General features: G+C 66.8%; 35 protein-coding genes. 11 read left to right on the top strand and 24 right to left on the bottom strand.

Annotated features, from left to right (window positions below):
- The 3 genes from HG262_RS25055 to HG262_RS25045 all read right to left on the bottom strand — a co-directional run.
- The coding region (locus tag HG262_RS25055; RefSeq protein WP_169273584.1) for a CoA transferase at positions 1-912 on the bottom strand (912 nt) is incomplete at its 3' end.
- A 12-nt stretch (positions 913-924) separates the two neighbouring features.
- Complete coding sequence (locus HG262_RS25050) at positions 925-1905, bottom strand: tripartite tricarboxylate transporter substrate binding protein (protein ID WP_169273583.1); 981 nt, start codon at positions 1903-1905, stop codon at positions 925-927.
- Between the two features lie 46 nt (positions 1906-1951).
- The gene (locus HG262_RS25045) at positions 1952-3655 is read right to left on the bottom strand and encodes an acyl-CoA dehydrogenase family protein (RefSeq protein WP_169273582.1); all 1704 of its coding nucleotides are present in this window, start codon (positions 3653-3655) and stop codon (positions 1952-1954) included.
- Positions 3656-3771: 116 nt separating this feature from the next.
- On the opposite strand from HG262_RS25045, the gene HG262_RS25040 reads away from it, so the two are divergent.
- The gene (locus HG262_RS25040; RefSeq protein ID WP_169273581.1) at positions 3772-4671 is read left to right on the top strand and encodes a LysR family transcriptional regulator; all 900 of its coding nucleotides are present in this window, start codon (positions 3772-3774) and stop codon (positions 4669-4671) included.
- A gap of 3 nt (positions 4672-4674) precedes the next feature.
- Here the strand turns inward: HG262_RS25040 and purU are convergent, their stop codons facing one another.
- From purU to HG262_RS25010, 6 genes are all read right to left on the bottom strand, one after another.
- On the bottom strand, positions 4675-5529 hold the full coding sequence (gene purU / locus HG262_RS25035) for a formyltetrahydrofolate deformylase (RefSeq protein WP_169273580.1): 855 nt from the start codon (positions 5527-5529) through the stop codon (positions 4675-4677).
- 40 nt (positions 5530-5569) lie between these two features.
- Complete coding sequence (locus HG262_RS25030) at positions 5570-6679, bottom strand: NAD(P)/FAD-dependent oxidoreductase (RefSeq protein WP_169273579.1); 1110 nt, start codon at positions 6677-6679, stop codon at positions 5570-5572.
- Positions 6676-7200, bottom strand: a complete 525-nt coding sequence (locus tag HG262_RS25025) for a flavin reductase family protein (protein WP_169273578.1) — start codon at positions 7198-7200, stop codon at positions 6676-6678. The genes HG262_RS25030 and HG262_RS25025 overlap by 4 nt, the downstream gene beginning before the upstream one ends.
- A gap of 39 nt (positions 7201-7239) precedes the next feature.
- Positions 7240-7869 carry a pyridoxamine 5'-phosphate oxidase gene (gene pdxH, locus HG262_RS25020; protein ID WP_169273577.1) on the bottom strand — a complete coding sequence of 210 codons (630 nt, stop codon included), beginning with the start codon at positions 7867-7869 and terminating at the stop codon, positions 7240-7242.
- 115 nt (positions 7870-7984) lie between these two features.
- Positions 7985-8647 (bottom strand): gamma-glutamylcyclotransferase, encoded by a 663-nt coding sequence (locus HG262_RS25015; RefSeq protein WP_169273576.1) that lies wholly within the window; start codon positions 8645-8647, stop codon positions 7985-7987.
- 2 nt (positions 8648-8649) lie between these two features.
- Positions 8650-9858, bottom strand: a complete 1209-nt coding sequence (locus tag HG262_RS25010) for an MFS transporter (RefSeq protein ID WP_348984423.1) — start codon at positions 9856-9858, stop codon at positions 8650-8652.
- Between the two features lie 377 nt (positions 9859-10235).
- On the opposite strand from HG262_RS25010, the gene HG262_RS25005 reads away from it, so the two are divergent.
- The 4 genes from HG262_RS25005 (at position 10236) to HG262_RS24990 (ending at position 15703) form a co-directional block, all read left to right on the top strand.
- Positions 10236-11423 carry an efflux RND transporter periplasmic adaptor subunit gene (locus tag HG262_RS25005; protein WP_169273575.1) on the top strand — a complete coding sequence of 396 codons (1188 nt, stop codon included), beginning with the start codon at positions 10236-10238 and terminating at the stop codon, positions 11421-11423.
- 1 nt (position 11424) lies between these two features.
- Positions 11425-13383, top strand: coding sequence for a MacB family efflux pump subunit (locus tag HG262_RS25000; RefSeq protein WP_169273574.1), 1959 nt, complete (start codon positions 11425-11427; stop codon positions 13381-13383).
- Between the two features lie 5 nt (positions 13384-13388).
- The gene (locus HG262_RS24995) at positions 13389-14786 is read left to right on the top strand and encodes an efflux transporter outer membrane subunit (RefSeq protein ID WP_211187765.1); all 1398 of its coding nucleotides are present in this window, start codon (positions 13389-13391) and stop codon (positions 14784-14786) included.
- A 77-nt stretch (positions 14787-14863) separates the two neighbouring features.
- Positions 14864-15703 carry a tRNA threonylcarbamoyladenosine dehydratase gene (locus HG262_RS24990; protein ID WP_169273573.1) on the top strand — a complete coding sequence of 280 codons (840 nt, stop codon included), beginning with the start codon at positions 14864-14866 and terminating at the stop codon, positions 15701-15703.
- A 60-nt stretch (positions 15704-15763) separates the two neighbouring features.
- Here the strand turns inward: HG262_RS24990 and HG262_RS24985 are convergent, their stop codons facing one another.
- Genes HG262_RS24985 through HG262_RS24975 form a run of 3 tightly spaced genes read right to left on the bottom strand, consistent with a single transcriptional unit; the run spans position 15764 to position 17825 of the window.
- Positions 15764-16075 carry a non-heme iron oxygenase ferredoxin subunit gene (locus HG262_RS24985; protein WP_169273572.1) on the bottom strand — a complete coding sequence of 104 codons (312 nt, stop codon included), beginning with the start codon at positions 16073-16075 and terminating at the stop codon, positions 15764-15766.
- A gap of 14 nt (positions 16076-16089) precedes the next feature.
- Entirely contained in the window at positions 16090-16563 is a 474-nt protein-coding gene (locus HG262_RS24980; protein WP_169273586.1) for an aromatic-ring-hydroxylating dioxygenase subunit beta, read from the bottom strand.
- Positions 16564-16565: 2 nt separating this feature from the next.
- The gene (locus HG262_RS24975; RefSeq protein ID WP_169273571.1) at positions 16566-17825 is read right to left on the bottom strand and encodes an aromatic ring-hydroxylating dioxygenase subunit alpha; all 1260 of its coding nucleotides are present in this window, start codon (positions 17823-17825) and stop codon (positions 16566-16568) included.
- Between the two features lie 211 nt (positions 17826-18036).
- Between HG262_RS24975 and HG262_RS24970 the strand changes: the two genes are divergently transcribed.
- A complete protein-coding gene (locus HG262_RS24970; protein ID WP_169273570.1) occupies positions 18037-18939 on the top strand; it encodes a LysR family transcriptional regulator in 903 nt (300 codons plus the stop codon).
- A 72-nt stretch (positions 18940-19011) separates the two neighbouring features.
- Here HG262_RS24970 and HG262_RS24965 read toward each other — a convergent pair whose 3' ends face one another.
- The 3 genes from HG262_RS24965 to uvrA form a co-directional block, all read right to left on the bottom strand.
- Complete coding sequence (locus HG262_RS24965) at positions 19012-19644, bottom strand: aminotransferase class IV family protein (RefSeq protein WP_169273569.1); 633 nt, start codon at positions 19642-19644, stop codon at positions 19012-19014.
- 100 nt (positions 19645-19744) lie between these two features.
- Positions 19745-20881: an aminodeoxychorismate synthase component I gene (locus HG262_RS24960; RefSeq protein WP_169273568.1), complete on the bottom strand. Its 1137-nt coding sequence runs from the start codon at positions 20879-20881 to the stop codon at positions 19745-19747.
- Between the two features lie 5 nt (positions 20882-20886).
- A complete protein-coding gene (gene uvrA / locus HG262_RS24955; RefSeq protein WP_169273567.1) occupies positions 20887-26682 on the bottom strand; it encodes an excinuclease ABC subunit UvrA in 5796 nt (1931 codons plus the stop codon).
- Between the two features lie 240 nt (positions 26683-26922).
- Between uvrA and HG262_RS24950 the strand changes: the two genes are divergently transcribed.
- From HG262_RS24950 to HG262_RS31145, 4 genes are all read left to right on the top strand, one after another.
- Positions 26923-27708: an IclR family transcriptional regulator gene (locus tag HG262_RS24950; RefSeq protein ID WP_169273566.1), complete on the top strand. Its 786-nt coding sequence runs from the start codon at positions 26923-26925 to the stop codon at positions 27706-27708.
- Positions 27709-27730: 22 nt separating this feature from the next.
- Entirely contained in the window at positions 27731-28378 is a 648-nt protein-coding gene (locus HG262_RS24945) for a bifunctional 4-hydroxy-2-oxoglutarate aldolase/2-dehydro-3-deoxy-phosphogluconate aldolase (RefSeq protein ID WP_169273565.1), read from the top strand.
- Entirely contained in the window at positions 28371-29303 is a 933-nt protein-coding gene (locus HG262_RS24940) for a sugar kinase (RefSeq protein WP_169273564.1), read from the top strand. The genes HG262_RS24945 and HG262_RS24940 overlap by 8 nt, the downstream gene beginning before the upstream one ends.
- A 182-nt stretch (positions 29304-29485) precedes the next feature.
- Complete coding sequence (locus HG262_RS31145) at positions 29486-29614, top strand: hypothetical protein (RefSeq protein ID WP_006226408.1); 129 nt, start codon at positions 29486-29488, stop codon at positions 29612-29614.
- 87 nt (positions 29615-29701) lie between these two features.
- On the opposite strand, the gene HG262_RS24935 is transcribed toward HG262_RS31145, so the two are convergent.
- Complete coding sequence (locus tag HG262_RS24935; protein WP_169273563.1) at positions 29702-30673, bottom strand: LysR family transcriptional regulator; 972 nt, start codon at positions 30671-30673, stop codon at positions 29702-29704.
- 223 nt (positions 30674-30896) lie between these two features.
- Here HG262_RS24935 and HG262_RS24930 point away from each other — a divergent pair, with 223 nt between their 5' ends.
- Complete coding sequence (locus tag HG262_RS24930) at positions 30897-31832, top strand: glycosyltransferase family A protein (protein ID WP_169273562.1); 936 nt, start codon at positions 30897-30899, stop codon at positions 31830-31832.
- On the opposite strand, the gene HG262_RS24925 is transcribed toward HG262_RS24930, so the two are convergent.
- From HG262_RS24925 to HG262_RS24890, 8 genes are all read right to left on the bottom strand, one after another.
- Positions 31829-32584 carry an ABC transporter ATP-binding protein gene (locus HG262_RS24925; protein WP_169273585.1) on the bottom strand — a complete coding sequence of 252 codons (756 nt, stop codon included), beginning with the start codon at positions 32582-32584 and terminating at the stop codon, positions 31829-31831. The two genes, HG262_RS24930 and HG262_RS24925, sit on opposite strands and share 4 nt — an antisense overlap.
- Positions 32584-34377 (bottom strand): branched-chain amino acid ABC transporter ATP-binding protein/permease, encoded by a 1794-nt coding sequence (locus HG262_RS24920; RefSeq protein ID WP_169273561.1) that lies wholly within the window; start codon positions 34375-34377, stop codon positions 32584-32586. Before HG262_RS24920 ends, HG262_RS24925 begins: the two co-directional genes overlap by 1 nt.
- Complete coding sequence (locus HG262_RS24915) at positions 34374-35414, bottom strand: branched-chain amino acid ABC transporter permease (RefSeq protein WP_169273560.1); 1041 nt, start codon at positions 35412-35414, stop codon at positions 34374-34376. Before HG262_RS24915 ends, HG262_RS24920 begins: the two co-directional genes overlap by 4 nt.
- Positions 35415-35429: 15 nt before the next feature.
- A complete protein-coding gene (locus HG262_RS24910; protein WP_169273559.1) occupies positions 35430-36581 on the bottom strand; it encodes an ABC transporter substrate-binding protein in 1152 nt (383 codons plus the stop codon).
- 176 nt (positions 36582-36757) lie between these two features.
- Positions 36758-37486 carry an SDR family oxidoreductase gene (locus tag HG262_RS24905; protein ID WP_169273558.1) on the bottom strand — a complete coding sequence of 243 codons (729 nt, stop codon included), beginning with the start codon at positions 37484-37486 and terminating at the stop codon, positions 36758-36760.
- Positions 37487-37518: 32 nt separating this feature from the next.
- Positions 37519-38304, bottom strand: a complete 786-nt coding sequence (locus HG262_RS24900) for a cyclase family protein (RefSeq protein WP_169273557.1) — start codon at positions 38302-38304, stop codon at positions 37519-37521.
- Between the two features lie 42 nt (positions 38305-38346).
- Positions 38347-39588, bottom strand: a complete 1242-nt coding sequence (locus tag HG262_RS24895) for an SDR family NAD(P)-dependent oxidoreductase (RefSeq protein ID WP_169273556.1) — start codon at positions 39586-39588, stop codon at positions 38347-38349.
- On the bottom strand, positions 39585-40487 hold a 903-nt coding region (locus HG262_RS24890), incomplete at its 5' end, for a thiolase family protein (protein ID WP_169273555.1). The genes HG262_RS24895 and HG262_RS24890, both read right to left, overlap by 4 nt.

Raw genomic sequence — 40487 nt, 5'->3', positions numbered from 1 at the left:
CGCGTCCTGCCCCGCCAGCAAGGCGGAGAGCTCGTCGCGCAGCGCCTGGCGATGCTGCAGGCGGTCGGCGTTGGTGGCATAGCGCGGGTCTGTCGCCAGGCCAGGGGCCTCCAGCTCCTGGGCCAGCAATGCGAACTGCCGGTTGTTGCCGACTGCCAGGAAGATCGGGCCGCTGGCGGTGGGCAGTGTTTCGTAGGGCGCGATGTTCGGATGCGCGTTGCCACTACGCTTGGGCACCTTGCCGCTGTAGAAGTAGTTGGCCGCATGCGGATGCAGCAGCGACAGCGCGCAGTCGTACAACGTGATGTCCAGGAACTGGCCCAGGCCGCTGCGGCCCCGTTCATTCAGGGCCAGCAAGATGGCCACCGCCGCGTTCAGGCCAGTCACCATGTCCACCACCGGCAGGCCGACGCGGGTGGCGTCGCCGTCGGCTTCGCCGTTGACGCTCATCAGGCCGCACATGGCTTGCGCGCAGGCGTCGTAGCCGGGCAAGCCGCCCAGCGGGCCGTCCGATCCGAAGCCGCTGACGCGGCAATGGATCAGCTTGGGGAAGGCCTGGCTCAGGGACTCGAAGCCCAGGCCCCACTTCTCCAGCGTGCCGGGCTTGAAGTTCTCGACCAGCACGTCGGCGTCGGCCAGCAAGTGGCGCAGCAGCTCCTGGCCGGCCGGCTGCGACAGGTCCAGCGTCATGCCTTCCTTGTTGCGGTTCACGCCGATGAAGTACGACGCCGTGTCGCCCAGGAAGGGTGGGCCCCATCCCCGCGTCTCATCGCCGCCGGGCGGTTCGATCTTCAGCACGTCGGCGCCGTGGTCGGCCAGGATCTGCGTGCAATACGGACCGCCCAGCACGCGGGACAGGTCGATCACCTTGCATCCGGCAAGCGCGCCGGCATTCGGTAGGGTGGGGGCCATGGAGAGTCAGCTTCAGTCGATGGAAACGTTGGCGCTGGTGATGAGCTCGCGCCACTTGGGGACTTCGGTGGTGATGAAGGCGGCCAGGCCTTGCGGCGTCTGGTCCTGCGCTTCGACAATGCCCTGCGAGTGCAGGGTCTGCTTGATGGCGGGATCGGACAGCGCGGTCTTGAACGCCTGGTTCAGCGTGTTCACCACATCGTCGGGCGTGCCCTTGGGGGCGACGATGCCGAAGAAGACGCTGACGTCATATCCCTTGAGGCCCTGTTCGGACAGGGTGGGCAGGTCCGGCAGGGCTTCCGAGCGCTGGGCGCTGGCCAGGCCGATGGCGCGCAGCTTGCCGGCCTTGATGTAGGGCAGCGCGGTCAGGATGTCGGTGAACGACATCGATACCTGCCCGCCCAGCAGGTCGTTCAGCGCCGGCCCGGTGCCTTTGTAGGGGATGTGCATGATCTGCGTGCCGGCCATCTTGTTGAACAGGATGCCGGCCAGGTGCGACGACGCGCCGTTGCCCGACGAGGCGTAGCTGAGCTTGTCCGGATTCTTCTTGGCGTAGGCGATGAGCTCTTGGGCGTTGTTGGCCGGCACCGACGGGTTCACGACCAGGATGTTGGGCAGGTGGCCCAGGCGGATGATGGGCGCGAAGCTGGTTTCGGGGTTGTAGCCTTGTTTCTTGTACAGGCTGACGTTGATGGCCAGCGGGCCGGACGTGCCGAACAGGAGCGTGTAGCCGTCTGGCTTGGCCGAGGCCACGTACTCGGATCCGATGTTGCCGCCCGCGCCGCTGCGGTTTTCGACGATCACGTTCTGCTTCAGGGGCTCGCGCAGCTTCTCGGCCAAGCGACGCGCCATGGCGTCGGTCGGGCCGCCGGGCGGGAAGGGCACGATCAGCGTGATGGGGCGGGCCGTGGGGAAGGCGTCCGCGGCCAAGGCGGGCGTGGACGGGGCCACGGCGGCGGCCGCCAGCATCAGGGGGGCAAGAAGGCGTTTCATGGGGGTGTCTCCTGGGGGACGCGCCGGCTGTGCCGCCGGCGTCGGTTTACAGCGCGTATTGCAGGATGGCCTGGCAGGCCGCGCTTTCGTTGGGGGGAATGGCATAGGGGTCTTGCGGTGCCAGGCGGTGCAGCAGCACCTGGTCGGCCAAGTGCGCACGGCTTTCCAGGCCGGCGCCCGTGGCTTCCCAGCGCAGCGCGGCCATCGATACCGCGTGGTACAGCAGCGATGCGGCCTGGCGGGCCAGTTCGGCATGGTCGCCTTGCGCGGCGTGTTCGGCCAGCGCGAAGGTCTTGTCCAGCGCCTGGGCCTGCCGGTCGGCCAGCGCAGGCGGGCAGGGCGCGCCGTCGGCCAGCAGACGGTCGATATGGGCGCGCAGCGCGGGCAGGGAGTTTTCTTTCTTGATGGCGCGCAGCACGTCCAGCGCGACGATGTTGCTGGTGCCTTCCCAGATGGAACCCAGATGGGCGTCGCGCACCAGGCGCGGCTCGGTCCATTCTTCGATATAGCCGCAACCGCCGCGCACTTCCATCGCGTCGCCCGTCACTTTGCGGGCGTCTCGACAGGCACGGAATTTGATCAGCGGCGTCAGGATGCGGGCCAGCGCGGGATCCGCCGCGCCGTGGTCCGCGTCGGCCAGCGCCCGCGCCGTCTGGAACATGACGCTACGGGCTTGTTCAGCCCACACCGTCATCTTGACCAGCTGGCGCTGCATCAGCGGCATGTCGATCAGGCGCTTGCCGAAGGCGCGGCGATGCTGTGACACGTAGATGGCTTCGGTGACCGCGCGGCGCATCAGGCCGGCCGCGCGCATGCCGTTGGACAGGCGCGAGTTGTTGATCATGTCGGCCATGTGCTTGAAGCCGCGGCCGCGGTCGCCCACCAGCCAGGCGACGGCCCCCTCCAGTCGGATTTCACCGCTGGCCATGGACCGCGTACCCAGTTTGTCCTTCAGGCGCAGGATGCGGTAGTGATTGTGGCTGCCGTCGGCCAAGTCGCGCGGCAACAGGAAGAGCGACACGCCCTTCAAACCGGGCTGCGGCTCGCTGCGCGCCAGCACCATCGCAAAGCCGGCGTCGGGGTTCGAGCAGAACCATTTGTCGCCGTGAATGCGCCAGGTGCCGTCGTCCTGGGCCTCGGCCGTGACTTCGGTGGCGCTGACGTCCGAGCCCGCCCCCTGTTCGGTCATGAACATGGCGCCTTGGCGCAGCGTGTCGAAATCCTGCGAGGTGACTTGTGGCAGCACACGCTCGACCAGCGCCGGATCGCCGAACTTGCGTAGCGTGCGCGCCAGCGAGTCGGTCATGCTGACCGGGCAGCACAGGCCGAATTCCGCTTGTACGAACAGGTGGCTAAGCGCGTACTTGGCGGCGGCCGGCATGGGTTCCGGCCAGCCCAGTACCCCGCCGCGGTGCGAGAGCGCCGCCAGGCCGAATTCGCTGTAGGCCAGGCGCTCGAGTTCGACATAGGCCGGGTGCTTGTCGACACGGGATTCGTCGGTGCCGGCGCGGCTGCGCACGGACAGGGTGGGCGGATGCTTGTCGGCCGTGGATGCCAGCTCATCCATGACGCCGCCGGCCAGCCCGCCCAATCGTTGCAGGTGGGGCAGCAGGTGCGCGTGCAGCGCGGACGGCAGGTAGCGCTGGCTGAGGGCGGCCGCATAGGGGTCGGCGTTGAAGAGGTTCAGGCCGCGGGAGTCCGGAACGGGTGTGACGGCGGCGGCGGTCGGGGCGGTCTTTGGGGTATCCATGGCGGCATCCTGCGGAAAACGGGAGAAGATGGCCGATGTTGCGCGGGTGAATTAATCTACGCAAATACCGTTTTTGTGTAGAACAATCCATAAAAAATATAGATTGGAAGGCACCCATGGATCTGGACCCGCGCCTGTTGCGCTATTTCATCGCGGTCGCCGAAGAGCGCCATTTCAGCCGCGCCGCCGCGCGCCTGCACATTTCGCAGCCGCCGCTCAGTTATGCCATCCGCCAGCTTGAAGACAACGTGGGCGCGCGCCTGCTGGCCCGCACCAGCCGCCACGTGGCGCTGACCGACGCCGGGCAGGTGCTGTACCGCGAAGCCCTGACGCTGCTGCGGCAGGCGGAGGAGGTGCGCACGCTGGTGCAGCGGGTGGACGCGGGCTTGCGGGGCCGGCTGCGCATCGGCTTCGTGGGGTCGATGCTGTATCGCGGCCTGCCCGCGCTGCTGAATGCGATGCGGGCCGAGCTGCCCGATGTGGAGCACGTGCTGACCGAACTGAACTCTTACGAGCAGATCGAAGCCGTCCGGCGCGGCGAGCAGGACCTGGGCTTCATCCACGCCAATCCGGTGCCCGACGAGGTCCACGCGCGCGATCTGATGGCCGAGCCGTTTGTCGTGTGCCTGCCGGATTCGCACCCGCTGGCGCAGCGCGAGTCGCTGCGATTGGCGGACCTGGCGGGCGACGATTTCGTGTTCTTCGCCCGCGCGGCATCGCCCAGCTATTACGAAACGGTACTGTCGATGTGCGTGGCGGCGGGATTCATGCCGGGGATCCGGCATGAGGTGCGCCACTGGCTGAGCGTGGCGTCGCTGGTGTCGCAGGGGCTGGGGGTGTCGATCGTGCCGGCTTGCCTGTCGCGCAGCGGCCTGGCGGGCACGCGCTTCATCGCCTTCGCGCACGAGGCCCGTTCCGTCAGTCAGGTGATCTGGCCGGCCGGGGCGCGTTCGCCGCTGCAGCAGAAGGCGATGGCGCTGGTGGCGCGCCAATATCCGCCCGCTGCAACGGGCTGAGGATCAGCGGAACACGACGGTCTTGTTGCGGTTCAGCAGGATGCGGTGTTCGACGTGGCTGCGCACGGCGCGTGACAGCACCAGGGATTCGATGTCGCTGCCGACCTGGGTCAGGTCCTGGGCGGTCATCGTGTGGTCCACGCGTTCGATGTCCTGATCGATGATCGGGCCTTCGTCCAGGTCGGAGGTCACGTAGTGGGCGGTGGCGCCGATGATCTTCACGCCGCGCGCATGCGCCTGGTGATAGGGGCGGGCGCCCTTGAAGCTGGGCAAAAAGCTGTGGTGGATGTTGATGGCGCGGCCGTTCAGGGCGCGGCACATGTCCGCCGACAGGATCTGCATGTAGCGGGCCAGCACCACCAGGTCGGTGTTTGACCGTTCCACGATTTCCAGCACCTGCTTTTCCTGTTCGGCCTTGGTGTCGGCCGTGACGGGCAGGTAGTGGAACGGGATGCCGTAGGACGCCGCCAGGCTCGCGTAGTCGTTGTGGTTCGACACGATCGCGGCGACTTCTGCGTGCAAATGCCCGCTATGCACGCGGAACAGCAGGTCGTTCAGGCAATGGCCCTGCTTGCTGACCATGATCAGCAGGCGCTCTTTGCGCCGCGCATCGTGCAGCTTCAGGTCCATGCCGTAGTCGCCGGACAGGGTGGCCAGGCGGGCGCGCAGGTCGTCGGCAGCCACGGCGGCGGGCAGGTCGAAGTGCACGCGCAGGAAGAACTGGCCCGTTTCTTCGTCGCCGAACTGCTGCGAATCCAGGATGTTGCAACCCAATTCGAACAACAGGCCGCTGACGCGGTAGACGATGCCGGTGCGGTCGGGGCAGGACAGGGTCAGGATGTAGTCGTTGTGCTGCATGGTGCGGAAATAGGCCGTGGTAAGAAGGGGGGGGGCGGAATCAGGCGGTCAGGCGCGCCAGCGTTTCTTCCGCCAGGGCCAGGCTGGAGGTCAGCCCGGGGGATTCGATGCCGAACAGATTCACCAAGCCGGGTACGCCATGCACGGCGGGTCCGGCGATGACGAAGTCGGCGGCGGGCTCTTGCGGCCCGGAGATCTTGGGCCGGATGCCGGTGTAGCCGGGGGCCAGCGCGTTGTCGGGCAGGGCGGGCCAGTAGCTGCGCACCGCCTCGTAGAACACGTCGGCGCGGGCCGGGTCCAACGTGTAGTCTTCGGTGCCGACCCATTCGGTGTCGGGGCCGAACTTGGCTTGGCCGCCCATGTCCAGCGTCAGGTGTACGCCCAGGCCGGCGTGTTGCGGCACGGGGTAGATCAAGCGCGAGAACGGGGCGCGGCCGGACAGGGTGAAGTAGCTGCCCTTGCACAGGTAATCGGTGGGGATGCTGGCGGGCGGCACGCCATCGATGCGGCGGGCCAGCGCCGGCGCCTGCAAGCCGGCCGAATTGATCAGCACGTTGCAGGTCAGGGTCATGGCTTCATCGCCGCCGAATTGCAGGGCGAAGCCGCCTTCGGGGCGGACGCGGCCGGATACCAGCGGCGTATGGAACACGCATTGGGCGCCGGCGTTCTCGGCGTCGCCCTGGAACGACAGCATGAGCGCGTGGCTGTCCACGATGCCGGTCGACGGCGACACCAGCGCGGCCGTGCATTGCAGCGCGGGCTCCAGGCGCATGGCGTCTTCGCCGGAAATGTATTGCAGGTCGTCCACGCCGTTGGCGCGGGCGCGCTGCGCGATGCCTTCCAGCTGCGCGGCCTGTTCGCGGTCAGTGGCCACGATGAGCTTGCCCAGCCGCTTGTGCGGGATGGCGCGTTCGGCGCAGTAGGCGTACAGCAGGTGCTTGCCACGCACGCAAAGGCGCGCCTTCAGGCTGCCTGCGGGGTAATAGATGCCGGCATGGATGACCTCGGAATTGCGCGAGCTGGTGCCGGTGCCGATGGCTTCCGTGGCTTCCGCCACCAGCACTTCACGGCCGGACTGGGCCAGCGCGCGGGCGATCGCCAGGCCCACGACGCCCGCGCCAATGACGACGCAATCGACATCCACGCTCATGGCGCTTTCCTTTCAGACCGCGATCCGGCCGGGGTCAGGTCGAAACCGCCCGCATGGAACACCAGCGGCGGTTCGCTGCTGTGCCCGCAGCGCTCGACCTCGCCCACCATGATGATGTGGTCGCCTTCTTCGTAGCGGCTGCGATTGCGGCATTCGAACCAGGCGGCGCAGTGGCCGTCCAGCATCGGCGTGCCGCCCGGCGCGTGGTGCACGGTCAGGCCGGCGTAGCGGTCGGGCGTCTTGCCCGTGGCGAAGCGCCGCGCCAGCGCGATCTGCTCGGCGCTGAGCACGTTGACCACATAGCGTTCGCATTGCTCGAACGCCGCCAGCGAAGACGATCCGCGCGACAGGCTCCAGAGGATCAGGGGCGGGTTCAGCGACACCGAATTGAAGGAGCTGACCGTCAGCCCGATGGGCGCGCCGTCGAGGCCGGCGGCGGTGACCACCGTTACGCCCGTGGCATAGCGGCCCAGCGCGGTACGGAAGAATGAGGCGTCAAAATCAGGGGAGGAGGCGGGCATGCAATCGTTAAGTCGGGCGGGCGCGCGGGGCGCCCGGCATCAAGGCGACAGGCGTTCGATATTCCAGGCCGTGCCGTCGGCGACATAGCGCAGGCGGTCGTGCAGGCGCGATGGCCTGCCCTGCCAGAACTCGAAAGCGGTGGGCTTCAGGCGGTAACCGCCCCAGTGCGGCGGGCGTGGCGGCTGATCGCCGAAACGCTCGCGGAATTCCTGCTCGCGGGCTTCCAGCGCTTCACGGGTGATGGGCTGGCTTTGGCGCGAGGCCCACGCACCGATGCGCGAACCGGCAGGGCGGCTGTGGTAATACGCGTCCGACTCTTCGGCGGCGACTTTTTCCACCACGCCTTCGATCCGTACCTGGCGCTCCAGCGGCTGCCAGAAGAACAGCAGGCAGGCGCGCGGCTCGGCCGCGAGGTCCTGGCCCTTGCGGGATTCGTAGTTGGTGAAGAACGTGAAACCGTGCTCGTCAAAGCCCTTGATCAGGACGATGCGCGCGCTGGGCTGGCCGCTGCCGTCCACCGTGGCGAGCGTCATGGCGTTGGGTTCCGGCACCTTGGCGGCCAGCGCTTCGTCGAACCAGCGGGAAAACTGCTGGAACGGGGAGGCGGCGGCCTGGCTTTCCAGCAGGACGTTCTTTTCGTAGCTTTGACGCAGATCGGAGACGGACATGAGGCGTGGGATTCAGCGTTGATAACAGGGAGTTTATACCGCTTGGGGCATCGCTCCCTTATTGACCCCGCGCAGGTCTCAGGCATGTTTCCCGCCGGAAGGCGGGCAGGGGCTGTCAGGCGCCTTCGGGCAGCGGCCGCCCATCGAGTTCCAGCCGGCGGGCGATGGCGTCCAGGCGGGCGTCATGGATGCCGGCGGCGCGCAGCGCCTGGGCGGTCTGGACCACATAGTCGGTGCATGGCCCGTAGCGGCCGGCGGCCCGTCGGACGATGGCCAGCAGTTCGGCGTCGGGCAGGGCGCGGATATAGGCCGGATTGTCCCGGTTCATGATGAAGACCAGCGCGCGGACGGGGCCGGCGTCGGTCGCGCAATTGATCCAGCGCGGCAGATAGGCGCCGGTGGACATTTCGCGTTCCCAGAGGGCGGGGAAATAGGTGGGGACCTGGTCGCCTGCCAGGCGGTAGACCACGCCCCGGCAGGAGCCGCCGCGGTCCAGCCCGAACACCAGCCCAGGGCACTCCGGGGTGCCGCGGTTCACGCGCGACCACAGGCACAGGGCCCGATGGTGCCCGCGCAAGGTCGCCAGGCGGCGTTCCATGAAGTCGAAATCAGGGCGCCAGATAAGCGATCCGTACCCATATACCCAGACGTCTTCCCCGGATTGCCAGTGTTGCAGGGCATGGTCCAACGAGGCCCGCCTTTCCTCGGGCGTCCAGAGACGGAAGGGCAAGCTGGCGCCGGCGATGCCGGGGGCGGGAGGAGAGGACTGCGTGTTCACGACTACGGCTTCCGGTCAGACTCGAGCGGGGGATTGCGGTTGGCCCAGCCGCCCGCCATCAAGGCCAGCGAATAGGCCCAGAACAAGGGGGCGACGCCGATCACCGCACCCAGCGCGCCGAAGGTCAAGGGCAGGGAAACCTGAGACCCGTTGATCAGCGCCATCCGCAAGCCCACGGCCTCGGCGGCCCGGCCCGGCGGCGAATGCTGGTGCAGCAGGGATAGCATACTCGGTTGGCAGCACCCCAAGGCAAGGCCCAGAACGAACGACAGCACGATCAGGACGCTAACATCGGTGAACAGCGGGTAAAGCATGAAGTCGATGGCTGCCGTCGCCATTGCCACCCGGACCAGCGTCCAGGACCGGACGCGACGCATGATCAGCGGCAATACCAGCCGGATGACGAACGTTGCCGCCGCGAACGACGCCAGAATGACGCCGATCGTGGTGGCCGACAGACCGATCGCGACACCGAAGATGGGCACCACGAACAAATGGGTGTCCCAGGCGCCAGACAGGATGGTGTTGACCATCAGGATGCGGCGCAGCGCCGGCACCGCCAGCAATTCGGTCACCCGGCGGCGTTGGGCTTCCTTGGCGCCGGAAAGCTGGGCGTCCACGGCCTTCAACTGGTGACGCATCGCGTACAGGCCGATGCCCGACAGGATGGGCCCCAGTGCCAGCAGGCCGAAAGCGGTGCGCGTGCCCAGATGGTCGATCGCCAGTCCGGCGATCAGCGGCCCGGAAAATCCTGACCCGGCCAGCGCCAGTGACATGAACGAGAAGTTGCGCAGGCGTTGCGCGGGTTCGGCGTGTCCCAGCAGGTCTTGCGTGGCGACCTGATGCAACATGAATCCGATGCCGATGCAGCAGGACGCGATCAGCAGGGCGGTCTGAGTCTGCGAGATGAAAGGCAATGCGGTGCCGATCGCCACCAATGACGTCCCGATGACGAGCGGGCGCACGATACCCACCCGGTCGACCCAGCGGCCGGCGCGCACCGAAAACAGCATCGGCAGCACGGCGAATACGGCGACCAGCGTGCCCACCTTGAAGGTGGACAGGCCCATCTGCAGCGCGGTCAGCGAAACAGTGATCCGTCCCCCTGTCAGCGCCACGTGATTCATCATTGCCAGCAGGCACAGCAGCACCGCCCCGGAAAATTCCGGGGAACTGGACGGCGAGGAGGGGGATCTGTTAGAGGTAGACACGGCGTAACTGCATTCATTCTGTGCGGATCGTCGGCCTATGTCGAGACGAGGATGGTTTGCACTGCCGCAAATTGTTTCAGCGGGTGGCGACAAGATGGGCGCCATCTAGCGGGCAACTGGCGTGCTTAGGGTGCAAGATGGCGGCACGTTCGCAGAATGTGCGCAAACCGCAGTTCCGCGCATGCGCCGTAGTCGTTGTATCGTTCTCACAACGGAACAATTGGGCGAGAGCTTGACGGACCGGTATCGCTTTACTGTTTTTCACCGTTTTGCCACAGATTGGCAGGCGATTGGCCGGGAGGCCCGTTTAGGATGGGCACCTATGCTTCGCAATACCGGCGCGGGTCCGCGGCCCTCGCCCCCTATCATCAGGTTCAATGAAAAAGTCCCGCAGCAAATTCAAGCGTTATGCGCTGATCGCCGTCATCGTCCTGCTTGTGGCGTTCGCGCTGCGCGCCGTCTTTTTCTCGGCGCCGCCGCCGCCCACCTTCGCGGTGGGCGAGGTCAGCCGGGCGAACCTTGAAGACAGCGTCCTGGCCAGCGGCACCATCGACGCCATCGAGCGCGTCAGCGTCGGTGCCCAGGCCACCGGCCAATTGAAGTCCCTGAAAGTGGAACTTGGCGATCGCGTCAAGAAAGGCCAGTTGGTCGCCGAGATCGACGACCTGACCCAGCAGAACGAGCTGCGCAACGCCGAAGCGGCCTTGCAGACGCGACGCGCCGAACGCGCGGCCAAGGTCGCCACGCTGAAGCAGGCTGAACTGGCCTTCAAGCGCCAACGCCAGATGCTGGCGGCAGACGCCAGTTCGCGCGAGGCCTATGAGACGGCCGAGGCCACGCTGGCCGTGACGCGTGCCGAGATCGCCTCGCTGGACGCGCAGATCGCGCAAGCCGAAATCCAGGTCGACACCGCCCGCGTCAACCTGGGCTACACGCGTATCGTCTCGCCCATCGACGGCATGGTGGTAGCGGTGGTGACCAAGGAAGGCCAGACCGTCAACTCCATCCAGAGCGCCCCCACCATCATCAAGGTGGCCCAGGTGGACACCATGACGATCAAGGCGCAGATCTCGGAAGCCGACGTGACCCGCGTGAAGGCCGGCCTGCCCGTGTACTTCACGATCCTGGGCGAACCCGACCAGCGCTACCAGGCCAAGCTGCGCGCGGTGGAACCGGCGCCGGACTCCATCCAGAAAGACGATGCGACATCGTCGTTGACGTCTTCCACCGGCAGTTCGACCACCGCCGCCGTCTACTACAACGGTCTGTTCGACGTGCCCAACCCCGACGAAAAGCTGCGCATTTCGATGACCGCCCAGGTCTTTATCGTGCTGGGCGAGGCCAAGGACGCCGTCGTGGTGCCGGCCTCGGCGCTGGGCAAGCGCGGCGAAGACGGCCGCTATGCCGTGCGCGTGGTCTTGAAGGACAACAAGACCGAAGTGCGCCAGGTCAAGATCGGCATGAACAACAACGTGCAGGCGCAGGTGCTGGAAGGGCTGGAGGTGGGCGAGCGGGTCGTGACGGCGGATTCCGCGCCTGCGGCCGTCGCGGCGCCGGGAGCCTGACATGGGCGGGCCGCTGATCTCGCTATCCGGGGTGCGCCGCGAGTTCCCCGCGGGCGAGCAGACCATTGCCGTCCTGAAGGACATCAACCTGACCATCGAGGCCGGTGAAATGGTCGCCATCGTGGGCGCGTCAGGTTCGGGCAAGTCCACGCTGATGAACATCCTGGGCTGCCTGGACCGCCCGACCCGTGGCGACTACCGGGTCAGCGGCCGCAGCACCGGCGAGCTGGATCCCGACGAGCTGGCCGAGCTGCGGCGCGAGCACTTCGGTTTCATCTTCCAGCGTTATCACCTGCTGTCCGACCTGACCGCGCAGGGCAATGTGGAGATGCCGGCCGTCTACGCCGGCAAGCGCCGCGAAGCCCGGACGGACCGTGCCGAGGAATTGCTGAAGCGGCTGGGGCTGGGCGATCGGTCCGAACACCGCCCTGGCCAGCTGTCGGGGGGGCAGCAGCAGCGCGTGAGCATTGCACGCGCGTTGATGAACGGCGGCGACATCATCCTGGCCGACGAACCCACCGGCGCGCTGGACACGCACACCGGGCAGGAAGTGCTGCGCATCCTGGAGGAATTGAACGCGGCCGGCCACACCATCATCATCGTCACGCACGATATGAACGTGGCGCGCCACGCGCAGCGCATCATCGAGATCAGCGACGGCGAGATCGTCGCGGACAAGCGCAATCCCGACGCGCGGCGCAGGCAGGCCGAGCGCGACGCATCGCCGGCATTGCCCAAGCGGCCCGCCTGGCAGTCGTACCTGGACCGCTGCGGCGAAGCGCTGCGCATGGCGTTGCTGTCCATGAACGCGCACCGGCTGCGCACGTCCTTGACCATGCTGGGCATCATCATCGGCATCGCGGCCGTGGTGTCGGTGGTGGCGCTGGGCGAAGGGTCGCGGCGCAAGATCCTGGAAGACATCAGCGCCATCGGCACCAATACCGTCGAGGTGTTCCCCGGCAAGGACTTCGGCGACGAGAAAGCCGTGAACATCCGGACGCTGGTCGCCGCCGACGCCGACGCCCTGGCGCGCGAACCCTACGTGGACAGCGTCACGCCCGAAGTCGTCACCAGCAACACGCTGCGCTACCGCAACGTGTCCGTGAACGGCTCGATCCAGGGCGTGGGCGAACAGTACTTCCGCGTGCGCGCCATCAAACTGGCACAGGGCAAGTTCTTCGACGACACCAGCGTCGTGCGCCGGGCGCAGGAAGTGGTGATCGACGAAGGCACGCGGCGGACTCTGTTCGGCTCGCATACGGAACCGATCGGGCAGGTGGTGTTCCTGGGGTCGATGCCCGCCCGCGTGATCGGCGTGACCCAGAAAAAGGAATCCGTCTTCGGCAACAACGAATCGCTGAATGTCTGGATCCCATACACCACGGCGCTGTCGCGCGTGCTGGGCCAGCAGCACCTGAAGAGCATCACGGTGCGCGTCAACGACGCCACGCCGCCCGCCGCGGCCGAACGCGCCATCGAACGCGTGCTGATGCGGCGTCACGTGGTGAAGGATTTCTTCGTGTTCAACACGGATGCGATCCGCAAGACCATCGAGCGCACGACGGCCACCATGACTTTGCTGGTGTCCCTGATCGCGCTGATTTCGCTGATGGTGGGCGGCATCGGGGTCATGAACATCATGCTGGTGTCCGTCACCGAGCGCACCCGCGAGATCGGCGTGCGTATGGCAGTGGGCGCGCGGCGCAGCGACATCATGCAGCAGTTCCTGATCGAAGCGGTCCTGGTGTGCCTGATCGGCGGCGCACTCGGCATCATCCTGTCGCTGGCGTTGGGCGTGCTGGTGTCCAAGGCCACGGGCGGTTCGTTCCAGATGATCTATTCCACGGCATCGATGGTGGCGGCATTCACGTGCTCGACGCTGATCGGTGTGCTTTTTGGCTATTTGCCGGCGCGCAATGCGGCGCGCCTGGATCCCGTCGAGGCGTTGGCCCGGGAATGAAGACAATGAAAGCGGTTTCCCTGATTCGCACACCCGCCGCCCTGGCGCTGCTTCTGGCGCTGGGCGGTTGCGGCAGCCTGCTGCGCAGCGACTACGAGCCCCCGCTGACCCAGGCGCCCGCCGCCTGGACGCATGGCGCGCCGGGCGATGCGCAAGCGCCGCTGGCCGACGGCGGCGCCTGGTGGCGCAATTTCAATGATCCCGTCCTGAACGGACTGGTCGATGCCGTGCTGGCGCGCAACAACGACCTTGCCGCCGCGGCGATCCGGGTACGCCGCGCCCAGTACCAGGCGGGGCTGACCGAGGATCAGTTGATTCCTCAACTGGGGGGCAGCGCCAACGTGTCGCGCAACCGCAACCTGTACGGCGACCGCGCCATCGCGCGGACCAATGCCGCCGAGCTGACCGTGAGCTACGAGGTCGACCTGTGGGGCAAGCTGTCGCGCCAGCGCGATGCCGCCCAATGGGAAGCGCTGGCCACCGAGCAGGACCGTCAGACCGCGGCCTTGTCGCTGGTGAGCACCACCGCCACGCTGTACTGGCAGACGGCCTTCATCAACCAGCGCATTGCCAGCAGCGAAGAAAGCATCGCTTACGCCCGCCGCACGCAGGACCTGGTGCGCGCGCAGTACGCCGCGGGCGGCGCATCGGCCCTGGAACTGGCCGAAGCCGAGCAGACCGTGGCCAGCCAGCAGGCGGCGCACACCTTGCTGGTGCAGCAGCGCGTGGAATACACGAATGCGCTGACCATCCTGTTCGATGGCCCGCCCGACCGCAGCATGGCCGACCCGGCCCGGCTGCCGCAGTACCCGCTGCCCGAAGCGCGCGCGGGCGTCCCCGCCGACCTGCTGGGCCGTCGGCCGGATCTGCGCGCGGCGGAACTGCGCCTGCGCGAAGCGCTGGCCACCGTGGATGCCACCCGCGCCAGCTTCTACCCGCCGGTCACGCTGACGGGCGCGGTGGGCAGCGCCAGCCCGACGCTGTCCAACATCCTGCAAAACCCCGTCGCGTCCCTGGGCGTGGGGTTGACGCTGCCGTTCCTGCAATGGAACCAGATGCAGCTGAATATCAAGATATCCAAGGCGGACTACGAAGAACGCGTCGTCAACTTCCGGCAGTCGCTGTATCAGGCGATGGCAGATGTCGAAAACGCGTTGTCGAATCGCACGCAGCTGGCGTTGCAGGCGGAGCAGCTGGCGGTGTCGTTACGGGCGGCGCGTGACGCGGAACGCCTGTACGAAGTGCGCTACCGCGCTGGGGCCGTGTCGTTGAAGGACTGGCTGGACGCGCAGGAGAAGCGGCGCACGGCGGAGATCGCGCGGGACGAGAACGGGTTGAATCGCTTGGTGAACCAGGTGACGGTTTATCGGGCGCTTGGCGGGGATGACGTTGTGGTTCGTTGATAGCGACGATGGGCGACCTACGAAGCACAACGCCGGCGCTCAAACACCCACAACGCGCCGCCCTATAAAATACCCGCATGAACTCCCCCGATCCCCCGATCCCCCCCGCCGACCTGGACCGCCGTTTCGGCGGCCTGTCCCGTCTCTATGGCCCACAAGCTCCCGCGCGTCTGCAAAACGCCCACGTCGCGGTCGCCGGCCTGGGGGGCGTCGGTTCCTGGACCGTCGAGGCCCTGGCGCGCTGCGGGGTCGGCGCATTGACGCTCATTGACCTGGACCACATCGCCGAATCCAACGTCAATCGGCAGATCCATGCGCTGTCGTCCACGCTGGGCCAATCCAAGGTGGATGCCATGGCCGAGCGGGTGCTGGCGATCAATCCGGAATGCCGGATCACGCGGGTGGATGATTTCGTGTCGCCGGAGAACGTCGCCGAGGTCTTGCCCGGGCCTTATACCGTCATCATCGACTGCACCGACCAGGCCACGGCCAAGATTGCCATGATCCTGCATGCCCGGGCGCTGGGCATGCCGATGCTGCTGTGCGGGGGCGCAGGCGGCAAGACGGATCCGCTGGCGTTGCGGGCGGGGGACTTGTCGGCTGCGGTGAACGACGCCTTGCTGGCCAAGCTGCGCAACAAACTGCGCCGCGAGCATGGCTTTCCGCGTGCTTCCGACCAGAACGGCAAGGCGCTCAAGCGCGTGCCCAAGATGGGTATCCACGCGCTGTGGTTCGACCAGCCCGCCATCCTGCCTGACGCCTGGACCCGCCCCGTCGAGGGCGAGGACGATCTGGGCGCCTCGGGCCAGAACATCGCGCCGCAAGGCCTGTCGTGCGCGGGCTACGGTTCGGTTGTAACCGTGACAGCCGCCATGGGCATGGCGGCCGCCAACGAGGCGCTGCGGCTGGCGATCTGAACGCCTGCCGGTGGGCGCGTCACGGCGTACCGGTCGCCATTGGGCCGTATGGCCTTTGCCTCATAGCGCCACGAACACCATCCCGTCCTCGATCCTGACGGGGTAGGTCGCCACGTTTTCCCGCAAGGGGGAACACAACGCCCGGCCGTCGCGCACGTCGAAGCGGCCCTGGTGCAACGGGCACTCGATCTCGTGGCCTTCCAGGAAACCGTCGCACAGGCGGGCATTGCCGTGCGTACAGAGATTGGAGGTGGCGTAGACCTCGCCGTCGACGCCGTACAAGGCGATCTCGCGGCCGCCCGCCTGCACGGCGATGACGTCTTCGTCCGGCACATCGGCCCGGGCGATGGCCTTGATCCATTGCGTACTCATAGCGATTGTCCTGGTCAGATGGGATAGATGAGCGAATTGGGGATCAGTTCGCTATCGAAAATGCACAGCCGCGATTCGAATTTCAGGCCGTCGGGCGTCTGGCGCACCACGTCCAGGTAGCGCCCCACGTTGAAAACCGTGGTCAGCTGGCTGGGCTTGGTGCGGAACACCGCGTAGCTGGCCTCGGATTCGATGCGGTCGCCGTCCACCGCCAGCACGCGCGGCGCGCCCACCACGTGGCGCTGGTAGTACGGGTCGTGGAAGATCGTGTCGGTGGCGCCGTAGATGCGGTCCTTCAGCATGCCGCGGCTTTCGAACGCCATGGTCGCCAGCGGATAGCCGCGCTCATGGTTTTCGCGGGGCAGCACCTTGTAGGTGCAGTCTTCCAGGAAAAAGTCCGGCCATTTCTCCCATTCCTCGGCGTCCAGCGCGGCGGCGTAGTCGGCGTACAGGCGGGTCAGCTGGTAGTAGAGCGGAAAGTCCAGCATCGTCATGCCTCCATCACGCGGCGCCAATACGCGTACATGCCGCGGATCAGCGTTTCGGTCACCATGTGGTCGGTGTTCTCGGCGGTCTTGCCGCCCAGTTCCGCCACGCTGCGGTGCCACGGCTTCTGTTGAAAACCCGCTTGCGAGAATTCGATGACTTCGCCGTCGTCCGCCGACACGAAGCCGGCCGGGCCGAACAGGTTGGCCTGGCGCAGGCGCCGGCGCGTCATCTCGGGCGTGTCGTCGGCAAAGCCGAAGTGGGTCCAGACGAAGTCGAAGGCGTCATGGCCCACGGGCTGGATGTGGCGGGTGGACAGCGAATTCACCTGCTGCTGGATGATGACGCTGGGGAACAGTGTCATGAGCACGGCGGTGGGGCCGTTCCACCAGGGCTCCTGGACGATGTCGAGGAAGCGGTCATCGTTCAGCGACATCTGTTCCTTGAAGCTGGACACCCCGCTGGTGACGCTGCCTTTGCCGCCCTGGCCGCGAGTGGAAATCATGGCGGCGTGGCGAAAGTGCTGGTCCATCTTCAGTTCCGACCGGTTGTCCGCGCGCCACAAGCCGAAAGTGACGAACCAGGTGTGCAAGAGGCCCGGGTGATAGGGGTCCTTGATGTTCTCCTGCATCAGCTTCCAGTTGCCGGGGATGCGCTGGCGGCTGTAGCCGTGGATCACCAGTTCGCGGCCGTCGAAGACACGGTCGAAGTAGTGCAGGATGTCCGGACCCAGGTAGTCTTCCAGCGGCTCCACGCCCGGGTCGAACGAGGCGAACACTACGCCGTTGCGGCACGCCACGGTCAGCTTGGTCAGGCTGTGCTCTTCCGGCTTGAAATCTGGCGGCATGCCGCCGTTCACCTTGCCATCCTGCTTCACGCCGCGCCGGAAAGGCACGCCGATCAGGTTGCCTTGCAGGTCGTAGTTCCATTGGTGATAGGGGCACACGAATTCGCTGCGGTTGCCGGACCGTTCGCGGCAGAACTGCACGCCGCGGTGGGCGCAGACGTTTTCCACCACGCGCACCTGGCCATCGTTGTCGCGCAGCAGGATGACGGACCTTTCCCCCACCGCAGTGCGCTTGAAGTCGCCCGGATTGGGGATTTCGGCCTCCAGGCCCACGTAGCTCCAGTGCGCGCGATAGAAGAAGCGTTCCAGCTCGCGTTGGTGCAGAGCGGCATCGGTGTAGACGCCGAAAGGGATGCGGTGGGAGCCGTCGCCTTGCCAGGGCGGGACGAAGGCAAGCGGCTGTTCGGGGGCGTTCATGGGCGGCCTCGTGCTTGGCCGCCCGAACGACAGGGCGTGGCGGGTTGCATGGTTTGTCTCCATTTCCGTCTGGCCCGCTTGGGGCGGGCAGGGCCGGCGCGGCATCGGCGCGGGCAGTTGTCGCCTCATCATCGGGCACGCGGTGGAATAAATAAATAGAATCTGCTTGATAAGGCTAATCACCAAAATCAATATTGGTGGAGACAAGCGCATGAACCTGAAAGACGTGGACCTGAATCTGCTGGTCGTTTTCAATGAACTGCAGAAGCACCGCCGGGTGTCCGCCGTGGCGCAAAGCCTGGGCATTTCACAACCGGGCGTCAGCAACGCGCTGGGCCGGTTACGCAAGCTGCTGGGCGACGAATTGTTCCTGCGCACGTCGCGCGGCATGGTGCCGACGCCCTACGCGGAATCGCTGGCCCAGCCCATCGCCGACGCGCTGGGCGCGCTGCATGTCACGTTGAGCGCGCGGGCGCGCTTCGATCCGGCAGACAGCGAGCGGGCCTTCGTGATCGGCGTGAACGACGTGGGTGAAACCTATTTCCTGCCCCGCTTGATGCGGGCGCTGGACGGCACGGCGCCCGGCGTCACGATCCGGACCGTGCGCACCACGTCCCTTGACGTGAAGGACGAGATGGAGCGCGGCCGCATCGACCTGGCCATGGGTTTCCTGCCGGGCCTGAAAGGCGGCTTTTTCCAGCGCAAGCTGTTCAGCCAGCCTTATGTGTGCATCTTCCGGCGCGACCACCCGCTGGCGCGCTCAGGCGTGTCGGCCAGGCAGTTCCGCGCGGCCGAGCATGTGGCCATCGTGTCCGAAGGGACGGGCCACGGGGTGGTGGACGACGTGATCGAGCAAGCCGGCATCCGCCGCCGCCTGCGGCTGACGGTGCCGCATTTCATGGCGGTGGGGCCTGTGCTGGCCGCCACTGACATGATCGCGGTGGTGCCGCGGCGCTTTGCCGACTGCGCCTGCCAGCCTTTCGGGCTGGCGACGGCGCCCTGTCCGGTGAAGATCCCGGAATCCGTCATCAACGTGTTCTGGCACGCCCGCAGCCACCGCGAACCGGCCAACCAGTGGTTGCGGCAAGTGGTGGTGGACGAGTTCGCGGACTGAGGCGGGGCCGGAACCGGACCTGGACGGACAGCGCAGGGATGCAACGCAGGCAGGCGCCGCGTGGCGGGGGGATCAGGTTTCCCGCAGCGTGACCGTGAACCAGCCCCGCAGGGCGTTGGACAGGCGGATTTCGTCGGCGGCGTGCAGATCGGCCAGGGTCAGCACGCGTTCCTGGACGTTGCCGGTGTCCAACAGCTCGCCGCGCTGCACGCCGGGCAGGCAACCGCTGTCCACCGGCGGGGTGAGCCAATGGCCGTTCACGCGCAAGTACACGTTGCTGCGGCTGCCCTCGCACAGTTCACCGCGCTCGTTCAGGTAGAGCAGGTCAAAGATATGCGGATGCGCGGGCAGCCATTCGATCGTCTTGGTGTACCAGGGGCGGTGCGTGGTCTTGTAGCGCAGCAGCGGTTCCGAGGAGCGCAGCGCCTCGGGCGCCAGCATGACTTCCTGGACGGAGGGCAGTGGCGGCAGCCGGGCGGTCTGGATATGGCGGGAGCCGTCCCGGGCCACCAGCAGGCGCAGGCGGTGCGGCCCGGGGGTAACCAGACCCATCGCGGCGATCATGATGTCGCCTTCCACCGCGCGGCCGCCCCAGGCGTAGCCCAGCGCCTTGCACGACGCCTCCAGGCGTTGCAGGTGGCGGGCCAGCAGGGGCACGCGTTGTTCGGCATCGACCAGGATGGTCTCGATCAATTCGGGTTGCATGGGACTCTCCTGGGAAATGGCGGTCGGAGCCGCGCTCTATGCTACTACCGCTGCCGCAGTTGTATCCAGCACCGGCGTGGCCTGTGGGATGGGGACACCGTCAGGCGCGCAGGATGCGGGCCTTCCAGTGGCATTCCTGCCATTCCTCCGCAGGATCCGAGTCGTGCACGATACCGCCGCCCACGCTGTAGACGCCGCCGCCGGCTGGGTCCAGCACCAGGGTGCGGATCGCCACATTCAACGAAAAATCGCCGTCAGGCGCCAGCCATCCCACACTGCCGCAGTACAGGCCGCGCGGGGCGGTCTCCATCTGGCGGATGCGGCGCATGGCGGCCACCTTGGGGGCGCCGGTGATGGAGCCGCAGGGGAACAGGGCGGTCAGCACGTCCTGCAGCGTGGCGTCCGGCGCCAGCGCCGACACGGTGGACGTCATGGTCCAGACGGTGGGGTAGCGTTCCAGCGAGAACAGCGCGTCCACTTTGACCGAACCGGGCTGGGCCAGCCGGCCCAGGTCGTTGCGCAGCAGGTCCACGATCATCAGGTTTTCGGCGCGGTTTTTTTCGCTGGCCAGCAGTTCCTGGCCCAGCCGCGCATCCTCGACGGGATCGGGGTGCCGTGGTGCGGTGCCTTTCATCGGGCGGGTCGTCAGCCGGGGACCGTCACGCCGCACAAAGAGCTCGGGTGAAAAAGACAGCACCGTGCGGTCGCCGTCCTGGATGAACGCGCCGTGGGCCACCGGATTGCGGGCGGCGATGCGCCGGTAGAGCGTGGCCGGATCGCCCTGGTATTGCAGGTCGAGCGGTTGCGTGAAATTGACCTGGTACAGCTCGCCGTCGCTGATCAGGCCGCGGATGGCCTCGATCTGGCGCACGAAGCCGGCTTCGGTCATGCGAGGCGCGGGCAGGCTGATGGAGGCGGGCGCGCTGCCGGCGTCCGGCGCGTTCCAGGGGGCTTCGTCCCTCTTGCGGTCGAACACCAGCGCGGTCAGGCGGGGGCGGCCGTCGTCGCGCGGCGGCGTCCAGGGGCCGGCGGGCGCGGCCAGCGCGGCTTCGGGCAACAGCCATTCGCCCAGTTCGTAATCCAGCAACAGGGCGATCCATCGCCCCTGCCGCCGTGCGGCCTCGATGGCTGCCAGCGCGGGGGCGATGTCGGCCGCGGCACGCGCTTCGATGCGCGAGCAAAAGCCCTCTAACCGCAGCGCGCGACCGGCCAGCCGGTCTTCAAAACGACAATCCATGCGTGTTACTGCTGTTGTTGTTGCGCCAGGAATTCCGTCAGGACGCGTCCGGTGTGGGAGTGGCTTGCCAGGGTCATCACATGTTCCGGCGAGCCTTCGCCCACCAGCTTGCCGCCGCCCGTGCCACCTTCCGGGCCCAGGTCCAGCAGCCAGTCGGCTTCGGCGATGACGTCCAGATTGTGCTCGATCACGACGACGGTGTTGCCCGCTTCCACCAGACGATGCAGCACATGGATCAGTTTCTCCACGTCGGCCATCGACAGGCCCACGGTGGGTTCGTCCAGTACGTACAGCGTATGCGGGATGCGCGAAGCGCGGCCGGTCTTGATCAGACCGTCGGTCAGGCGCGCCTTGGACAGCTCGGTCACCAGCTTGATGCGCTGCGCTTCGCCGCCCGACAGGGTGGGCGACGGCTGGCCCAACGTCAGGTAGCCCAGCCCCACATCCTGCATCAATTGCAGCGGTCGGTGGATCTTCGGGTGCGCCGCGAAGTAGCCGATGGCGTCGTCCACTTCCATGGACAGCAGTTCGCCGGCGTTCTTGCCGCGCATCTGCACGCTGAGTGTGTCGCTGTTGAAGCGCGCGCCGTTGCAGGCGTCGCACGGCACCTTCACGTCCGGCAGGAAGTTCATTTCGATGGTGCGCATGCCCTGGCCTTCGCAGATCGGGCAGCGGCCGTCGCCGGTATTGAACGAGAAGCGCGCCGCCGTCCAGCCGCGCATGCGGGCTTCGCGGGTATCGGCGAACTGCTTGCGCACGTCGTCCCAGAAACCCACATAGGTGGCGGGGCACGAGCGCGGCGTCTTGCCGATGGGCGTCTGGTCCACTTCCAGCACGCGGTCGATGGCTTCCCAGCCCTTGATGCTTTCGCAACCCGCCCAGCCCGGAGACTTGCCTTGCGAGACGGCCTGGCTCAGGTTGTCCAGCAGCACCTCGCGCGCTAGCGTCGACTTGCCGGAACCCGATACGCCGGTCACGACACTCAGGCGGCCCACCGGAATCTTGGCATCCACGCTGCGCAGATTGTGCAGGCGCGCGCCGCGGATCTCGATCATCGGCGTGTCGGCTTCAACCGGCCGACGGCCTTGCAGCGGGTGCTGCAGCGGCGTTTTCAGATAACGTCCGGTGATGGATTCCGGCGCGTCCATCAAATCCTGCACGGAACCTTCCGCCACGACGCGGCCGCCGCGGATGCCCGCGCCCGGCCCGATGTCGATCACGTGCGAGGCGCGGCGGATCGTGTCTTCGTCATGTTCCACCACCACCAGCGTGTTGCCGTTTTCTTCGAGGCGTGCCAGCGCGTTCAGCAGGATGCGGTTGTCGCGCGGGTGCAAGCCGATGGTGGGCTCGTCCAGCACGTAGCAGACGCCCTGCAGGTTGGAACCCAACTGCGCGGCCAGCCGGATGCGCTGCGCTTCGCCGCCGGACAACGTCGGCGCGGCGCGATCCAGCGCCAGGTAGTTCAGGCCCACTTCCTGCATGAAATTCAGCCGGCCGCGGATTTCGGTCAGGATGTCGCGGGCGATCTCGCCTTCGCGGCCGCGCGCCACCAGTCCCGTGAAGAAGGTGTGCGCGTCCGATACCGGCAGCGATGCCAGTTCCGCGATCGACTTGTCGCGCCAGCGCACGGCGCGCGCCACACGGTTCAGGCGCTGCCCGTCGCACTGCGTGCACGCACGGGCCTCGCCTTCATACCAGGCGTTCCAGGCGGTTTCCTCGCCGGTCTGCTCTTCGTCGAAGCCTTGCAATTGCAGGCCAGTGCCGAAGCACCCCGTGCACCAGCCGTGCTTGGAGTTGTACGAGAACAGGCGCGGATCGGGTTCGGGGAAGCTGGTGCCGCAAGACGGGCAGGCGCGCTTGACCGAGAAGTGCTGCTGTTGCAGTTCGCTGTTCAGCGCTCCGTGCAGCTTGTTCACCGGCCAGACGACCGACATCACGCCCTGGCCGTTTTCCAGCGCGCTCTTGACGGCGGCGCGCAGGTCGGCCTCGTTGGCGGGGTCCACCACCACGTCCGCCACGGGCAGTTCGATGGTGTGTTCCTTATAGCGGTCCAGGCGCGGCCATGGCGCCACGGGGATGAATTCGCCGTCCACGCGCAGATGCGTATGGCCCTTGGAACCGGCCCACTTGGCCAGGTCCGTGTAGTAGCCCTTGCGTGCCGTGACCAGCGGGGATAGCAGGCCGATGTGCTCGCCCTTGTGGTCGCGCAGCAGACGGGCCACGATCTGGTCCGTGTTCTGCGGTTCGACCGCCACATTGCAGTCCGGGCAGTACTGGGTGCCCAGCTTCACATAGAGCAGGCGCAGGAAATGGTGGATTTCCGTCATCGTGGCCACGGTGGACTTGCGGCCCCCGCGGCTGGTGCGCTGTTCGATGGCGACGGTGGGCGGGATGCCGAAGATGGCGTCCACGTCCGGCTTGCCGGCCGGCTGCACGATGGCGCGCGCGTAGGCGTTCAGCGATTCCAGGTAGCGGCGCTGGCCTTCATTGAACAGGATGTCGAAGGCCAGCGTGGACTTGCCCGAGCCGGACACGCCGGTGATCACGGTGAATTTGTCGTGCGGGATCTCGACGCTGATGTTCTTCAGGTTGTGTTCGCGCGCGTTGCGGATCTCGATCGCCATGTTGCCCTGACGGCGCGCGCGCATCACGGACTGCAGCGGGGTGCCTTCGCCCGCGCCGTTGGCTTCGCCATACGTCGCGGCGGGTTCGGCGATGCGGGCCGTCAGGCCGGCCTGCTCGACTTCCTGCGCGTCGGCGTCGCTGGTCACGACCACGTCGGCCGGCAGGATGCTGACTTCGTAGTCGCGCAGCGCGGCGCCCGTGTGGGACTTGGGGTTGTCCATCAAGTCTTGTGGCGTGCCCACGCCAAGCACCAGGCCGCCGGCGTCGCCGCCTTCCGGACCCAGGTCGATCAGCCAGTCGGCCGCGCGGATCACGTCCAGGTTGTGTTCGATGACCAGCAGGGTGTGGCCGGCGGCCAGCAGCTTGCGGAAGGCGCGCATCAGGCGCGCGACGTCGTCGAAGTGCAGGCCGGTGGTGGGCTCGTCGAACAGGAACAGGCTGCCCTTCTTGGCGACCTTGGCGGTGGAGATGCCGCTGCGCGCGGCTTCGGCCAGGTGGCCCGCCAGCTTCAGGCGCTGCGCCTCGCCCCCCGACAACGTCGGCACAGGCTGGCCCAGCCGCACGTATTCCAGGCCCACGTCGGCCAGCGGCGCCAGGCCCGTCTGCACGTCGCGCAGGCCCTTGAAGAAGTCCAGCGCTTCGCTGACCGTCATGGCCAGCACTTCGTCGATGGACGCGCTCTTGCCCAGATGTTCGACGCGCACTTCCAGCACTTCCGGGCGGAAGCGCTTGCCGTCGCAATCCGGGCAGCGCAGGTACACGTCCGACAGGAACTGCATTTCCACGTGTTCGAAACCGGTGCCGCCGCAGGTCGGGCAGCGGCCGTCGCCGCCGTTAAAGCTGAACGTGCCGGCCGTGTAGGCGCGTTCGCGCGCCAGCGGGGCCTGGGCGAACAGCTTGCGGATGGCGTCGAAGGCGCCCACATAGCTGGCGGGATTGGAGCGCGCCGTCTTGCCGATGGGCGTCTGGTCCACCATGACAACGTCGGCGATCTGCTCGGCGCCCAACAGGCGGTCAAATGCCCCGGGCGCTTCCGACGGCTTGCCCTTCTGCTTGAGCAGCGCGGGGTACAGCACGTCCTGCACCAGCGTGGACTTGCCCGATCCGGACACGCCGGTCACGCAGACCAGCCGGCCCAGCGGCAGTTCCACCGAGACATTCTTGAGGTTGTGCGCGTTGACGCCTTCCAGCAGCAGCCGCGGCGTGTTCTGGGCGACCGGCATCGGACGCGGCGCTTCCACGCGCTGGCGTCCGCCCAGGTAATTGCCCGTCAGCGTGTCGGCGGCGCGCAGCTGCTTGGGCGATCCGTCGAAAACGATGTAGCCGCCGCGTTCGCCGGGGCCCGGGCCGATGTCGATGATGCGGTCCGCGGCCACCATGACCTGGGGATCGTGTTCCACGACCACCAGCGTGTTGCCGGCGTTGCGCAGCCGGTGCATGACTTCGACCACGCGGTGCATGTCGCGCGGGTGCAGGCCGATGGACGGCTCGTCCAGCACGAATAGCGTGTTCACCAGCGAGGTGCCCAGCGCGGTGGTCAGGTTGATCCGCTGCACTTCGCCGCCCGACAGCGTTCGGCTCTGGCGGTCCAGCGTCAGGTAGCCCAGGCCCACGTCGCACAGGAACTTAAGCCGCGCGCGCACTTCGGTCATGAGCAGGTCGGTGGCCGCGTCCAGTGCGCCCGAAAACGATAGCTCGTCGAAGAAGCGGCGCACCCGTTCGATGGGCAGCAGCATCACGTCATGGATCGACAGCCCGCCCAGGTGGTTCAACTGGTCTCGCGTCCAGTTGGCGCCGACCGGCATGAAACGCTGGTAGCGGCCGTCTTCCGGCGGCAGCACCGTGTCGGCTTCTTCCTTGGTGCCCAGGCGCCACAGCAGCGCGTCGGGTTTCAGGCGGGCGCCGTTGCAGGTGGGGCAGGGCGTGTAGCTGCGGTATTTCGACAGCAGCACGCGCACGTGCATCTTGTAGGACTTGGTTTCCAGCCAGTCGAAGAAGCGCTGCACGCCGTACCACTGGTGCTTCCAGGCGTCGTTGCCGCCTTTCCAGTCAGGGGTGCCGTAAAGCACCCAGCGCTTGTGCTCTTCGCTCATCGCCTTCCAGGGCACGCCCAGCGGCACGCCCGCGCGCGGCGCGTACTTCTGCAGTTCGTCCTGGCACTCCTTATAGGACGGCGTCGTCCATGGTTTGATCGCGCCTTCCAGCAGGGTCTTGTTCTCGTCCGGGATCACCAGGCCGAAATCGATGCCGATCACCCGGCCGAAGCCGCGGCAGGATTCGCAGGCGCCCAGCGGCGAGTTGAACGAGAAGCTGCTGGGCAGCGGGTCGGTGTATTCGATGTTGCAATCGGCGCAATGCAGGCGGTCGCTGTACTTCCAGATGTCCGCGTCGCCGCCTTCGGCGTCCATGACGTAGACGGCCAGGTGCCCGGCGCCCATGCGCAGCGCGGTGTCCAGTGCTTCCATCACGCGTTCGCGTTCGGTGCCCGCAAAGCGGAAGCGGTCCTGGATGACGTGCAAGATGCGGCGTTCCTCGCCGGCGTCCTTGGCCGCCTTGCCTTTCTTGGCGCCTTTCGCCGCTTTCGCGCCCTTGGCCGCGGCGGTGGCGCGGGGCACGGCGGTTTCCTCGGCGTGCACGCGGGTGTAGCCCTGCTGCTCAAGAAAGCCGCGCACTTCGTCTTCGGTGAAGTTGGCGGGCACGGCGATGGGAAAAGTCACCACCAGACGCGGATCGCCCGCCACCGCCGCGCGTTCGGCCAGCGAATGGTAGATGGAGTCCGGGGTGTCGCGGCGCACCACCTTGCCGCAGCCGCGACAGTACAGCCGGGCGCCGCGCGCAAACAGCAACTTCAGGTGGTCGTTCAATTCGGTCATCGTGCCGACCGTGCTGCGCGAGCTGCGCACCGGATTGGTCTGGTCGATGGCGATGGCCGGCAGGATGCCTTCGATGCGGTCTACCTGCGGCTTGTCCATGCGGTCCAGAAACTGGCGCGCATAGGGCGAGAAGGTTTCCACGTAGCGCCGCTGTCCCTCGGCGTACAGCGTGTCGAACGCCAGCGAACTCTTGCCGGAGCCCGAAACGCCCGTCACGACGACCAATTCGCCGGTGGCGATAGTCAGGTCCAGGTTCTTGAGATTGTTCTGGCGTGCGCCAACGATGCGGATTTGGGAGCTCATGGACGGTATCGTAGCCTGAGGAAGGCGCCTGCCCGAGCGATAACCCTTCGCTGGTTTCGAGCGCGCCGATATGGAATAATTGCCTACATAGTGAGCCATCTGTCCATAATATGGACACTAAGCGGCTAACTAGCTGTACAAATAAACAGTATCGCAGATTCGTCTGACATTCGCGCTGTTTGCCTTGCGAAATCTGTTTGTTCATAGTTAAAGGCTGGTTGCCACTATTTGGGGACGTTCTTGTCGGAAACCAAGGTCGCGGGCGCTGCGGCGTTCGCCAAATTCATGACGGTCCTGCAGGCGGTGGCCGATGCGCCCCAACCGCCCACGGCCGCCTCGCTTGCGCGCAGCTGCGGCTACCCGCGACCCACGGTCTATCGCATCGTGGCCGCGTTGGCCGAGCAAGGCATGGTGGCGGAAACCGACGGCGCCTATCGCCTGGGCACGCGCCTGATGTCCCTGGCCAGCCGCGCCTGGTCGCAGTTCGACCTGCGCGCCGCGCTGGCGCCTGATCTGCAGGCGCTGCGCGACGCCACCGGCGAAACCGTGCACCTGGCGGTGCCCGCCGGACAGGAAATGATCTATATCGACAAATTGGAAAGCCCCGGCCCGGTGCGCATGGTGTCACGCGTGGGGTCGTCGGTGGCCTTGCATTCCAGCGCGGTCGGCAAGGCGTATCTGGCCGCCCTGGACGAGGCCGCCCGCGAGCGCCTGCTGCACGGCCTGCCGCTGCCGGCGCGCATGCCGGGCACCGTGACCAGCCTGCCGGCCCTGCGCGCCGTGCTGGACGCGGACCGCGCGCGCGGCTACGCCATGGACAACGAAGAAAATGAAGCCGGCATCGTCTGCTACGGCGTCGCGCTATGCGACGCGGCCGGCCGGCCCGTTGCGGGCGTCAGCGTCAGCACCCTGCTGTTCCGGCGCCGCGACGACCCGCAAGCCGCCTATATCGATCCCTTGCTGCGGCTGCGCGACGCCGCCGCGGCCAAACTCGCCGTCCTGCCGGCATCGTCCGGCGGCATCTGACCGCCCGCCCCAGAGGAATTCCATGACCGCATCCGCTCCCATCGCCTCCAAGCTTTCCGCCCTGCTGGCCGCCCGGGTCGTGCCCGTGCTGCGCTATACCGACGCGGCCACCGCCGCCTATGCCGCCGAAGTCGCCGTGGCGGCCGGCTGCACGACGCTGGAGCTGACCTGGACGATTCCTGGCGTGACCGATCTGGTGCGCGCGCTGCGCGACAAGCACGGCGCCAGCCTGCTGCTGGGCGTGGGCACCGTGCTGGACGAAGCCCAGGCCCGCGACGCGCTGGTGGCCGGCGCCGACTTTCTGGTGTCGCCCGCCCTGGCGACCGAGATCGTGGACATGGCGCACGCGGCCGACGCCCTGTGCCTGCTGGGCGCCTTCACCCCGACGGAAGTGCTTGCGGCCCGCCGCGCCGGCGTGGACGTGGTGAAGGTGTTCCCGGCCGACACCGGTGGGCCCAAGCACCTGGCCGCGCTGAAGTCGGTTTATCCGGACACGATCTTCTGCCCCACGGGGGGCATCACCCAGGACAACATGGGCGCATACTTCGCGGCCGGCGCCGGGTTGGTGGGCATCGGCAGCAACCTGTACGACAAGGCCGCATTCGCCGCGCGCGACACGGCCGCCCTGGTCGCCCAGATCACCCGCACCCGCGAGGCCGCCCATGGCTGATTTCGACATCGTCGCGTTGGGCGAACCGCTGGTCGAGCTGAATCAGACCCACAAGGGCCAGTTGCAATACCTGCAGGGCTTCGGCGGCGACACGTCCAACGCGGTCATCGCCGCCGCCCGCCAGGGCGCGCGCTGCGCCTACCTGACCCGCGTGGGCAATGACACGTTCGGCGCCCAGTTCCTGGACTTGTGGCAATCCGAAGGCGTGGACACGACGGGCGTGCAGACGGACGACGATGCCCACACCGGGCTGTATTTCGTGCAGCACGGCCCCGACGGCCACGCGTTCAGCTATCTGCGCCGCGGCTCGGCCGCCAGCCTGATGACACCGGCCTTGCTGCAAAGCGGCCTGATCGAACGCAGCCGCTTCCTGCACGTGTCGGGCATCAGCATGGCGATCAGCACCAGCGCCTGCGATACCGTGTTCGCCGCCATCGCCCGCGCGCATGCCGCGGGCGCCGAGGTCAGCCTGGATTCGAACCTGCGGTTGCGGTTATGGCCGGTGGACCGCGCCCGCGCCGTCCTGCGCGAAGCCATGCGCGAAGCCGACGTGTTCCTGCCCAGCATGGACGACATGCAGCACCTGACCGGCAATGACGATCCTGAACGTACGCTGGACTGGATCCGCGACGGCGGCGCGGCAGGCGTGGTGGTGCTGAAACTGGGCAAGGACGGTTCCATCATCGACGACGGACGCACGCGGACGCCGGTTGCCGCCTTGCGGGTGGACGCCGTGGATGCCACGGGGGCGGGTGATTGCTTCGCGGGCAGCCTGCTGGCGCGCCGCTGCCAGGGCGATTCCTGGGAAGACGCCGTGCGCTACGCCAACGCGGCGGCCGCGCTGTCCACGTTGGGCTACGGGGCGGTCGACCCGCTGCCGCGCTCGGAACAGGTCTGGGAGCGGTTGAGATCGCTGACAGACTAGGGCGGACACGGGACGGGTGTTCACGGGGACGGATCAAGTCGCGGGCGCTCCGCCCTGTATTCCACCCCAATTGGCATGGTCTTCGGTTTTCAGGCTAAAATGCCAAGTTATCCGAATTTTTTCCGCCAGCCCGATTTCCGGTTGTGCGGGCCACTTTCCGCAAATTCAACAGGAGAATCAACATGGCTGAACGCAAACGCGTGCGTCGTAACACCCTGGAACGCCGTTGCCTGGGCAAGGCTTTCAAGCGCTTGTTCGTCAAGTCGCCCAAGGGTGTTTTCAAGATGCTGGAAAAGATCAAGCGCGTCTAATCAACGCCCTGATCTGAAAAATCCCCGCACGGCGCCAAGCTGTGCGGGGATTTTTCTTTTGGGGGGAGCGAGATGGCCTGCCCCCCGTCACTCCAGGGCAGGCCCGAGCTTTGGCTTGATGAAATCCATGAACGCCCGGGTCTTCGCAGGCTGGATGCTGGACGGGTACACCACATAGATCGAGATCGGGTCCACCGACCAGCCCGGCAGCACGCGCCGCAGCGAGTTGCGCTTGATGATCGGGTCCAGCGCCTGGCAGTGCGGCATGCGCGTGATGGCCAGGTCCAGGCCCGCCAGGGTGCCGGCGATGCTCATGTTGTTGGCGGCCAGATGGCCGCTGACCGGTACGCGTTCGCTCACGGTGCCGTTGTGCAGCGTCCAGTGCGAATGCGCGTCGTCGATGGTGGTGCGCAGGCATTGGTGCTGTGTCAGGTCGATGGGCGTCTTGGGTTCACCATGGCGTTCCAGATAGCGGTCGGAGGCGTACAGGTAGTTGTCCAGGGACACCAGTTCCTGCACCACGGCGCCGTCGCTGCGCGCGACGGGCGAGCCGTTGCCATTGCCGTTACCCGTGTCGATGGCCGCCAGGGGATAGTCGGTGTTGCGGCCAAAGCGCAGCACCACGTCGAACGGGGTGCCTTGCGCATCGGACGCGGTCATCATGCTCAGGTCGAACTCGCACTCCACTTCGGGATAGCGGTCGGTGAAGTCGTTGATGGTTTCCGGCAGCAGCCAGATCGCCAGGCTATAGGGCATGGACACCCGCAGGTTGCCCGACGGGCCCCCGGACAGCGACAGTAGCTGTTCGTGCGCCAGGCGGGCTTCGTCGATCAGGCCCTGGCAGCGGCGCATGTAGGCCGCGCCGGCCTCGGTCAGGTCCAGCCTGCGCGTGTTGCGGTTGATCAGCCGCAGGCCGATCGCGCGCTCAAGTTCATTGATACGGCGCGACAGCGTCGACGTGGGCATGTCCAGCGCGCGCGCGGCCAGGCTGAAGCTCTTGCGCTTGGCGACCTCTACGAACAAGGCGATGTCATTGAGCTGGACGGTCGAAGCTTCCATAGGCATTCCGGATTTGGCCGCCCGAGTTTACGCCACTCCCGCACGCCGCCCAACGCATAATGGTCCGGAATAACCGCTAAAAAATGCACGGGTTGACAGATTTGATTGCAAATTCGAATGCGCCGCCATCGGTTCACGCAGGCATATCCCCTACACTTCAGGCGAAAACAGTTAGACCAAGACCGCAGCGGTGGCACGGAGATCGCAAAGGGGCATAGCAGGCATGACCGATACACCAACGTTTTTCACCGTTCTGACGCCCACCTACAACCGGGCGGGTACGCTGCACCGGGTGTATGAATCGCTTTCCCGGCAGACATTCCGGGACTTCGAGTGGGTGGTGGTGGACGATGGTTCCACCGACAACACCCACGATTCCATCCTGGATTGGCAGACGCGCGCCGATTTTCCGATTCGCTACATCTGGCAGAACAACCAGCACAAGAAAACCGCGTTCAACCGCGGCGTACGGGAAGCGCGCGGCCAACTGGTCGTGGGCCTGGACAGCGACGACGAAATGCCGCCGGACGCATTGGCCACGTTCAAGGACGCCTGGGAAAGCATCCCGCCCTCGCGGCGCGATTCCTATGTGGCCGTGACCGGCTTGTGCGCGCGGCCCGACGGCAGCATCGTCGGCGACCGCTATCCGCAGGACGTGTTCGACAGCACGGCGGTGGACGTGTATTTCCGCTATCGCATCAAGGGCGAGAAATTCGGCTGTATGCGCACCGACATCCTCAGGAAATACCCCTTTCCCGAAGACGTGGCGGGTTTCGTGCCGGAAAGCCTGGTGTGGTGGGCGGTCGCGCGCGCGGGCTATCTCAGCCGCTTCATCAACCGCGTGGTGCGCACCTACCACGACACCCCGGGCGGCCTGAGCCAGGGCGCCGTGTCGGTGGCCAACAATGCGCAGGGCCTGTACCTGCTGGCCTGGGACATGCTGCAGCACCACCTGGAATTTTTCCGCTTCCGGCCGCGCGAATTCATCATGGCGGCCGCGCGCTATACGCGTTTCCGGCTGCACCTGAAGCACTCCGGCGTGCCCACGGCCGTCCAGGCCTATCGGCTGACGAATCCGTGCGCGACCTTCATGGTGGCGGCGATGTGGCCCGTGGGATACGCGTTGTACCGCCGCGACCGCCGGCGCGGCGTCGTCTAGGGGCAGGCGGGCGCTGCCGCCGGCGCGCCGTGGCCCAGCCCCAGATATACCTCGACCACGCGTGGGTCTACCGCGACTTCCGCCGCCGGGCCTTCCAGCGTGACCGTGCCGGTCTCGAGCACGTACGCGTAGTCGGCCACCTGCAGGGCCGCGCGGGCGTTCTGCTCGATCAGCAGGATGGACACGCCCATTTCGCGCAGCCGCGCGACGATGCGGAACACTTCGCGCACGATGCGCGGCGCCAGTCCCAGGCTGGGTTCGTCCAGCATCAAGAGGCGCGGTTTGGCCATCAGCGCGCGTCCCACCGCCAGCATCTGGCGCTCGCCGCCGGACAGGGTGCCGGCCAGTTGGGCGTGGCGTTCCTTCAGCCGGGGAAACAGCTCGTAGACCTCGGCCAGCGTCTTGTCCTGGTCGCGCAGGCCGCAGCGGAAACGGTGGAACGCGCCCAGCATCAGGTTGTCCTCCACCGTCATTTCGGCAAAGAGCTCGCGCTTTTCAGGCACCAGGTTCATGCCGGCCGCTACCATTTCCTCGATCTCGGCATGCGCCTGCGCCTTGCCGCCGAACACGATCTGTCCCGTGGACGGCAGCACGCCCATGATGGCCGACAGCAGCGTCGTCTTGCCGGCGCCGTTGGGGCCGATCACGGTCACGATCTGGCCTTCGCCGACCGTCAGGCTGATGCCGGACACGGCCTCGACCTTGTCATAGGCGACCCGCAGGTCGCGCACTTCCAGCAATGTCGCAGTCATCATTCCACTCCGCCCAGATAGGCTTCCAGCACGGCGGGGTTGTGCTGGATCTCGGTAGGCAGCCCCTCGGCGATCTTCTCGCCGAAGTCCATGACCACCACGCGGTCCACCAGTCCCATCACGAAGTCCATGTCGTGTTCGACCAGCAGGATGGCCATGCCTTCCGCGCGCAGTTTCTTCAGCAGCTCGGCCAGTTCGCACTTTTCTTGATAGCGCAGGCCGGCCGCGGGTTCGTCCAGCAGCAGGATGCAGGGGTCGGACGCCAGGGCGCGCGCGATCTCCAGGATGCGTTGCTGGCCCAGCGCCAGCGAACCGGCTTCGTCATGCAGGTGCTTGCCCAGGCCCACGCGCTCGACCTGGCGGGCGGCCTCGGCCAAGAGCCGCGATTCCTCGGGGCGGTCCATCCGCCACGCGGCCGGCAGCACGCCGCGGTGCCCGCGCAGATGGGCGCCGATGGCCACGTTCTCCAGCACGCTCATGCGCGACAGCAGGCGCACGTGCTGGAAGGTGCGCGACAGGCCCAGCCGCGCGATCTTGCGCGCGCCGGCGCCGGCCACGGGCTGGCCCAGCAGCGTGACCTGTCCCGACGTTGGCGTGTCCACGCCCGATATCTGGTTGAACATCGTGCTCTTGCCGGCGCCGTTCGGGCCGATCAGCGCCAGGATCTCGCCCGCGCGGATCTCCAGGTTCATGGCGTTGTTGGCGACCAGGCCGCCGAACTTGCGCGTCACGTCCACGGCCTTCAGCACGACGTCGCCACGCGGCGGCATGGGCTTGCGGGGCAAGGGCTCGGCGTCCATATCCAGGCGGCGTACGGGCTTTTTCACGCGGATCCAGCGCGTCAGCACCGGCCACAGGCCGCTGCGGGCGCGGTGCAGCAGCAGCACCATGCCGAAGCCGAAGACGATAACCTCGAAGTTGCCGGTCTGGCCCAGCAGCTTGGGCAGCCAGTCCTGCAGCCATTGCTTGAGCACCGTGAACACGCCCGCGCCGACCAGCGCACCCCAGACCTGGCCCGCGCCGCCGATGACGGTCATGAACAGGTATTCGATGCCCATCTGCAGGCCGAACGGGTTGGGGTTCACGAAACGCTGCATGTGGGCGTACAGCCAGCCCGACGCGCAGGCCTGCAGCGCGGCGATGATGAAGATCACCATCCGCGATCGCGCGGTGTCCACGCCCATCGACTCCGCCATCACGCGTCCGCCCTTGAGCGCGCGGATGGCGCGGCCTTCGCGAGAATCCAGCAGATTCTGCGTGGACCACACCGCCACCAGCAGGAACGCCCAGATCAGGTAGTAGATGCTGCCGCCCTGGTTCAGCGACCAGCCGAACAGGTTGATGGCGGGGATGTCCGGAATGCCGGTGTGGCCGCCCAGGCCTTCGACGGAGCCGAAGGCGAAGTACAGGGACAGGCCCCAGGCGATGGTCCCCAGCGGCAGGAAGTGGCCCGACAGCTTGAGCGTGATCGCGCCCAGCAGATAAGCGATGACGAGCGTCAGCGCCAGCCCCGCCAGCAACGTCAGCCAGGGGGAGGCGCCCAGCCACGCCAGCCACGTTGGCAGGGAGTCGGCGCGGGTGGTGAGCAGCGCCGTCGTGTAGGCGCCCACGCCCACGAAGGCGGCTTGCCCGAAACTCGTCAAGCCGCCCACGCCGGTCAGCAGCACCAGGCCCAGCGCCACCAGCGCATACAGGCCGATGTAGTTCAGCAGGGTGACGTAGAACGGCGGCAAGGCCAGTGGCCCCAGCGCCAGCAGCGCCAGGAATACGAAGAGGATGATGCGGGGGTTCATTCGTCTTCTTCCTCGACGTGATGGCTTTTCAGCGAGCGCCAGAGCAGCACGGGGATGATCAGCGTGAAGACGATGATTTCCTTGTAGGCGCTGGCCCAGAACGACGAGAAGGCTTCGATCAGGCCCACCAGGATGGCGCCGGCCGCGGCCAGCGGATAGCTGACCAGCCCGCCGATGATGGCGCCCACGAAGCCTTTCAGGCTGACCATGAAGCCGGAATCGAAGTACATGGTGGTGATGGGCGCGATGAGGATGCCCGACACCGTGCCGATCAGCGCCGCCAGGAAAAAGGTGGCGCGGCCCGCGAAGATGGGGGAAATGCCCATCAGCCGCGCGCCCAGCCGGTTGAAGGCGGCGGCGCGCAAGGCCTTGCCATACATCGACCGTTCAAAGAACTGGTAGAGCACGATGATCAGCACCGCCGACACCGCCACCACCCACAGCGCCTGGCTGTTGATGTTGATGGGGCCCAACGCCAGGCTGGCATCGCTGAAGGGCGCCGTGCGCGCCCCTTCGGCGCCGAAGGCCAGAAGGCCCAGGCCGACCAGCGCCAGGTGCACGGCGATGGACACGATCAGCAGCACCAGCGTCGAGGCTGACGCGATGGGCTGGTAGAACAGGCGGTACAGCTGCGGGCCCATCGGCACCACCAGCAGCAAGGTCAACAGCGCCTGGACCGACATGGGCAATTGCGCCAGCGGCAGCCGATAGAACAGCGCCGCCAGCACCAGCGGATAGATCGCCTTGGCCGCGATGCGCCAAAGGCCGCGGGTGCGGCCCGGACGCCTGGCGCGCGCCACCAGGTCGGCGACGGCTTCGGCCAGCGCGAACGCCAGCAGCAGCCAGACCAGCAGCACGGGCTTGCCGGCCTGGATGGCCGCCATGGTCAGCGCGCCGAAGGCGACGAATTCGCCCTGGGGGATGAACAGCACGCGGGTAACGGTGAAGACCAGCAGGATCGACAACGCCAACAACGCGTAAATAGCGCCGTTGGTGATGCCGTCCTGCCCAAGTATCAAGGCGATCTGAGCATTCATGCGGAATCCGTGGCTTTACTTGACGAGCGCCCAGTTGCCGTCTTTCACGGTAATGAGTTCGCGGCCGCGGTCATCGAAGCCGCTGTGGTCCGCCGCGCTCATGTTGTAGACGCCCTGCGTGCCCACCAGCTCCTTGGTCTGTTCCAGCGCGTCGCGCAGGGCGCTGCGGAACTCCTTGGTGCCCGGCTTGCCGGCCTTTTCCGCCAGCGGCACGGCCTTTTCCAGCAGCAGGCCGGCGTCGTAGACGTTGGCGCCGAAAGTAGCGGGCTTGGAGCCGTTGAGCTTTTCATAGGCCGCGATGTAGTCGCTGGCGACCTTCTTGGACGGATTGCTGTCCGGCATTTCGGGCAGCACCAGCATCAGGCTGGCGGCCAGCACCGTGCCTTCGACCTTCTTGCCGCCCAGCTTCAGGAAGTCGGGCAGCGCGGCGCCGTGGGTCTGGTAGAACTTGCCCTTGTAGCCCTGGTCGAACAGGGTCGTCTGCGGCAGCACGCTGGCGGCGCCGGGCGCGGCCACCAGCACGGCGTCCGGCTTGGCGGCCAGGATCTTCAGCGCCTGGCCCGTGACCGAGCTGTCGAAGCGCAGATAGCGTTCGTTGGCGATGACCTTGATGCCTTTCTCGGTGGCCAGGCCCGAGAACACCTTGGACCAGTTTTCACCGTAGGGATCATTCAGGCCGATGAAGCCGACCGTCTTCACGCCCGTCTTGACCATGTGGTCCACCAGCGCGCGGGCGATGATGTCGTCGTTCTGCGTGGTCTTGAACACCCACTTTTTCTGCTCGTTCATCGGCAGCACGACGGCTGCCGTGCCCACCGGCGCCAGCATCGGCACGCCGGCCTCCGCGGCGAACTGGATCACGCCCATGGCGTTGGGCGAGCCCGACGGGCCGATCAGCGCATCCACGTTCTGCTCCGAAATCAGCTTCTTGAAGGCGGTGACCGAGTTGGTGGAATCGCTGGCGTCATCCAGCGAGATGTATTCCACCGTCAGATCGCCGATCTTCTTGGGCAGCAGCGGCACGGTGTTCTTCTGCGGAATGCCGACCAGCGCGGTCGGTCCGGTGGAAGACGTGACGACGCCTATCTTGACCTGGGCCAGGGCGGGCAAGGCGAACAGAGCGGCGACGGCGGCGGCCGCGGCCAGGGGGAGTTTCTTCGACAGCATGGCAAAACCTCCGGATAGGGAGCAGAGTGAGAGTGCGGCTGGAAAACGGAGAAAACGGGAACTGCGGGAATTGCTTGTTGCTTAAAATTTCTAACACTCAAGGATGAGCACTGTAGACGTGGTACTGATGCTTACCTATCCGTTAAAACCCGACGACAGACGAAGGATGCGCTCGGTCAGATGGTGATGGAACTGACGCTGGCGCCACCGCACACAAACAACGTCTGCCCGGTGACGAAGCTGTTGGCAGGGTCGGCGAAGAACATCACGGCGCGCGCCACGTCGTCCGAACGGCCCAGGCGCTTGACCGGGATGCCGTTGGCCAGCTGCTTTTCGCGTTCGCTGCCGGGTTCGATCACTTCGTAGAACATGTCCGTCTGGATGGGGCCGGGCGCCACCACGTTGACCGTGATGCCGTAAGGCGCCAGTTCCAGCGACCAGGTGCGCGCCATGCCGACCATGCCGGCCTTGGTGGCCGAATACGCGGTGCGGGTGGGCAGGCCCAGCGCGCCGCGCGAGGACATCATCACGATGCGGCCGAAATTGCGTTCCTGCATGCCGGGCAGCGCCGCCTGCACCAGGGAGATCGCCGCGCCCAGGTGTATCTGCGTCAGGCCATGCAGTTCTTCCTGCGTGACCTGCGGGAGCAGATTGGGCCAGATGACGCCCGCGTTGTGGATAACGTGGCTGATGGGGAACTTGGCGGCAGCTTCCTGCCCGGCCTGGGCGGTGGCGTTGGCGTCCAGCAGGTCCACCTGCATGTTGTGCAGGCGGGGGTGGCTGAAGTCGGCCGCGCGGCGCGCCATCGAAATCACTTCATAGCCGGCGTCCAGCATGCTGCGGCAGATTTCCGCCCCGATGCCGGCGCTGCCGCCGGTGACGAGGGCAACATTCGTTTGTGTCATGGAATCCCTTTATTCGTTGTGGCCGTGGCCGCTCAGGCCTTGGGCGCCAGCGCCAGCACGCGCAGGGGGCTGCCCGACCCACTGCGGATCTTGAGCGGGGCCGAAAAGATCACCGCGCCGGTGGGCGGCAACTGGTCCAGGTTCGTCAGGCACTGCAGGCCGTAGCGGTTGTTGCCGTGCATGTAGTAGTGGCAGGGGTAGGGCGGGTTCAGGTGATGGGCCTGGCCCGCGTCGGTGCCCACGGATTCGGTGCCGAAGCCGTGCACGTCGCGCTCCTTGATCAGCCAGGGCACGACCTCGGCGTCGGGGCCGGGCGAGTGCGCGCCGTCCGCCTGCATGTTCAGGTATTCGGCGGGTTTGGCGCGCTTGGACCAGTCGGTGCGCATCAGCACCCACGAGCGCGCCGGGATGCGGCCATGTTTTTCTTCCCAGGCCTTCACGAAATCGATGGTCAGGAGGAAATCGGGGTTGTCGCGCGCTTCGGCGGAACAGTCGATGACAGAGGCGCTGGCGATGAAGGACTCAATGGGGATCGTGTCCACCGTGTTGTCGGGCTGGTCCTTGCCCGTGACCCAGTGGGCGGGCGCGTCGAAGTGCGTGCCCGTGTGTTCCGAGCACGAGAAGTTGTTCCAGTACCAGGCCGGGCCGCGCTCGTCGTAGCGCGAAATCTCTTCCATGCGGAACGGCCATGCCTGGCCGAATTCCGGCGGCAGCACGATAGTGGGGAATTCCGGCGTCAGGGTTTCGGTCAGGTCCACCAGGCCGATGCGACCCGACACGAGTTCCGACATGAATTGGGCAAGAATGTTCTGGCTCATGCTGTTGCTCCTCTTGGTTCGTGCGTTGTCGGGAAGGGGCCCTCAGGCGCCCAGTTCCCGTTCCAGTCCCTTGGGGTTCTCGGCCAGCCGGGCGCGGAATTCCTGCGCCACGTCGCCAACGTAGACGTCTTCGATCCCATCCTTCAACGCACGCACGATGGCTGCGGCAATCGTGGCGGGCGCCACGCGCGGCGGGGGTGTGCGTTGTTCCCATTCATGGTCCACCGGGCCGGGGAACACGTTCACCACCCGCACGCCCGCGTCGCGTAGTTCGGCGCGCAGGCATTGGGACAACGACAGGGCAGCTGCCTGGGATGCCGACCACATGCCGCGCGCGGGCAGGTTCATGTGCGCGTAGATGGACAGCACGTTGACCCAGGCGGTGGCGCTATTCACGCCGTCGGCGGCGCGGCCGCACAGGGCCGGGCCGAAGCACTGCGCCAGTCGCATCAGGCCCAGCACGTTCACATCCATGGCGTCGCGCGCCGTGTTCACATCCTTGCGGCCGAGCAGGCCGCCTTCACGTTCCAGATCGGCCGTGTTCACCAGGATTTCGACCTTGCCGCCGATGGAGGCGGCCAGGCGTTCGACGGAATCGGTATCGGTCACATCCAGCGTGACGGTCTGCACGCGCGGGTCGGCGGCCAGGGCGTCGAACGCCTCGTCGCGCTTCCAGGCCTGCGGATCGCCCAGGAACACGGTCGGGCAGCCCGCGTCCAGCAGGGCGCGCGCCACGGCCTGGCCCACCGCGGACTTGCCGTCCGTGACCAGGGCCCGGCGAAACTTCGGGTCGCACGAGGTCTCGCGCAGGGTTTTGTCGTCTTCCATGTTCGGGGTGTTCCTTTCTGGCAGGGCGATCATCACGGCCTGGCCGCCGCGGTCCAGTTTCAGCGTCAGGCGCACGCGCGCGCCGTCGACGCAGTCCTGGTGGACGTGCGCCACGACGGAGGGGCCGGCGTCCATGTGCACGGTGCCCACGCGCCACGGCAGGCGTTCGCGGAAGTACAGGTCGTTGCTGTGGTGCAGGACGGTGCTGACCAGCAGCACGCCGTTGGGATCGGCCGGGCGCCACGGCAGGTGTTCGGACAGGCAATGGCCGCAGACCTCGCGGGGCGGGTACTGCACCGTGCCGCAGTCGGCGCAGGTCTGCAGTTCGAAGCGGCCTTCGGCGGCGGCCGCGGTCAGCCCCAATGCGCTGCGGCTGCGCCAGCCGGGCGGCAGCGTGGGCTGGCGGGTGCGTGCAACCGGGTTCTTCCGGGGCGGCTTGGCTAGCGGCTCGGTCATGCGTCGCTCCTGGCCAGAATGGCCGCGGCAGTGCATAGCCCGCGGTCGTAGTTGATCATGCCGAAGCCGCTGACCATGCCGATGCGGGCACCGGTTACCTGAGTGCCGCCGGCCGTGCCGGTCAGCTGGCGCAGGGCTTCTATCAGGCCCAGATAGCCACCGGCCGCGCCCGCCTGGCCCACCGACAGTTGGCCGCCGTTGGTGTTGAAGGGGAAGCTGCCGTCGACGGTAAAGGTATTGGCGCGGACGAACGCCGGGGCGGCGCCTTTTTCGCAGAAGCCCAGGTCTTCGATCTGCATCAAGTTGATGACGGGGTAGTCGTCGTAGGCCTGCAGGAAGTCCATGTCGGCGGGCGCCGCGCCGGCCTGGCCGTAGAGCTCGTCCACGTCCATGGTCCAGCCGCCGCGCGTCTGGATCGGGTCGTCGATCCAGGCGTTGTGCCGCTCGATGGTGGACAGGATGCGGGCATACGGCAGGTTCAGGGCGCGGGCTTGCGTCTCGCGCATGACGAGAAAGGCGTCCGCGCCCGCGCAGGGCATCACGCAGTCGAACAGGTGGATCGGGCCGGTGATGACGCGCGCGTCCAGGTACTGCTGCAAGGTCAACGGCTTTTTCATCAACGCGTGCGGATAGCGCAGCGCGTTGTCGCGCTGCGCCACGCACAGCTTGCCGAAGTCATCGCGGGTGGCCCCGGTGGCGCGCATGTAGTTTGCCGTCAGCAACGCGAAACTGGCGTTCGGTCCGCCCGCGCCATAGGGATAGACGGCGTCTTGCGCAAAGCGCGAGAACTGGCTGACCGTGTTGCGGAAGGAATCCACATGGTTGGTGTCGCCCGCGATGCACGCCACGATATTCGCGTCGCCGGCCTGCACGGCGCGGGCCGCGCGGCGCAGGGCCGC

The sequence above is a fragment of the Achromobacter sp. Bel genome (genome assembly GCF_012928505.1).
GTDB lineage: Bacteria > Pseudomonadota > Gammaproteobacteria > Burkholderiales > Burkholderiaceae_B > Achromobacter.
The sequence above is the reverse complement of the archived record's forward strand: the minus strand, read 5'-3'. Positions and strand labels throughout refer to the sequence as shown.

Excerpts from the sequence above, each read along its gene's own strand:
- HG262_RS25050 (WP_169273583.1), bottom strand. The coding sequence starts at position 1,905 with ATGAAACGCCTTCTTGCCCCCCTGATGCTGGCGGCCGCCGCCGTGGCC.
- HG262_RS25045 (WP_169273582.1), bottom strand. The coding sequence starts at position 3,655 with ATGGATACCCCAAAGACCGCCCCGACCGCCGCCGCCGTCACACCCGTT.
- HG262_RS25040 (WP_169273581.1), top strand. The coding sequence starts at position 3,772 with ATGGATCTGGACCCGCGCCTGTTGCGCTATTTCATCGCGGTCGCCGAA.
- purU (WP_169273580.1), bottom strand. The coding sequence starts at position 5,529 with ATGCAGCACAACGACTACATCCTGACCCTGTCCTGCCCCGACCGCACC.
- HG262_RS25030 (WP_169273579.1), bottom strand. The coding sequence starts at position 6,679 with ATGAGCGTGGATGTCGATTGCGTCGTCATTGGCGCGGGCGTCGTGGGC.
- HG262_RS25025 (WP_169273578.1), bottom strand. The coding sequence starts at position 7,200 with ATGCCCGCCTCCTCCCCTGATTTTGACGCCTCATTCTTCCGTACCGCG.
- pdxH (WP_169273577.1), bottom strand. The coding sequence starts at position 7,869 with ATGTCCGTCTCCGATCTGCGTCAAAGCTACGAAAAGAACGTCCTGCTG.
- HG262_RS25005 (WP_169273575.1), top strand. The coding sequence starts at position 10,236 with ATGAAAAAGTCCCGCAGCAAATTCAAGCGTTATGCGCTGATCGCCGTC.
- HG262_RS25000 (WP_169273574.1), top strand. The coding sequence starts at position 11,425 with ATGGGCGGGCCGCTGATCTCGCTATCCGGGGTGCGCCGCGAGTTCCCC.
- HG262_RS24995 (WP_211187765.1), top strand. The coding sequence starts at position 13,389 with ATGAAAGCGGTTTCCCTGATTCGCACACCCGCCGCCCTGGCGCTGCTT.
- HG262_RS24990 (WP_169273573.1), top strand. The coding sequence starts at position 14,864 with ATGAACTCCCCCGATCCCCCGATCCCCCCCGCCGACCTGGACCGCCGT.
- HG262_RS24985 (WP_169273572.1), bottom strand. The coding sequence starts at position 16,075 with ATGAGTACGCAATGGATCAAGGCCATCGCCCGGGCCGATGTGCCGGAC.
- HG262_RS24980 (WP_169273586.1), bottom strand. The coding sequence starts at position 16,563 with ATGCTGGACTTTCCGCTCTACTACCAGCTGACCCGCCTGTACGCCGAC.
- HG262_RS24975 (WP_169273571.1), bottom strand. The coding sequence starts at position 17,825 with ATGAACGCCCCCGAACAGCCGCTTGCCTTCGTCCCGCCCTGGCAAGGC.
- HG262_RS24970 (WP_169273570.1), top strand. The coding sequence starts at position 18,037 with ATGAACCTGAAAGACGTGGACCTGAATCTGCTGGTCGTTTTCAATGAA.
- HG262_RS24965 (WP_169273569.1), bottom strand. The coding sequence starts at position 19,644 with ATGCAACCCGAATTGATCGAGACCATCCTGGTCGATGCCGAACAACGC.
- HG262_RS24960 (WP_169273568.1), bottom strand. The coding sequence starts at position 20,881 with ATGGATTGTCGTTTTGAAGACCGGCTGGCCGGTCGCGCGCTGCGGTTA.
- uvrA (WP_169273567.1), bottom strand. The coding sequence starts at position 26,682 with ATGAGCTCCCAAATCCGCATCGTTGGCGCACGCCAGAACAATCTCAAG.
- HG262_RS24945 (WP_169273565.1), top strand. The coding sequence starts at position 27,731 with ATGACCGCATCCGCTCCCATCGCCTCCAAGCTTTCCGCCCTGCTGGCC.
- HG262_RS24940 (WP_169273564.1), top strand. The coding sequence starts at position 28,371 with ATGGCTGATTTCGACATCGTCGCGTTGGGCGAACCGCTGGTCGAGCTG.
- HG262_RS31145 (WP_006226408.1), top strand. The coding sequence starts at position 29,486 with ATGGCTGAACGCAAACGCGTGCGTCGTAACACCCTGGAACGCCGTTGC.
- HG262_RS24935 (WP_169273563.1), bottom strand. The coding sequence starts at position 30,673 with ATGGAAGCTTCGACCGTCCAGCTCAATGACATCGCCTTGTTCGTAGAG.
- HG262_RS24930 (WP_169273562.1), top strand. The coding sequence starts at position 30,897 with ATGACCGATACACCAACGTTTTTCACCGTTCTGACGCCCACCTACAAC.
- HG262_RS24925 (WP_169273585.1), bottom strand. The coding sequence starts at position 32,584 with ATGACTGCGACATTGCTGGAAGTGCGCGACCTGCGGGTCGCCTATGAC.
- HG262_RS24920 (WP_169273561.1), bottom strand. The coding sequence starts at position 34,377 with ATGAACCCCCGCATCATCCTCTTCGTATTCCTGGCGCTGCTGGCGCTG.
- HG262_RS24915 (WP_169273560.1), bottom strand. The coding sequence starts at position 35,414 with ATGAATGCTCAGATCGCCTTGATACTTGGGCAGGACGGCATCACCAAC.
- HG262_RS24910 (WP_169273559.1), bottom strand. The coding sequence starts at position 36,581 with ATGCTGTCGAAGAAACTCCCCCTGGCCGCGGCCGCCGCCGTCGCCGCT.
- HG262_RS24905 (WP_169273558.1), bottom strand. The coding sequence starts at position 37,486 with ATGACACAAACGAATGTTGCCCTCGTCACCGGCGGCAGCGCCGGCATC.
- HG262_RS24900 (WP_169273557.1), bottom strand. The coding sequence starts at position 38,304 with ATGAGCCAGAACATTCTTGCCCAATTCATGTCGGAACTCGTGTCGGGT.
- HG262_RS24895 (WP_169273556.1), bottom strand. The coding sequence starts at position 39,588 with ATGACCGAGCCGCTAGCCAAGCCGCCCCGGAAGAACCCGGTTGCACGC.